At 45.7% G+C, this 57,671-nt stretch carries 52 protein-coding genes and 3 pseudogenes (2 of these 55 running past the window's edge); 22 read left to right on the top strand and 33 right to left on the bottom strand.

Annotation, left to right across the window (positions count from 1 at the left end; genetic code table 11):
• From AC6EJC_RS08920 to AC6EJC_RS08845, 16 genes and pseudogenes are all read right to left on the bottom strand, one after another.
• Positions 1–257, bottom strand: the 5' portion of a protein-coding gene (locus AC6EJC_RS08920) for an ABC transporter ATP-binding protein (RefSeq protein WP_444953649.1). 1,507 nt of this gene lie to the left of the window's left edge; the window shows 257 of its 1,764 coding nt (coding positions 1–257); its start codon is at positions 255–257; the stop codon falls past the left edge of the window.
• A 74-nt stretch (positions 258–331) separates the two neighbouring features.
• Positions 332–742: a MarR family winged helix-turn-helix transcriptional regulator gene (locus AC6EJC_RS08915; protein WP_444953648.1), complete on the bottom strand. Its 411-nt coding sequence runs from the start codon at positions 740–742 to the stop codon at positions 332–334.
• Between the two features lie 286 nt (positions 743–1,028).
• A complete protein-coding gene (locus tag AC6EJC_RS08910) occupies positions 1,029–1,208 on the bottom strand; it encodes a hypothetical protein (RefSeq protein WP_444953647.1) in 180 nt (59 codons plus the stop codon).
• On the bottom strand, positions 1,165–1,593 hold the full coding sequence (locus AC6EJC_RS08905) for an MFS transporter (protein ID WP_444953646.1): 429 nt from the start codon (positions 1,591–1,593) through the stop codon (positions 1,165–1,167). Before AC6EJC_RS08905 ends, AC6EJC_RS08910 begins: the two co-directional genes overlap by 44 nt.
• A gap of 74 nt (positions 1,594–1,667) precedes the next feature.
• Positions 1,668–3,164, bottom strand: a complete 1,497-nt coding sequence (locus AC6EJC_RS08900; protein ID WP_444953645.1) for an MDR family MFS transporter — start codon at positions 3,162–3,164, stop codon at positions 1,668–1,670.
• 214 nt (positions 3,165–3,378) lie between these two features.
• Entirely contained in the window at positions 3,379–5,796 is a 2,418-nt protein-coding gene (gene helD, locus AC6EJC_RS08895; RefSeq protein WP_444953676.1) for an RNA polymerase recycling motor HelD, read from the bottom strand.
• Positions 5,797–6,469: 673 nt separating this feature from the next.
• Entirely contained in the window at positions 6,470–7,576 is a 1,107-nt protein-coding gene (locus tag AC6EJC_RS08890) for a Gfo/Idh/MocA family protein (protein WP_444953644.1), read from the bottom strand.
• 318 nt (positions 7,577–7,894) lie between these two features.
• Positions 7,895–8,623, bottom strand: coding sequence for a ThuA domain-containing protein (locus AC6EJC_RS08885; RefSeq protein ID WP_444953643.1), 729 nt, complete (start codon positions 8,621–8,623; stop codon positions 7,895–7,897).
• A gap of 36 nt (positions 8,624–8,659) precedes the next feature.
• The gene (locus AC6EJC_RS08880) at positions 8,660–9,832 is read right to left on the bottom strand and encodes a Gfo/Idh/MocA family protein (protein ID WP_444953642.1); all 1,173 of its coding nucleotides are present in this window, start codon (positions 9,830–9,832) and stop codon (positions 8,660–8,662) included.
• Between the two features lie 52 nt (positions 9,833–9,884).
• Complete coding sequence (locus tag AC6EJC_RS08875) at positions 9,885–10,940, bottom strand: LacI family DNA-binding transcriptional regulator (protein WP_444953641.1); 1,056 nt, start codon at positions 10,938–10,940, stop codon at positions 9,885–9,887.
• Positions 10,941–11,613: 673 nt separating this feature from the next.
• Positions 11,614–14,724: an efflux RND transporter permease subunit gene (locus tag AC6EJC_RS08870; RefSeq protein WP_444953640.1), complete on the bottom strand. Its 3,111-nt coding sequence runs from the start codon at positions 14,722–14,724 to the stop codon at positions 11,614–11,616.
• Positions 14,721–16,145 (bottom strand): efflux RND transporter periplasmic adaptor subunit, encoded by a 1,425-nt coding sequence (locus tag AC6EJC_RS08865; protein WP_444953639.1) that lies wholly within the window; start codon positions 16,143–16,145, stop codon positions 14,721–14,723. Before AC6EJC_RS08865 ends, AC6EJC_RS08870 begins: the two co-directional genes overlap by 4 nt.
• Before the next feature lie 167 nt (positions 16,146–16,312).
• A complete protein-coding gene (locus AC6EJC_RS08860; RefSeq protein WP_444953638.1) occupies positions 16,313–16,963 on the bottom strand; it encodes a response regulator in 651 nt (216 codons plus the stop codon).
• Positions 16,960–18,190, bottom strand: a pseudogene (locus tag AC6EJC_RS08855) (sensor histidine kinase). The gene AC6EJC_RS08860 and the pseudogene AC6EJC_RS08855 overlap by 4 nt, the downstream one beginning before the upstream one ends.
• A gap of 245 nt (positions 18,191–18,435) precedes the next feature.
• Positions 18,436–19,527 (bottom strand): AI-2E family transporter, encoded by a 1,092-nt coding sequence (locus AC6EJC_RS08850; RefSeq protein WP_444953637.1) that lies wholly within the window; start codon positions 19,525–19,527, stop codon positions 18,436–18,438.
• A gap of 425 nt (positions 19,528–19,952) precedes the next feature.
• Complete coding sequence (locus AC6EJC_RS08845; protein WP_444953636.1) at positions 19,953–21,491, bottom strand: FAD-dependent oxidoreductase; 1,539 nt, start codon at positions 21,489–21,491, stop codon at positions 19,953–19,955.
• A 396-nt stretch (positions 21,492–21,887) separates the two neighbouring features.
• Here AC6EJC_RS08845 and AC6EJC_RS08840 point away from each other — a divergent pair, with 396 nt between their 5' ends.
• Entirely contained in the window at positions 21,888–22,328 is a 441-nt protein-coding gene (locus AC6EJC_RS08840; protein WP_444953635.1) for a DUF1259 domain-containing protein, read from the top strand.
• A gap of 403 nt (positions 22,329–22,731) precedes the next feature.
• On the opposite strand, the gene AC6EJC_RS08835 is transcribed toward AC6EJC_RS08840, so the two are convergent.
• Positions 22,732–23,556, bottom strand: a complete 825-nt coding sequence (locus AC6EJC_RS08835; protein ID WP_444953634.1) for an arginase family protein — start codon at positions 23,554–23,556, stop codon at positions 22,732–22,734.
• A 350-nt stretch (positions 23,557–23,906) separates the two neighbouring features.
• Here AC6EJC_RS08835 and AC6EJC_RS08830 point away from each other — a divergent pair, with 350 nt between their 5' ends.
• Positions 23,907–24,251, top strand: a complete 345-nt coding sequence (locus AC6EJC_RS08830; protein ID WP_444953675.1) for a MerR family transcriptional regulator — start codon at positions 23,907–23,909, stop codon at positions 24,249–24,251.
• Between the two features lie 580 nt (positions 24,252–24,831).
• On the opposite strand, the gene AC6EJC_RS08825 is transcribed toward AC6EJC_RS08830, so the two are convergent.
• Positions 24,832–25,137 (bottom strand): ArsR/SmtB family transcription factor, encoded by a 306-nt coding sequence (locus AC6EJC_RS08825; RefSeq protein ID WP_444953633.1) that lies wholly within the window; start codon positions 25,135–25,137, stop codon positions 24,832–24,834.
• Between the two features lie 110 nt (positions 25,138–25,247).
• Here AC6EJC_RS08825 and AC6EJC_RS08820 point away from each other — a divergent pair, with 110 nt between their 5' ends.
• On the top strand, positions 25,248–26,420 hold the full coding sequence (locus tag AC6EJC_RS08820) for an MFS transporter (protein ID WP_444953632.1): 1,173 nt from the start codon (positions 25,248–25,250) through the stop codon (positions 26,418–26,420).
• A 31-nt stretch (positions 26,421–26,451) separates the two neighbouring features.
• Here the strand turns inward: AC6EJC_RS08820 and AC6EJC_RS08815 are convergent.
• Positions 26,452–26,649 (bottom strand): annotated as a pseudogene (locus tag AC6EJC_RS08815) (aldo/keto reductase); the annotation flags it as partial.
• Here AC6EJC_RS08815 and AC6EJC_RS08810 point away from each other — a divergent pair.
• Positions 26,609–26,890 carry a TetR-like C-terminal domain-containing protein gene (locus AC6EJC_RS08810; RefSeq protein WP_444953631.1) on the top strand — a complete coding sequence of 94 codons (282 nt, stop codon included), beginning with the start codon at positions 26,609–26,611 and terminating at the stop codon, positions 26,888–26,890. The pseudogene AC6EJC_RS08815 and the gene AC6EJC_RS08810 sit on opposite strands and share 41 nt — an antisense overlap.
• Positions 26,891–27,007: 117 nt before the next feature.
• Here the strand turns inward: AC6EJC_RS08810 and AC6EJC_RS08805 are convergent.
• A pseudogene (locus AC6EJC_RS08805) lies at positions 27,008–27,199 on the bottom strand (aldo/keto reductase); the annotation flags it as partial.
• Between the two features lie 126 nt (positions 27,200–27,325).
• Between AC6EJC_RS08805 and AC6EJC_RS08800 the strand changes: the two are divergent.
• Positions 27,326–27,727 (top strand): MerR family transcriptional regulator, encoded by a 402-nt coding sequence (locus AC6EJC_RS08800; RefSeq protein WP_444953630.1) that lies wholly within the window; start codon positions 27,326–27,328, stop codon positions 27,725–27,727.
• 150 nt (positions 27,728–27,877) lie between these two features.
• On the opposite strand, the gene AC6EJC_RS08795 is transcribed toward AC6EJC_RS08800, so the two are convergent.
• Positions 27,878–29,005, bottom strand: a complete 1,128-nt coding sequence (locus tag AC6EJC_RS08795; protein ID WP_444953629.1) for an NAD(P)/FAD-dependent oxidoreductase — start codon at positions 29,003–29,005, stop codon at positions 27,878–27,880.
• A gap of 204 nt (positions 29,006–29,209) precedes the next feature.
• Between AC6EJC_RS08795 and AC6EJC_RS08790 the strand changes: the two genes are divergently transcribed.
• Genes AC6EJC_RS08790 through AC6EJC_RS08770 form a run of 5 tightly spaced genes read left to right on the top strand, consistent with a single transcriptional unit; the run spans position 29,210 to position 33,483 of the window.
• Positions 29,210–29,917 (top strand): lantibiotic protection ABC transporter ATP-binding protein, encoded by a 708-nt coding sequence (locus AC6EJC_RS08790; protein ID WP_444953628.1) that lies wholly within the window; start codon positions 29,210–29,212, stop codon positions 29,915–29,917.
• 1 nt (position 29,918) lies between these two features.
• Positions 29,919–30,650, top strand: a complete 732-nt coding sequence (locus AC6EJC_RS08785; protein ID WP_444953627.1) for a lantibiotic immunity ABC transporter MutE/EpiE family permease subunit — start codon at positions 29,919–29,921, stop codon at positions 30,648–30,650.
• A 1-nt stretch (position 30,651) separates the two neighbouring features.
• Positions 30,652–31,410, top strand: coding sequence for a lantibiotic immunity ABC transporter MutG family permease subunit (locus AC6EJC_RS08780; RefSeq protein ID WP_444953626.1), 759 nt, complete (start codon positions 30,652–30,654; stop codon positions 31,408–31,410).
• Between the two features lie 25 nt (positions 31,411–31,435).
• The gene (locus AC6EJC_RS08775; RefSeq protein WP_444953625.1) at positions 31,436–32,095 is read left to right on the top strand and encodes a response regulator transcription factor; all 660 of its coding nucleotides are present in this window, start codon (positions 31,436–31,438) and stop codon (positions 32,093–32,095) included.
• Positions 32,086–33,483, top strand: coding sequence for a sensor histidine kinase (locus tag AC6EJC_RS08770; RefSeq protein WP_444953624.1), 1,398 nt, complete (start codon positions 32,086–32,088; stop codon positions 33,481–33,483). Before AC6EJC_RS08775 ends, AC6EJC_RS08770 begins: the two co-directional genes overlap by 10 nt.
• Positions 33,484–33,555: 72 nt before the next feature.
• On the opposite strand, the gene AC6EJC_RS08765 is transcribed toward AC6EJC_RS08770, so the two are convergent.
• Both AC6EJC_RS08765 and AC6EJC_RS08760 read right to left on the bottom strand, forming a co-directional pair.
• A complete protein-coding gene (locus AC6EJC_RS08765) occupies positions 33,556–34,350 on the bottom strand; it encodes an SDR family oxidoreductase (RefSeq protein ID WP_444953623.1) in 795 nt (264 codons plus the stop codon).
• Positions 34,351–34,389: 39 nt separating this feature from the next.
• Entirely contained in the window at positions 34,390–34,683 is a 294-nt protein-coding gene (locus AC6EJC_RS08760) for a DUF1330 domain-containing protein (RefSeq protein WP_444953622.1), read from the bottom strand.
• A gap of 137 nt (positions 34,684–34,820) precedes the next feature.
• Between AC6EJC_RS08760 and AC6EJC_RS08755 the strand changes: the two genes are divergently transcribed.
• The 3 genes from AC6EJC_RS08755 to AC6EJC_RS08745 all read left to right on the top strand — a co-directional run bounded on the left by AC6EJC_RS08755 (position 34,821) and on the right by AC6EJC_RS08745 (position 37,208).
• Positions 34,821–35,711 carry a LysR family transcriptional regulator gene (locus tag AC6EJC_RS08755; RefSeq protein WP_444953621.1) on the top strand — a complete coding sequence of 297 codons (891 nt, stop codon included), beginning with the start codon at positions 34,821–34,823 and terminating at the stop codon, positions 35,709–35,711.
• Positions 35,712–35,733: 22 nt separating this feature from the next.
• On the top strand, positions 35,734–36,147 hold the full coding sequence (locus AC6EJC_RS08750) for a MerR family transcriptional regulator (protein WP_444953620.1): 414 nt from the start codon (positions 35,734–35,736) through the stop codon (positions 36,145–36,147).
• A gap of 98 nt (positions 36,148–36,245) precedes the next feature.
• On the top strand, positions 36,246–37,208 hold the full coding sequence (locus AC6EJC_RS08745) for an aldo/keto reductase (RefSeq protein WP_444953619.1): 963 nt from the start codon (positions 36,246–36,248) through the stop codon (positions 37,206–37,208).
• Positions 37,209–37,386: 178 nt separating this feature from the next.
• Here the strand turns inward: AC6EJC_RS08745 and AC6EJC_RS08740 are convergent, their stop codons facing one another.
• Positions 37,387–39,441, bottom strand: a complete 2,055-nt coding sequence (locus tag AC6EJC_RS08740; RefSeq protein WP_444953618.1) for a stalk domain-containing protein — start codon at positions 39,439–39,441, stop codon at positions 37,387–37,389.
• Between the two features lie 408 nt (positions 39,442–39,849).
• Between AC6EJC_RS08740 and AC6EJC_RS08735 the strand changes: the two genes are divergently transcribed.
• Positions 39,850–40,179, top strand: a complete 330-nt coding sequence (locus tag AC6EJC_RS08735) for a DUF3817 domain-containing protein (protein ID WP_444953617.1) — start codon at positions 39,850–39,852, stop codon at positions 40,177–40,179.
• A gap of 217 nt (positions 40,180–40,396) precedes the next feature.
• Here the strand turns inward: AC6EJC_RS08735 and AC6EJC_RS08730 are convergent, their stop codons facing one another.
• A complete protein-coding gene (locus AC6EJC_RS08730; protein WP_444953616.1) occupies positions 40,397–40,648 on the bottom strand; it encodes a YolD-like family protein in 252 nt (83 codons plus the stop codon).
• Between the two features lie 172 nt (positions 40,649–40,820).
• Positions 40,821–41,390, bottom strand: a complete 570-nt coding sequence (locus AC6EJC_RS08725; RefSeq protein WP_444953615.1) for a TetR/AcrR family transcriptional regulator — start codon at positions 41,388–41,390, stop codon at positions 40,821–40,823.
• Positions 41,391–41,527: 137 nt separating this feature from the next.
• On the opposite strand from AC6EJC_RS08725, the gene AC6EJC_RS08720 reads away from it, so the two are divergent.
• The 7 genes from AC6EJC_RS08720 (at position 41,528) to AC6EJC_RS08690 (ending at position 49,491) form a co-directional block, all read left to right on the top strand.
• Positions 41,528–42,991, top strand: coding sequence for a DHA2 family efflux MFS transporter permease subunit (locus AC6EJC_RS08720; RefSeq protein WP_444953674.1), 1,464 nt, complete (start codon positions 41,528–41,530; stop codon positions 42,989–42,991).
• A 208-nt stretch (positions 42,992–43,199) separates the two neighbouring features.
• The gene (gene nikA / locus AC6EJC_RS08715) at positions 43,200–44,735 is read left to right on the top strand and encodes a nickel ABC transporter substrate-binding protein (RefSeq protein ID WP_444953614.1); all 1,536 of its coding nucleotides are present in this window, start codon (positions 43,200–43,202) and stop codon (positions 44,733–44,735) included.
• Between the two features lies 1 nt (position 44,736).
• A complete protein-coding gene (nikB, locus tag AC6EJC_RS08710) occupies positions 44,737–45,681 on the top strand; it encodes a nickel ABC transporter permease (RefSeq protein WP_444953613.1) in 945 nt (314 codons plus the stop codon).
• Positions 45,678–46,532, top strand: coding sequence for a nickel transporter permease (gene nikC / locus AC6EJC_RS08705; RefSeq protein WP_444953612.1), 855 nt, complete (start codon positions 45,678–45,680; stop codon positions 46,530–46,532). The genes nikB and nikC overlap by 4 nt, the downstream gene beginning before the upstream one ends.
• A 7-nt stretch (positions 46,533–46,539) precedes the next feature.
• Complete coding sequence (locus AC6EJC_RS08700) at positions 46,540–47,376, top strand: ABC transporter ATP-binding protein (RefSeq protein ID WP_444953611.1); 837 nt, start codon at positions 46,540–46,542, stop codon at positions 47,374–47,376.
• Positions 47,369–48,214, top strand: a complete 846-nt coding sequence (locus AC6EJC_RS08695) for an ABC transporter ATP-binding protein (protein WP_444953610.1) — start codon at positions 47,369–47,371, stop codon at positions 48,212–48,214. Before AC6EJC_RS08700 ends, AC6EJC_RS08695 begins: the two co-directional genes overlap by 8 nt.
• The gene (locus AC6EJC_RS08690) at positions 48,181–49,491 is read left to right on the top strand and encodes an MATE family efflux transporter (RefSeq protein WP_444953609.1); all 1,311 of its coding nucleotides are present in this window, start codon (positions 48,181–48,183) and stop codon (positions 49,489–49,491) included. The genes AC6EJC_RS08695 and AC6EJC_RS08690 overlap by 34 nt, the downstream gene beginning before the upstream one ends.
• Before the next feature lie 184 nt (positions 49,492–49,675).
• Here the strand turns inward: AC6EJC_RS08690 and katA are convergent, their stop codons facing one another.
• The 5 genes from katA to AC6EJC_RS08665 all read right to left on the bottom strand — a co-directional run bounded on the left by katA (position 49,676) and on the right by AC6EJC_RS08665 (position 54,320).
• Positions 49,676–51,133, bottom strand: a complete 1,458-nt coding sequence (gene katA / locus AC6EJC_RS08685; RefSeq protein WP_444953608.1) for a catalase KatA — start codon at positions 51,131–51,133, stop codon at positions 49,676–49,678.
• Positions 51,134–51,331: 198 nt separating this feature from the next.
• Positions 51,332–51,934, bottom strand: a complete 603-nt coding sequence (gene cysC / locus AC6EJC_RS08680; protein WP_444953607.1) for an adenylyl-sulfate kinase — start codon at positions 51,932–51,934, stop codon at positions 51,332–51,334.
• A 63-nt stretch (positions 51,935–51,997) separates the two neighbouring features.
• Positions 51,998–52,897, bottom strand: a complete 900-nt coding sequence (locus AC6EJC_RS08675; protein ID WP_444953606.1) for a TIGR02452 family protein — start codon at positions 52,895–52,897, stop codon at positions 51,998–52,000.
• Between the two features lie 5 nt (positions 52,898–52,902).
• Positions 52,903–53,385, bottom strand: coding sequence for a riboflavin biosynthesis intermediates N-glycosidase (gene ybiA / locus AC6EJC_RS08670; protein ID WP_444953605.1), 483 nt, complete (start codon positions 53,383–53,385; stop codon positions 52,903–52,905).
• Positions 53,386–53,414: 29 nt separating this feature from the next.
• Entirely contained in the window at positions 53,415–54,320 is a 906-nt protein-coding gene (locus tag AC6EJC_RS08665) for an NUDIX hydrolase (protein WP_444953604.1), read from the bottom strand.
• A 292-nt stretch (positions 54,321–54,612) separates the two neighbouring features.
• Between AC6EJC_RS08665 and AC6EJC_RS08660 the strand changes: the two genes are divergently transcribed.
• Complete coding sequence (locus AC6EJC_RS08660; RefSeq protein WP_444953603.1) at positions 54,613–54,915, top strand: hypothetical protein; 303 nt, start codon at positions 54,613–54,615, stop codon at positions 54,913–54,915.
• Between the two features lie 161 nt (positions 54,916–55,076).
• Here the strand turns inward: AC6EJC_RS08660 and AC6EJC_RS08655 are convergent, their stop codons facing one another.
• Both AC6EJC_RS08655 and AC6EJC_RS08650 read right to left on the bottom strand, forming a co-directional pair.
• Positions 55,077–55,958 carry a glycosyltransferase family 17 protein gene (locus AC6EJC_RS08655; protein ID WP_444953602.1) on the bottom strand — a complete coding sequence of 294 codons (882 nt, stop codon included), beginning with the start codon at positions 55,956–55,958 and terminating at the stop codon, positions 55,077–55,079.
• On the bottom strand, positions 55,955–57,671 hold the 3' end of the coding sequence (locus tag AC6EJC_RS08650; RefSeq protein ID WP_444953601.1) for a non-ribosomal peptide synthetase. The gene runs 6,866 nt beyond the window's last position; 1,717 of the gene's 8,583 nt are visible here — the last part of the coding sequence; its start codon lies off the right edge, out of view — the gene reads right to left on this strand; its stop codon occupies positions 55,955–55,957. The genes AC6EJC_RS08655 and AC6EJC_RS08650 overlap by 4 nt, the downstream gene beginning before the upstream one ends.

Genomic DNA, 57,671 nt, shown 5'->3' with positions numbered 1-57,671 from the left:
AGCCCTGCAGCCACCTTTGCCGCGAAATAGCCAACAATAATAGATGCAATCATACTGCCGACGGCACAAAACAACATGTAACTGCCAGGAATCAGCAGTTCGGCCACAAGCGTTCCTTCCTTTTGCAGCTTGGTCGTGATTTCCGCCATATAATCAGGTAGCTTCAGATCAAGCCATACCTGTACAACGATGAAAGCCAGGCTGCAAAGCACGAGCATCCATTCATTTTTCTTGAGATATTTGAATATCTTCAGCATTCTGTTGCTCTCCTTTTATCTGATAGTCTTTGATGTCTGGTGAAGTATGGTGGATCCTGCATCTGCATAGGAATTCAGCTTCTAGAAACAATAAGCTTAATGAGTCGGATCAGTTCTTTGGCATCCTGTTCGTCTAACTTTCGAAGAATATTCTCGGTCCATGCGATTCCTTCATTATACCTGTCAATCATAAATTGCTTGCCTGAATCCGTAATGAATACAATCACCTTACGCTTGTCAATGACATCAGTACGCCGTACAACCAGACCTTTCTTCTCCAGGCTCTTCAGTGCCGTTGCTACCCGTCCCGTACTGACGGATAGGTATTCGCTTAAGTGGCCTGAGGTAACCCCGTCCTTATTGAAATTCAGACAGATGAGAATCCCCATTTCACCACGTGAGAAGTGCCCCCGTTCCTCTAATGCCGGTTTGCGCGATTTGACGATATACTCGAATAGTTCTGTCGCTAATGCTTTATAATCCAATAGTCACAACACCTTTTCGTTAATATCTTACACTATAAGATAATAAACCTTATAGTATAAGATAATAATAATGTCCGGCTACAAAGTCAATTCGGGAAAATATGGAAAACAAGAAAACCTCCGTAACCAGCTTGTATTTTCACCAATTTTCCGCTCTACAAAAAAACCGCAGCCTTCCAAAGCGAAAGGTTACGGGTTTTTCATTGGCACATCTATCCCCTGCTGTTCATTTCAAGGTAAGTCTGATTGGCGATAGCCGCACCACCACCATAGATCGGTTCTCCAGCTATGTTGGTAGCTCCGGCGGAATGTCGGCCTTCAGTTCCGGCTGCAGCATTGCTTGCGGATTGGAAAGCTGCCGGAAACGGTCGGCCGGAATATTCGTGAACTCGCCACGAATGCCTGCGAGGCCGTCTGTCATTTTACCGGTCATGAAGACGCCCATGCCGATGCCGACGATGATCATATACTGAATAAGCTCCCACCCCGCCGTGTCCACCGTCATCTGCGACATGAAAAAGTAGCCTGCGGTCATGATCGCCATCGAGGTGACGACGATGGTACGGAAGCTGAGCTTTGTAATCAACCGACCGCCGAAGTCCCGATAACGGCTTGCGAGAATAGCGGAATGTATGTATTGCGCCGAACAGGCCCTGCATTTTGCCACTGCGTTCGGGCGGGAAGAGGTCGCCGATGATCGTCATACCGATCGGTATGAGTGCGCCGACACCGATCCCTTGGATGGCGCGTAAGATGATAAGCTGTGTCATGTCCTGCGACAAGCCACACAGAGCCGAGCCAGCGAGGAACAGTCCCATGCCCTTGTAAAGACGTACTGTATAGACTAACATAATCAGCAAAAATAGCCTTGGCCGACTAACGGCCAAGGCTATTTGCATACGAGCGAATCGGAGCCGATCCGCGATTAGTGACCCTTCATCATCGCCAGGTCTGGATTGTCCTCGTCGGCGGTTCCGTCTTCTTCCTGCTGCTTCGGTTTACGCAGAAGGAGCGACAGTGCGACACCGGTGGTTGTGAGGCACGCGGACAGGAAGAACGTATCGCCGTAACCCGCGACGGCGGCGTTCAGCGGATTTGCGTCCGCTCCCGCGCTTGCGGCGTGGGAAGTGATTTGCGACGTCAGATAACCCGTCAGGCCCGCGATCGCGAACGAGACGACGACTTGCTGAGCTGCTGTTGTCAGCGGTGTAACGCGGCTCACCAGACGGTGAGGCGCAGAGTTCAGGACATGCGTATTGAGCGGCATCATGGAGAAGCCCATGCCGAGACCCATGATGCAGATGCACAGGATGATAACCCACAGCGAGGTATCCACCGATATGCCGGACAAGATGAATAGGGAAATGGATACGACGGCAAGACCGGCGAAGGCGAGCGGACGCGCGCCGATCTTGTCGAACAACCGGCCGCTAATCGGCATGCCGATTCCCGCGCATAGCGCAAAAGGCATCAGGATCCAGCCCGTTTCAAGCGCGGTGTAATGCATGACGCCTTGCAGGTACAGCGGCACGATCAGCATTGCGCCGAACAGCGCGAGCTGTACGATCCACGTCAAGATGATGCTGCGTGTAAAGTCGGACGACTTGAACACTTTCAGCTCCAGCAGCGGCTGCTTCTGTGCCAGTTCCACGAAGATGAAGAGGATGAGCGCAATGCCGCCGACGGTCAAGCCCGTGATCGTCGAAATCGAGGACCAGCTGGTGCCGCCTTCGCTTACGCCGTACGCCAGCATGGAGAAGGCAATCGGCGCGAGGCACATGCCGATGACGTCCAGATGCGGCGCCGCATGGCGGCCGGATTTCGGCAAATATTTATACCCGAGAATGAAGGCGATAATGCCGATCGGCAGATTGATGATGAAAATCCAGTGCCAGCTGACAGAATCGACCAACCAGCCGGATAGCACCGGACCGAACGCCGGCGCCATCTGCAGTGGGATGCCGAGTACGCCCATGATGGATCCGCGGCGCTCTGGAGGCGCGAGCTTGAATACCATGGTCATCCCGATCGGGGCCACCATGCCGCCGCCCAAGCCTTGAATGATGCGGTAAATGATCAGCTGTTCCGGCGTTTGCGCGATGCCGCACAGCACGGAGCCGAGCGTGAACAGGGCGATCGTAATCATGAAAATTTGCTTGGAGCCGAATTTATCGGTCATCCAGCCTGCAAGCGGGATAACGGCGGATAAGGCCAGTGTATAGCCGGTAACGGTCCATTGGATCGTCTTCAGATCGGTGTCGAAGTATTCAACGAGTTTCGGAATGGCATTATTGACGACGGTACTGTCCAGAATAACCATGATCATGGCGACAATAATCGCCATGATCGGCGGCAGAATGGCTTTCAGCGAGAAGTCGTCCCCGCCGGCTGCCATCGGTTTTGTTTGCGTAGGAGCTGACATAGGTCCCTGCTTTCTGCTCATCGAGCTGTGTATGGATGAAAATAATGGTTGAGGAACAAATTGATCTGTTCTTCGATGGACGCCGACACGCGGAAATAGGAGTCGCCGTGGGATTGTTGCTTACAACCGGTCTTGATGACGGCTACAGGATGGCATCAAAGATTTGCTGAATCATGAGCAGCAGCTTATCGCGGCCGACGTCTCCCCCGATCCGTCAATATGGTGCTTTCTCGTACAAATACGCAGGCAATGCCTGCACGAACGGCGACCAATCGCCCGTCGTGTAAAGATGAAGCCGGTGCATGGCCCGCGTACACGCCGTATAAAGAAGCTTGCGTTCGTTGTCCCGGCCGTAAGCTTCGGACGAGGCATCATAGACCAAGACTGCATCGAACTCAACACCTTTGGCGAGATACACGGGAATGACCATCACTCCTTTTTCAAAGCCTGACGTCTCCTTCGTAATGAGCTGCAGAGCTTCGCCTCCATGAATCCGTAACGATTCATAGGCCTCACGGCTTTCGGCTGCGGTCTTCGTAATGACGGCGATGGAATCGAAGCCCTCGGCCTTGAGCGCCGCAATGTCTGCCAGAATTTGCGCATCACGCTTTTCCCCGCCGTCCAGTCTCGTGAGAAGTGGTTTTGGGCCTCCCCTTTCAAACGGTACAATTTCTTCCCCGCCTGGAAGCATCGATTTCGTAAATTCAACTATCTCCCTGGTTGAACGATAACTGCGTACCAGGCGGACAAGGCTTGTTTCGGCTTCGCCGAAAAGGCCGACAAGCGGCGAATCGGATGCGTCCAGACTTGTGGCCTGCATGAAGATTGCTTGCCCGAAATCGCCGAGCACCGTCATCCGGGCACGGGGGAACAGCTTTTTTAGATATTCATATTGAAACGGCGAATAATCCTGACCCTCATCAACGAAAACATACCGGATTTCCGTGTTCGTCCGGACGCCTTCGATCAGTTCTTTTACATACAAATACGGAGTCGCATCCTCGTAGAATAACTCGTTCCGGAGTAGCGCTTCCTTGGTTTGTCTGCATATTTCAGGCCACAGCGGGGGGATGACGACCCCATTCGTTTTCTCCCGATAAGCGGCTTCGTCGACAAACAATTGGCCATATATGCCTTTGATATCTACAAACGAGAGTTTCTTCACGATTTTCCTTAGCGGTTTAAAGCTTTCTTTCATGATCCTGCGGCGGAGCAGATCTTCCTCCCTCCGGGCGAAGTCAAAATCGCCTTCATCTTCCCGGCGCTTGTTGTTCATTTTCTCGCGAACTGCGGCGTATTGTTCCGCAACGTCGAATACTTCCTTCTCTTTATGCAGCATTCCGAAGACTTCCGCGTACTGCTCGGTGTCGAGATAATTCAACTCTTCCTCTACCCAAGGCGCGTCCCGTTCCATGCGTTCCAGCGAGGCCAGTTCATTCAGCAGCCATTCTTGCAAGAGAACGACACGATTGAACAACGGCAGTGAACGGTCATAACCGTAAAATTTCGCTCTCATTCGCTCCGCGGTAATCAAATCGCGGTCCCGAAACCGAATACCGTCGAATCGCATGCCTTCCCGTCCCAACCACATTCCATAGTTCTGCAGGGCTTGCAGGAAAGCCTCGGAAGCTTTATACTCGATCCCCTGAAGCCGAGCCTCATATCCTGGCACTCCTTGTGCGGTCAGTACGTATTCGATCTGATCAAAGGGATCCTCCGGCTGTAACGAGGAACCTAGCCAATAGTCGAGATATTCTTGAAAAGTCGTCTGCTGCATATTCTCTTCACCGAGCTCTGGAAGGACGGTGGAGATATAACTGGCAAACATCGGATTCGGTGAGAAAAGAACGATCTGATCAGCTCTGATCGTCTGGCGGTGTTTGTACAGCAAGTACGCCACCCGTTGCAATGCCGCGGAAGTCTTACCGCTGCCGGCCGCTCCCTGTACGATAAGCATCCGGCTTTTGTCGTTGCGGATAATGGCGTTTTGTTCCTTCTGGATGGTTGCCACGATACTCTTCATTTGCGAGTCCGCACCTTTGCCGAGCACTTGCTGCAGCAATTCGTCTCCGATCGTTTCGATCGCGTCAAACATGTTGCGGATTTGCCCGTTTTGAATCTGAAACTGCCGTTTGAGCTCCATCGTCCCTTCGATTGGTCCGGCCGGCGTGACATAAGACGCCAGGCCGGGGGAGTAGTCGTAGTACAGGCTCGCGATTGGCGTACGCCAGTCATAGATCAGAAAGCTCAATCCATCTTCGTCGACGAAGGAAGATACGCCGATATAGATCTGTTCGCTGAGGTCCAGGCCATCCTCCTGAAAGTCGATGCGTCCGAAATAAGGAGACGGGAGCAGACGGTTCAAGCTTTTCCATTGCTGCGTCAACAGCTTGTAGCGTCGCTCCCGTTCGGCCAATACCGCGGACTGCTGGTTAATCGTGTAGAAGGTCTCTTCGAAATCTTCATCCGTGCTTGTGTTGATCGTAACTTCTTCCCAAAACCGCTTGCGGATGTCCGTAGCCTGATCGCGCAATCCGGTAACCTCCGGCTCCAGTTCGGCGATTCTCGCCTGTAGCTTGTTCCTGACCCGTTCCAGCCGCTCCTGTTCCAGCCGCCAACCCTTCGCTTCCATCTCTCCTAAACACACTCCTCTTTCCTTTTTTTAGGATAAAAAAGAGTATTGACAAATCAAATTTCCAGATGTAAAATTAAAGTGGGAATAAAAATGGATATACTTTTATTTTAATTTGTCAATACCGCTATCGATTATATCATAGCGTTAATTTGTGTTCAATTTATTTTTTTGTTGTTTCCCTCCGACAGAGCTGAACACTGACCCGGATTGTGAACAGTTTAAACAAACCACCGCGGAGTTAAGATGCCAGGAGATGACCCATAAATTTCATCAGGGCCATCTTTTTTTGTCTACTGGTTCTGAATTGTAAGAGGTTATGTTGTAAGCGGAGACGCGTGCCCGAACTTCTTCAGGGGTACCCTTAACATAATTTGATGGGGCAAAAGAATGAAAACACTTAAACCCGTTGAAACATAGGAGAATCGCTCGGGGGGAATAGAGACGAGTCTTTCCTCGAATTGCCTGCTTACATCGTTAAAGGACAAGAACTTGTATCGTTAACCGATCTCCCCTCATTTTTCATACTAAAAAAACCGCTGATCTGATTTGTTCAGACCAGCGGTTTAAAATCTCAATTTTTCACATATTCATCAACATACTCTAGGATAATGCTATCTTTGGAAAGCATTTGGTTCTCATCTCTTCTATTTAGCATCAGGCCGACATTAGATTACGTATCCAACGTATACAAGGGCAGGTTTTCTGGTAAAGCCGCCGGGCGTAGGCATGTGCTCTGCATCGGATAGAACGTCTGCTCATCGGAGGAATCATGGAACGCCCACATCGCCTCCAGCACATGGTAGGCCAGTTCACCGCTGGCGCGGTGAGGCCGTCCGCTGCGGACAGCGTAGGCCATATCGGCAACACCGATGCCCCGAGTGTTCTCCTGGTAGCCTGGCAGCAGCGGGACCTCTGTCCACTTCTGCTCACCCAGCAGCCTGTAGCGAACTGGCCCTCCGAACGTGTTCGGGTCAGGCACCTGCAACGTGCCATGAGTACCATATACCTCGATCGGTGGCAGAGTGCTTCCACCAAAGATGTCAAAGCTGGTAATCAGCGTACCGACAGCCCCCTGCTCGAAGCGCAGCAATCCGGCCACATGGGTCGGAATGTCGACCGGGATGGTCTGGCCTCTCTTTTTCTCGCTCGTAATAGTTCGCAAGTCCATCGCCTTGCTCGTCATGCCGGAGATGGTGGCAATCGGACCAAGCAATTGCACCAGAGCCGTCAAATAATAAGGCCCCATATCAAACATCGGACCACCGCCGACAGCATAATAAAATTCAGGATCTGGATGCCAATGTTCATGTCCACGGCTCATCATGAAGGCCGTAGCGGCTACCGGACTGCCAATGATCCCGTCCTCAATCAGCTTCAATGACGTCTGTATGCCGGAACCTAAGAAGGTCTCCGGTGCGCATCCGACAAGCAGTCCCTTGTGGCGGGCCAGCTCCAAGACAGCCTGGCCCTGCTCACGAGTGACCGCAAACGGCTTCTCCACATAGACATGCTTGCCTGTCTTAAGGGCTCTGAGGCATACGTCGGCGTGAACGGCCGGAATGGTCAAATTAATGATAAGTTCGATCTCCGGATCAGCCAGAATCTCATCTACCGAATATACGTTCGGAACGTTATACGCTATCGCCTGCTCCTCTGCCCGACCTCGGTCCAGATCCGCTACTGCGGACAGCTCCAGAATGTCGAAGCGATGGCAATTTTCCATGTAAATTCCGCTGATTTTACCACATCCGATAATGCCCACTTTCATTTTATTCATGCCTGGACTCCCTTCACCTTCAGAAAAAATGGATAATGGCATTCTCTTATTGCATCCGATACCATCCTGTCGCCTGAATGGGGCTTGTGAACAAACACCAATTATTCTGATTGCTCTCGATTTAAGAATTAACAAATCACCATTGTATCAATCTAATGGGGGCCTGCAATACGGTATCAATCAGGACATCATTGCATGAGGATATACGCCCTAAAGATCTTATGCGTCCGTCTTGTCTGTTCTCCTTCTGCACTTTGTCCCTTTCCGACCATGGAGGGTACGGGCTGTCAAAATCTTTGCCAGAGGTGCTACCACACGCTACCGCTGCTGGCTGTCTGCCATGCCTGTATAGGCCTCTGCCAGGGAGCTACCCCGGGCGGCCGCTGCCTGTTTACCTGCCGCAGCCCATAGAAACCCGCTGCGCATCATCTCGGTCACTTGAGGCATATCTATGATATCTGAGTGATGTCCCAGCGAATTGTAGAAGACGCGGCCATTCCCCCAGCGCTTCGTCCATACAACGGGCATATCCACCGCCCCATTGGCTGAATGCGGTCCCGGTACGACCGGGAAGCGTGTGGTTGCCAGCACTTCAACTGCCGGGTCTACGTGGAGGTAGTACTGCTCGCTTTTGACCTGAAAATCCTCAATATGGTCTAAAAGTGGGCTGGAGCCGCGCTTCATATTCACCATGTATTCCACCCCGTCATTGCCGGGATGTGCAACCCATTGCCCGCCTGTCATGAACTGCCAGTCCACGTTGTTCCGGAAGGCATCGCACATGCCGCCATGGCAGCCTGTCAGGCCTACGCCGCTTTGGACCGCTTCCGAAACATTATTGACCAGCTTCTGCTCAATCTGTCCCATGGTCCACAGCGGAACGATCAGGTCCAGGCCAAGCAGTTTCTCCGCATCCTGGTAGGCTTCAAGGGTATTAGACACCTCCACCTCGAACCGCTCTTCCTTCAGAATACGTTCAAAAATGGCCGCCACCTGCTCCGGCTCATGTCCGTCCCATCCACCCCATACAATCAGTGCCTTGCTCATCTGTAATCCACTCACCTTTCAAAATGTGATGTTATCTTACATTTCTTCAATGGATACCCAGCGGCGTTCCTCTATGGATCGTTCCACCGCTTCAAGCACGGCCTGACAAGCGACCCCGTCGAGGAAGTTTGGCACAGGTTGCCGTCCTTCGGAGATGGCATTTAACATCTCAAGCATCTCGTGGGTGAAGGTATGCTCGAATCCGATCGTATGTCCTGCAGGCCACCAGGCTTCGGAGTACTTGTGTGCCGGATCGGTGGCGAGCACGCGACGGAAGCCCTGAACGCCCTCCTCATCCTGCGTGAAATACACTTCCAGTTCGTTCATCCGTTCAAAGTCAAACCGCACACTGCCCAAACTACCGTTGATCTCGAATGAATTTGTGCTCCGGTGTCCGGCCGCAAACCGTGTGGCCTCGAAGCTGCCCAGCGCACCTCCGGCGAAGCGTGCCAGGAACAGCGTGGCGTCATCGACCGTCACTTCTCCCATTGGCGTATTCGCCTCGGCGCTGCCCCTGGAGCTCAATCCGCTCATCTCCAAAGCCAGCGGGCGCTGTTTGATGAACGTCTCGCTCATGCCGATCACTTCATGGAACTCGCCGACCAGGAACCGGGCGAGATCAATCAGATGGGCGCCAAGATCACCATGAGAGCCAGAACCGGCCACTTCCTTTTGCAGCCGCCATACCAGCGGGAAGGACGGGTCCATAATCCAGTCTTGAAGGAAAAAGGCACGGAAATGATAAATTTTGCCCAGGCGACCGCTCTCGACTAGCTGCTTCGCCAGCTGGACAGCCGGAGAGAAGCGGTAGTTGAAGCCGATCATATGTCTGACACCCGCTTCCTCTGCTGCCTGCAGCATGTCACGGGAATCCGCCAACGAGAGAACAAGCGGCTTCTCACAGAACAGATGCTTGCCATGGAGGGCAGCCTCAACGACAATTTCCTTATGGACATCACTCGGGGCGTTGATGTCAATGAGATCAATATCGTTACGTTTCACCAGATCACGCCAATCGGTAACACTCTCGGTCCAGCCGAACTGGCGGGCAGCCGCCTGAACCCCCTGTTCGTTGCGTCCACAGATGACGGACATCTCCGGCTGCAGCGGGGAATCTGGGAAGAACATGGGCAGACTACGGTAAGCGTTGCTGTGGGCCTTGCCCATAAATTTGTAGCCAACCATTCCGATACGAAGACGATTAGACATGTCGTTATCCTCCTTAGGGGTCTGAGTTCCAACGGATTTTTGACGAATGGGGTTATTGACGAATGGATGACGCCCTGATAATCAGCTCCGTGGACAGAAGCTCTCTTATCGAGGCGCACCCGGTCAGTTCCAGAGCTGGAATGAGGTCCAGAGAATCCGATATAAGCTTCAAGGCCGCTAGCTCCCCCATCTCATAAAAAGGAACGCGGACACTGCTTAGCGGCGGAACGGCCATCTCGGCCGCATCCGAATCGTCATAGCCTACAAACGCCGGGAACCGATCAACTTCCAGTCCGCGCTCGCGCAGACCCTGCATCACCCCGAGGGCCATTCGGTCGTTCGCCGCAAATACGGCATCAATATCATTTAACTTGTCTGCGATTGTAGCCGACGCTTCGAGCCCGCTTCGACGACTGTAATTGCCCTCCAGAAGTAGCTCGTGATCATATTCAATACCGGCCTCCTGAAGCGCGGTACGGTACCCTTTCAACCGCTCAGTACTGTTGGAATAGATATCCGGGCCGTTGAGAAAGGCAATCCGCTTGTACCCCTGCTCAATGAGGTGACTTACAGCCGCCCGGCTTCCTTCCACGTGGTCTGCATCCACTTCACAGAACGACTGTCCTTCAAAATGGTGATTCATGACGCAGAACGGACGCCCTTCTTCCTGAAGTCTCTTCAGCTCTTCCACCTCATCGTGGTCATCCCTGGCTCCAAGGATGATACAGGTATCGACCTTTTGCTGGCGGAAAAGACCGCTGTAATCCATCCGTTCCCCCGGTTTTCGGAACAATAGCAGCAGATCGAGCCCGCTGTCCCTGGCCTTGTTTCCGATGCCGCTCAGCATCTCGGAGAAAAAATAGGCTGAGAACAGGTGCGCCTTCGGTACATAAGGCATAACCACACCAAGATGGCCGCTCTTGCTTCGGGCAAAGTTGCGGGCCAGCGCACTGGGAACATATCCAAGCTGATTGGCGGCGTCCAGGACCCTTCTCCGCGTATCTTCCTTGATGGGACCGGCCGCGTTCAATACCCGAGACACCGTCGCTTCAGACACACCTGCGAGTTCTGCTACTTCCTTGCGCGAAACGATATTACCCACCTCCAATTATTTTATGTACGCGCGTACATTTTCTCATGCAGCCATACCTCTGTCAATCCCAAACAGCGTGCCTCCTAGATGGATAAGCTCTTTCCTCTACTGAAAGAACATGTGATACCAGTCCAGACGGAACCAACCGGGCTTCTGAGAGAACATGATTATATATTCGTGTGTTGCCACTCAGTTGACTTTGACACTCAGCACTTCCTGCAACCTCGTTCGAACTCGTTCGCGTGTGTCCCAAGCCCAGCAGTATAGTGTGCTGCCCAAAGGATGCTGTCCCGCGGTTCCTGCTTGCCTGCAGGTTGAGCGGGATATCCCAGTCCCATCAGCTGCCAAGTTACCATAACACCGAGAAAATACAAACGTATGAACAGATTGTAGAATACGATTTTTCCCTTTAATAGCTATAGAAGCGGAGGAATTTAAATGTCCTCCGCTTCTATTTTAGATGATAAATCATGGCACCCGCTTCTTTTTTCGGACTGCCCATTCTCCCCAGATACAAATATCTTGCCATAAATATTTGCTTATACTGCTTTTGATTTTTAAGACTTTTCTTCCTTACTGTTCATTGTATTACGCTCACAAAAGAAAAAGATCGTACATTAGGGTAAGAGGCTAATGTACGATCGGGTAGGTGCTCAAGCAAAGCTATGGTCTTTCACTTTTCTATCCGTTACAAAGACAATGAGCTATCGTTGTTTGTATGCATTTCTTTCTTATGCTTCCGTTTCAGCTTCAGTTGAGCTACAACCATATAAAGAGTCGGAACTACAAACAACGTTAAAATGGTTGAAAAAATCAGTCCGAATATAATGGTCGCTGCCAATGGCTTGAATAGAATTTCTCCCATCGTAGCAATCGGTATCATTCCGACGATCGCAGTTAGCGAGGTGAGCAAGATCGGACGGAAACGGGCAGAGCATGCCATTAAGATGGCTTCTGTTAACTCGGCGCCTTCACGGCGTGCATCTTCAATAAACTCGATCAATACAATACCATTACGCACGACGATACCGGCAAGAGAAATGATACCCATGATACTCATAAAGCCGATTGGCATACCTGTAATAAAGCTACCAAGCACTCCTCCTGCTGCTGCCAGGTACACAGTCGTCATTATAATGAGCGGTGTGGAAACCGAGTAAAACTGCATGGTGATCAAGAGCAGAATGAGAAAAACAACGATAACGGCTAATTTGCCTAAATCCTTAAACAAATCGGACTGCGTAGATGTTTCCCCGTCCATTTCCCAAGTGTACCCCGAATCGAAGTGTGTACTTGTAAGCTTGCTGCGGATGTCCTGGGTGAGCTCCGAAGCCGTACGCCCTTTTGCATTGGCTGTAATCGTTACCGTCCGTTCCAAATCATAGCGGTGGATTTGCTGAATGGAAAAGTCCGGTTTCATCGTGGCTAACTGGGATAACGGGATCTGCTCTCCTCCCGCATTAGTGACACTTAGCTGTTGGAATAACACCTCAGGATCATGGTTAGGTTTATCCATGTACATATTGATATCCAGCAGTTCCTTACCCGTGTCAAAATCCGTGACCTTCACTCCGTCACCCATTAGCAACAAAGTGCGGGTTAAGTTGGAATAGTTAACCTGATATTTATCCAAGGCCTGCTGGTTGACTTGAAAATTCAAATTATAGCTCTGCATCCCCATGTTATCGGTCACATCTACAGCTCCAGAAGTCCCCGCAACGATTTCTTTTATTTTTGTGGTCATCGTTTGCAGCTTACCAAGGTCTTCTCCTTTAATACGGACAGACACTGCACTGCCGACTGGGATACCTAATTGAGGAACACGTATACTTATTAATGCTGCTGGATATTTGGCTTGCAGCGTACTCGTCCAGCTGTCCACTGTTTTTTTGATATCAAAGACTCCTTCTTTACCAACAACAGCAAGTTGTCCGTGTACCGCTCCCACAGAGCCACTACCAGCTGCTATATCACTGTACATTTGAGGTGCTCCACCACCTGCCGTTGCTGCCAGATGTTCTGTTTCTGGCTGCTTTTTAACCCAGTTCTCAATCTCAGTTATAACCTGATTGGTTGCCTGCGACGACGTTCCTTCTGGCATTGTTACGTTGATTGTGGCATCCGGTTGGTCCGATTCAGGAAATAATTGAATGGGCACAATAGCAAGCAGTCCATATGCTGCCGTACCAATCATAAGACCGATAAGCGCAGTGAAAAGTGGTCGACGCAGTATTCTTGGCATCCAGTTTTTAGCGTATACATTAGAGAGGGACTGAATTTGATTGCCAAGGAGCCCTGGAGGCTTGGTCGTTTTGCTACGTTCTTTACCTTTATGTCGGTTATCGTACCATTGACGGAAAATAGGAATGATCGTAAGCGACATAATCATGGAGGCCAGCATCGTTAACGAAATTACAGTAGGAATCGGTTGAATAAAGTCTCCCATATTGCCCGGCAGAAATAAAAGCGGGGCAAATGCTGCAACTGTAGCCAGCGTGGCTGTAATGATCGATAAGGATACTTCTTTCGTTCCTTTAATTGCCGCCTCCGTAGCATCTTCCCCAAATTCAGAGCGTCGGCGTTCAATGTTGTCATTGACCACGACGGCATCATCAACCAGTATCCCCAGTACGATGATTAATCCGATAACTGAAATTTGATTCAGCGTCGTTCCTGTCATTGGCAAGACAATAAAACCGATGGCAATAGAAACAGGGATAGCCAACGCCACGAATGCAGAAGTCAACAAGTTTAAACCTAATGTACAAATCACAATAACCGATGCAATAGCAATCATCATCTCTTTGGACAGATTACCAAAGATTTCACTTACACGGTCATTTTGAGCGAAAAGTAGTTCAAAATGTACATCTTTAGGTAAACTACTCGCAAGTTCGTTGATTTTGGCTGTTGCCGCTTTGGATACCGTTGGTACGTCTGTGCCTGTATCTCCACTCACACTGATCGAAATAGCAGGCTTGGTATTCACATACGTATAACTCTCCGTTTTTTTAAAAACAAGCGAGGCTGTACCGATATCCTTCAAGGATATAGGGAACCCTTCTTCGTTGCTTGAAATCTGAACGTTATTTAAAACACTGGGATCAGTTGAAGCATCTACCGTCAACTGATACATACGCTGATTGAAATCCAGACTTCCTGTAGGTACTCTATCGTTTTCATTTTTAATGGCTTGAACGACCTGTTCCCAGGAGATGTCGTATTGCTGCATTTTTTGAGTGTTCAGGCTTATTCGTACTTCTTGTTCTGGAATTCCTTGAATATTAACTTTTGAAATACCTGGGACCGTTTTTAATTGATCTTTCCATTTATTCATCAACTCATTTAACGAGTATAGATTTTCAACTTTATCAGAAGTGATTGCGTATGACCCGATGAAGGAGCCTGCCATACTATCATTGATAATGGGCTGCATCGCATCGTCCGGAAGCTCAGACTGTGCATCCTGTACTTTGGTACGAAGATCAGCCCACACTTTTGTCGGATCTGCCTCATCCAAAGCTTCTATACTTATACTGGATTGGCCTTTAGAGGAAGTGGAAGAAATGGTTTTGACACCCTGCACTTCTTTGATTTTCTGTTCCAATATCTTCGTAATGGTTTGTTCGATTCTTTCAGGTGAGGCCCCTGGATACACAGTTGTAACACTGGCTGACATAGGAATAACGTCAGGCATCTCCTGTTTAGGTAACGATGCAAAGTTGTAAATCCCTAGCAAAATGCACATGCCAAAGAAAATAAGTGTGATTTTCTGTTTTTTAACGATATATTTAATCATTCGGACGACTCCTCCGATTTCCCAAGTACATCATTCCCAATTAAATCACCACTAAATAGGGTTCCTGCACCTTGCGTAACGATTTGATCGCCTGCCTGTAGCCCAGAGACAACTTCGAGCTGATTATTAGTCACTTTTCCCAGTTTAATCGCTGTTTTAATGGCCTTGCCATTTACAGCTTTAAAGACATAAGGGTCATCTCCGGTGCTAATTACAGCCTCTACTGGCACTAACAATGCTTTGGATTGATTTATGCTTTTGGATGCACTAATGACTTGACCAGGCTTCCAATTCAGTTCAGGATTGGGAATGCTAACTTCCACATTGATGCTTCCCGTTTTGGAGTTAGTCGATGGATAGATCTGAGTAACGGTCCCTGTTCTAATTTCATTATAAAGTGATATATTTACTTTTTGATTTTTCTTCCACGATAAGATTTCGCTGTCCGGTACGGGAAGAAGTACTTTTAAAGTGCTGATATTTCCGATAATAAACGCTTCACTTCCGCTGGAGCCCAACTGCCCATCAGATATCTTTTTCTCAATCACAACACCAGCTATAGGGGATGTTAATGTGGTTTTCTTAAGCGCCAAAGCCGATTGCTCATAAGCGACCAATGCATCCTTGTAGGAAGCCTGAGCCTGAGCTTTACTGGCTAGCCCTTGTTGCTGAGTAGCCCTAGCCGATTCCAACCCTGCCCTGGCCTGATCTACACCATCCGAAGCTTGTGCACGCTGTTCCTGGGAAGCCCCTGCAAGCAAAAGGGACAATTGCTCTTGCGCATCACTCAAACTTTTTTGTGCGTTGGTTAATTCAAGCTGCGCATTTTCATTTTCCGTTAATGATACTGCCCCTGCCTGAAATAGGCTTTGCGTCCTGGCGGCATCTGCCTTTTTCTTGTTATAGGTATTGGTAGCCGCCGTAACTGCATTTTGCGCCTGTACAATTTCCTGTTTTTTGGCACCATTGTTTAATTCCCGTAATTTGGATTGGGCTGAATTAATCTGGGATTGTGCAGTATGAATACTCGCCTGTGCCGATTGAACAGAAGCGTCTGCTTGACTAATACCGGCTTTCGCCTGATCCATAGCTGCCTTGGCCCTCGCAAGCTGCAGTTGATAAGTGGATGTGTCCAATTTCGCGAGGACTGCCCCTTTATGTACCCGATCCCCTACTTCAACCGTTGTATTTAAAATACGTCCATCCGCTTCAAAGGAAACCGCAGTTTGATTGCTTGCCTGCAATGTTCCCGCCAAATTAAATTCATTAGCCAAAGGCTGCATCTTTACTTTTTGAATTTGTACCGGCTGACCAGATTTTGCAGTAGTATTCTCCGAAGCGCTCGAGCAACCGGAAACCACCATGGCGAGGGTTATTCCCGTGACTAGCATTTTGATTCGTGTTCTATTCAACAATTTCATCCTCCTTGACTTACTTCTAAGCGGTTACCAGCAATCTACGAGATTAACTGGATTCTTTCTCTTTTCATGGTACAACAGTTAACAAAAAAAAAAATCGTACATAAGGGCAAGCACCTCATGTACGTTTGGGCAAATCCGAAATGAATATATGTTTTTATTTACCAATTTTAAAGATGCAGAATGCCTCGTTCCAAAGACACGGCTACCGCTTCGGATCGGGAATCCACACCGAGCTTGTTGTAAATGTTCGTTAAATGTGCTTTCACCGTCCGCTCCGAAATCCCCATGTCGAGCGCAATATCCTTGCTTCTAAACCCCTGCGCAACAAATTGTAATATGTTCTTTTCTTTCTCGGTCAGGATTGAAGTATCTTCATGCAGCTCACTCTTGACCTCTTTCTCACTTGTTTTAGCAAAAACTCTTGCTGTAATTTCCGGCTGAAGAAGTGTCTCTCCTCTTAAAGCGGATTCAATAGTCCGAAACAAATTTTCACGGCTAGTATCTTTTAATAAATAGCCTTTGGCCCCCAAGGAGAGCCCCTGAATCATTAAATCATCTTCGTTATAGGTAGTCAGGATAATAACTGGTGTGTCATTTTGCTTCTCTTTTAAAGCTTTCATCGTTTCCAATCCACTCATTTGGGGCATGTATAAATCCATTAGGATGACATCCGGTTGAAGTTCCTCAATCAGGGTTATAGCTGTTACCCCTTCTCCCGCTTCACCCACAACTTCGTAGCTGTCATTTGTCTCTAGAACGAGTTTAAGCCCTTCTCTAACCACCCAATGATCATCTACGATTAATATTTTAAGTTTCATGATACATCTCCTTTGGTAAGGGGTACCTCTATTTTAATAGATGTCCCTTCTTGAACTGTGCTGTTGATCTGGATTGTTCCGCCCAGCAGACGCGCACGCTCATGAATACCTATGAGTCCGTAATGTCCTGATCGTCTGGCAATGAGATCTGGATTAAATCCTTTTCCATCATCACGGACCACTATAGTAATTTTATCTGAATTATCCAAAATATTAATCCATACGTTCTTGGCATAAGAATGCTTGCCTACGTTCGTTAGACATTCACTTATGATGTGTAACCCATGCTCAATCAACAGCCTGGATACCGAGGATTTCATTTTGATGTTCAGTGCTGTTCGAATTCCGGTAGCCATCGTAAAACGCTGCGCTTCTTCCCGGACTGCATCGGAAAAGTCGACTTCCGAGGCCGATTTTGAACGCAGGTTATCTATAGCCCTTCGTGAGTCAGCCAGCGCCTTGCGTGCCTGTGACATGGACTGTTGAACGATTTCATGGGCTCTCTGCGAGCTGCCTTTTATCATATGGGCATCTACGGCTTCCAGCTGCATAATAAGGCCCGCAAGACCTTGAGCTAGTGTATCATGCAAATCCCGGGCCATGCGCTGTCGCTCGTTGGCTAATGTAAGCTCTTCCACCTTTTGATGTGCAAGCTCCAACTCAGTAAGAAAGTTTTGGGTACGAATCCGCGCATTGACTTGCCTGAAGAAAAGATTAGCGTATGCAGCTACGATAATAGCTATAAGAATGAGCAGCGTAATAAACAGCACTGAGTTTTTGCTATCGTGACTCCATATAATGTAAGAACAAAAAAGAAGATAAAAACTAAAAAAACAGCAACACAACTTTTTTCGCATGATAATAAACACCTATGCTTTGACCGATTAAAACCGGGATTAAACCAGTTAGCACAATCGGAAAGCTTTCAGGCAGGAGAAAGGCGCTCGAAAAGATGATTCCTCCTTGAATAATAAAATAAAACCATGAGCAGTAGTGTAGAACTTTACGAACATGCCAGTACAAAAGCACATGCAGAATCATGGCCAAAGAGAATAATATACTTTGAAGCGGTAGTGGTGTAGATATATTTTGAAAAATAATCCCCTCGCTATAGATTAAAATGATCCATAGAATAATGGGAACTCTAGATATATTAAGTCTATCACTTTCTCCATCGTTTATCTTTAAGTCTGCACCTTGGTCTTGTTTATTGGAATCGTTGCTCATAGCACACCTCTCTATACCTTAGTCTAACTCCTCTAATACCTGGAAGATGAAAAGCCATACATAAAACTATGCTCACAAAAAAACATTATATTTATATTTTACCACTTTGTAACTTAGCAAAAATAAGAAAGTCTACTGCTAATCTATTTTATAAAATTATGGAGTTGAAAAAAACGTACACATGGGCGATAACCTGTGTACGTTTGGGCAAAATAGATGTTCGTATGCTAAATATTCAATATCAATTATAAATTTCCCCATTTTTCTCTGTAAAAAAGCAAGTACACCTTACTTATTATTACTTTAATGGTCATATAATAAGGGATGGCCAGCAATATTCCTGTAATTCCTGCTAAATCCCCACCAATCAGCACAAGAATAATCACTGTCAAAGGGTGAACGTCAAGTTGCTTACCGAATACATAGGGAGAGATGATATTGTCTTGTATTTGCTGGGCCAATAAAATAACGATAAGTGACCATATCGCAACCGAGGGTGACTGAATGAAGCCAATAATAACAATAGGAATCGATGATAGAATAGCACCTACAAAAGGAATGAAATTCATAATCACCGCAACGACGGTTAATAATAAGGCATATGGCAGTCCAATCAAAAGAAATCCGAAGTACATTAACACACCAAGTGCCAAGTTAATAAGTACTCTTCCCACGATAAAGCTGCTAAGTGCGCTATCAATATCATCCAAGACCTCGTTTGCAGCGATTAGAAAGCGCTTAGGAACAAAACTAACCAATTTACGGCCAAATTTCCCCCCTTCCTTTAACATATAAAAAAGGATTAAAGGGAACGTAAACAATGTGATTGTAACATTGGAAACAAGACCAAACAAATCGGTTACATAATCCGTAATTAATAAGAAACCTTTATTCAAGTATTCAGTAAGGTGTGTTAGCGGATTAACGTCTCCTGGAAAAATGGCAGAAAGTGCCCCATTCTGTTCTAATTCATGAACTTTATTACCTAATGCACTAAATAAACTGGGTGCATTATCCACGAGGTTGATCATTTGATTACGTATGGAAGGCCAAATACCAACAATAAAGACAGTTAAAATGGCTGCAATGGCGATATAAATGAGTATGATTGCAAGAGAACGGTTTAACTTATGTCTTTCCAGTAAATCTACCAATGGACGCAGAAGATAATAGAAAAAAACAGACATCATTAATGGCAATAAGACAACGCTGATTAAGGAAGTAATCGGTATAAATAAAAAATCGACTAGTGTACACAAATATATAATGATGAGAATAAAAATGATACCCATACACCATTTAAAAAATTTGTTTATTTGTGGAGAGTGATTAGGCATTAAAAATAATCCCTCCTACCTTCATATTTTTAATGAACAATTTTAACTTCTTCAACTGACCACACCCTTTATCATAATAAAAAGAAAATTTGCATTATTAGCACCCTGCTAATTTACTTTGATTTCTCCTATTCATTTTAAGTCGAATACTGAAATAAAAAATCGTACATAAGGGCAATAACCTCATGTACGATAGGGCAAATAGTTTTTAAAATTTTGCAGAGTAATTGCCCCTTCTCCTCAATCAAATCGTATATGACGGGACGCTCCATGGGCTGAGCATTGGGCGATGAATGGTCATCTTCAAATGACCGTCAAAATCGCGAAAAATCATACCATGGCCCTGTGACCTTTCCACTTGTTGATCTTGCTACTCCCATGGTATACCCCTTATTCCCCCTAGCTATCTTAAACATATAGATTAGCTATACAGATTCAACCTTCCCTAGCGATTTTTTGGCTGGTCCCTCAATTACTTTACCTTCATAAGAATATCGGGACCCATGACATGGACAATCCCATGTTCTCTCAGCCTCATTCCAATCAACTTCGCAACCCATATGTGTACAGGTTGTGTCAACCAGATGCATTGTTCCTTGTGTGTCCCTGTAAGCTCCAGTCCTTTTGCCGTTCACCCGGACGACTGCTCCTTCATCATATTGGAGTTGATCGATTTCTTTATGGGTCATTTCCAATTTTCCTGCAATTAAGTGTTTGGCCACATCCACATTTTGAATCACGAATGTCTTGATGTCGGGATCCGCATGAAACCTAGACGGGGAGAAGAGCTCCTGGTATCGGCTTCCTTCTCCTGTTATTAGATTCGCATTTAATAACGCCGCCACAATGCTTGTACTCATTCCCCATTTCCTATAACCTGTAGCAACGAGGATATTGGAGTTGCCGGACAGTTCCTGCCCGATATAGGGGAGCTTATCCAGCGTAGACAAGTCTTGTGCCGACCAGCGATAAGCGACTTCTCTTAATCCAAATGTTTCAGCTGCAAACTTTTCTAAAGCTTCATAGTACTGAAAAGTACAAATTCCTTGACCTGTTTTGTGGCTTTCTCCGCCAACGATGACCATCGGTTTTCCGTTTACTATTACCGATCTCAATGAACGTTTTGGATTTTCAGCACTTAGGTACATACCTCCGGGATAGCTTTTGTCAGTCTTGACCGCCAGTACATAAGAACGCTCGGCATGCAGTCGGGCAAAATAAAGCCCGCTTGGATCATTAAACGGAAAATGGGACGAGGAGACAACATGACTACAGGTAATTTTAATCCCCTCTCTTGTTTTAATGATGGCAGGGTTTCCTTTTTCAACGCCCACAACGGTGGTTTGCTCATAAATCTCCCCACCCTGACGGAGTACTTCACCTGCCAAATACTTTAAGAAAGGAACCGGATTAAACTGAGCCTGTTTTTTCATAATGATAGCTGCTTTAGTTGAAAAAGGTAGAGGCGTCTTTTCAACGTAACTTCCTGAGATGCCTAATTCTTCGTAAGCTTTATATTCCGAAGCTATTTTCTCCACGTAGGTATCAGAACATGTATAAACGTAGGCATCTTCTTCACTAAATTGACAGTCAATATTGTGCTCATCCACTATTTGTTTGATAAATTGAAGGGCTTCGTGGTTTGCTTCATAATAAAGTCTGGTCTTTTCCTTACCGAAATGGGAAAGAAATTCGCTGTAAATCAAATCATGCTGAGCGGTGATTTTCGCAGTAGTGTGTCCAGTCGTCCCATTAAGGATCTGGCCTGCATCGACTACTGCCACCTTGAGTCCCTTTTTGGTCAGTAAATAAGCGGTGGTAATACCGGTAATACCTGCACCTACTATGACTACATCTACTTGAGTATCCTGACTAAGCTTCGGAAAGCTGGGAATGTCAGTAGAATTTAACCAATACGAATACGGAAATTGTGGAAATTTTGATTGAGATGAGTTTTGTATCACTTTTACATTCGCCCCCTTTTATTACCATCTATAGTCATATTATTGTCTTATTAGATAATTAAATACATTAAACCATACTCAACCATGGCATGTGTTAATGATTCGTTCCCCTACTTTTTGAAAACGCGTTGTCATATCCATCATTCCGCTAAGTCAATTCCAGCTGATTATTCCATACGTAGTCTATCAGGTCATACACCATGAGAGCGTTTTTTTATTAACTAACGGGCAGCAAAGTGATTCTCCATAGAGGCAGGTTAGTTTAATGAGCAAATGCAAGTTTTACTTAATTTCTATGGATTCCAAGTAATTTTTACTCTTTAATGATAAGCACCGTTGCTAAAGGTATCTCCTTTAAATACTATATCTTATCTAACAAAGGAAGGTGGTAAGATTATGAGTATTAGTCCACGGTGTAGACGGTTTGCCGAAATTTTTGGCGGTGAAGCACAAGTAGTAAATGGGGTATGTGTAGCAACTAAGTTGCGTACAAATATTAAGGTGAATATATTGGACAGACGCTCTAAGGGCTTATTTACACTCCCCTTTGGCATTTCCTTCGAGAGTGTGGGTGAAGACGGTAGGGCATTATGTCTTGGAGAGTCAGTTATACTTACACAGGAAATAAACCCATTTATCTCTAGACTCCGTAAGGCAGGTATTAAAATAACGGCTGTTCATAACCATTGGTTATTTACAAATCCAAACATATGGTATATCCATTGGGAGGCCATCCAACGTCCGCTAGTTTTTGCTAGGAATGTGCGGAACGCCTCCAGAGTTTTGACGAACAAACCGGTCGGTCCATTTGTTTGTAAACCTGCTAGAAAAAAATAAGAGGATAACGGTATATTAACTATTGGATGCTGGATGGGAATCGGCATGACCCCTCTTTTTTATTGCGATATGCTGTGCTCTTTTTTTACATTGCCCCTCATGACTGACGTGCTTCGATTAATTCTATAAAACACAAAATAACAAAGCTGTAAAGCTGTGAACCAGCTTTTACGGCTTATTTTATAATGCTATTAATTGATATGTACGCATTCAAAGTGTAAGGATAAAATCCCAAAATACGCTTATCAGCTTCATATAAAATCCATAATTCGTTCAATTTCATAAAAAACCCTCCCTGTTTTAATTCTAATCTCACTAGAATCGGGCAGGTTTAATCGAAACGGTCCCTCTTATAAACAAAGAAATGCTCAATGAATGCCGTATGGCGCCACTGAGCATTAAACTATCGTATCCCGTTAGTTGAACGAGCACCCAATGCAACTCCTGATTTTACCATGTACAATTCCATAGACTGCATTTTATAGATTGTTAAATGTAGGGCGTTCTTTGTTATGGATATCGCCAATTCAGAGGTAGGCGGGACAACATGTTCTGTAGGAATAAAGAGTCCCAAGGGAGATGTTCTGTGATACCTGCCGACCACATCATATGCTTTGGCTGTATCTTGTAATACTCGAATAATGGTTTCCTTACTTGAACCTTGGGGAAACCTCTTCATGTATTCCTCATACGTTCCGGGATAAGCAACCAAGAGGGAACGGAATTCTCTCATATCCAATACATCCAGGTCAAAATGAATTATTATTTTTGAAGGTTTGCGTTCCTCCAACCATTGGAGCACCTTAGAGCTATCTTGTTTAATTTCATCCGGACCTAGACGATCTAATTTCATATGACGCAAGGGTTCGGAGTTTAGAGGTTCCAACATATCATTCAATCCTACAAACAGCACTTGTTCAGGATTAAAAAGACGAGGGACCTCTGCAACAAATTCCCGATCGCCTACCCCCAGTAAATTGGCAAGGACATGAGCGTGATGGTGTGCAAAATCTTCGGGGATGGAGACATCAGGGTGTGCATCAATCCATAACAAAGCTGTATCTCCATTATATTTTTCATTCAAATACGCAAAAGGAGCAAGTTCTACGCTGCAATCTCCTCCCAGGACGACAATACACTCAGGATTGTGTTTATGAATGAGTCCTTTGGCAGAACGAGCCTGTTGCAGCACGGTGGTTCGGGCTACTATTCCATCCTCTTTTTCCAAGTTGGAATTTAGATCTACCGGCACTTCTTCAAAAGGGCCAGTCCATCTGACTTGGGGGCAAGCCAGTTTAACAGCTGAGCCCCCAGCACGTATGGAGGATTGTTGCCTCCTTGCCACTGCGGAAAAAGCAAACGCAGTGTTTCTTTATTGTCAATTCCGACCTTAAATAAGGCTCCCTTCCATAGAATGAGTGAATGTTTACTTTATAAAATCAGCCATCAATTCATAAATGATTTCTTTACAGCTTTTTACTTCAGTAATTAGATCTATCGCTGTGTTCACCGAAATGATCCCCTCATCAAGTTTTCCTAGCAGCATTCCAGACTCTTCGTTATTATGATAAAGTCGATATTTTCAAACCAGAATATGTTAATCCCGATAATCGGTATCGTTATTATGGTGTGAAGCAAATTTGTGACCTAGACATTATTAAGTACTTAAAGCACCTTGGTACGCCTCTTGAAGAGATTCGCCGCATAATAAAACTGCCGCCTGAGTCCATGTGTGATTTCTTGGATAAACAGAAACTCATTATAGATGAACAAATCCAAAAACTAAATGATACTAAAAAGCTACTAGCTCACCACAAAAACCAACTTCAAGAGCAAACACGTCTACACGATCAGGAATTTGGTGTCGTCTATACCCGCAAACTAGATGAACGATCCGTCTTAAAAGTGATTGCAAAAACATAGTGACTCCACTTGATCAACATAATTTAAATTTCAGAGGACTCGCTATAGCACTTGAAAAAGAAGGGACTGTTATGGCTCCTCTATGTAAAGCTGCATGTATCCTTTGAAAAATTATGAATCCATTGAAAAGTTCCATTACAGTAGCCTTTATACTTCTATTTCTAAAACGGATTTAACTTCCTTACCATTAGGTGTTTATGTCGATTCGATTCCAGAAGGTACGTATATGTGCATCGCCTTTAAGTGGTCTAAAACCGGATATTACGATCATTTTTGCAAACCCAAAAAGGTTACTTTGATGATTGAATCGAGAAAAATGAATTAAATGAAGTTTTAAATCATTTAGGTGGCTTTACTGCTGCATGACCACCATTCGCCGTTTGCTGGGATCTTCAAAAGTGATGATCTAACCCGTCAGATGACGAAGAAATTAGGCCTGTTACATTGAGACTAATCTCCCTCTATTAGTGCTCTCCTTTAGCTGCGTTATTCTGTTAAACGAAAAGCAGGTTGTCAATCGACAGTCTGCTTTTTGTTCGTTTCCTGAAAATGCCCCCCACCTACAACAGCAACATGTTTTTTATTGCTCCAAGCCCTGCAGTACAGCCGACAGCAAACCCGGAAAGCGTGAATTCAAATCGTCGTATCGTATAGAAATGAATCGCTGGGTTCCCTCTAATCTCGTATGAATGACTCCTGATTCCCGAAGAACCTTGAAATGATGGGACAAGGTTGACTTTGGGGATCGAATATCTAACGAGCTGCAAGATTGCTCCCCGTTTTCGTCCAAAATTTTAATGATGTTAAGTCGGATCTGGTCACTAAGAGCATATAAAACTGTGGATAGGTTTATTTCATTGACATTGGGATGGTACATGGTTCTCAAGATCGTTCACCTGCCCTAACAAAGAACTATAGTTGCATTGTAGCACAAGTGATGCTATATTTCTAATGTTCGAAAATAATCGAACTAACGAATATAGGGAGGTATCCGCTTTGAACAAAAATATCATCTTGCTTTTCTTTATCATGTTTTTCATCGGAACTGATACGTTCATTGTATCGCCACTTTTACCGATGCTCCGCGATACTTTCGGCATTTCTGTCGAACAGTCGGGTTGGATCGTTTCGGCTTATGCTTTGGGTTATGCCGTGTTTGCCTTGATTGCGGGACCTCTGTCAGATGGATGGAATCGAAAAAAAGTGCTGCTATTTGGCTTGCTTGGTTTCGGTGTGTTCACATTGCTATGCGGCTTTGCCGCTGATTTTTGGGCCATGTTTGCTTTTCGCTTTCTGGCTGGTATTAGCGCCGCTTTTGCCTCGCCTCAAGTCTGGGCTACCATCCCCCAGCTGGTTCAACCGCATAAAATTTTAAAAGCCATGGGAGTTGTCACCGCAGGATTGGCCGTTTCCCAGATGCTGGGCGTGCCCATCGGTAGCTATCTCGCTACCTCCGGGTGGCAAACACCATTTATCATGATTGGCTGCGGCACCTTCCTGCTCGTTATATTGGCTGCCGTTCTATTGCCCTCCTTGCCAGCTGTTTTACAACAGCATAAGGCTCCCTCGATTGGGAACAGATATCGTTCATTACTGCACGGGTCAACACCTAAGGTCGCTTTTCTTGCCTACTTCCTGTTTCAACTCGGAAATTTTGCTGCCTTCTCTTTTATTGGCACCTGGCTTTCCGATAAATTCAGCCTCAATATTGCGAGTATTGGTACGGTGATTCTGTTCCTTGGTTTGGGAAATACGTTTAGCAGCTTATTTGGTAGCAGCCTAGTTAACAAAGTAGGTCCTAGACACTCTTTGATATATGGCGTAATCTTCATCGGTCTGCTTTATTTACTGCTCCCATATTTGCCCAGCGTAACCTATGTCGAAATTACATATTTTCTGATCTTCCTCATCCTTGGAATGATTTTTCCGCTTATGATGAGTTTGCTACAAACCCTGTCTGCCACAGCACGTGGAACCATCTCATCACTTGCCAACTCCTCGATGTATTTAGGAACGACCGTTGGCTCTTTCACAGCGGGGATTCTGTATGCGCACACGGGTGGTTTTATTTCCGTCAGTCTGTTTACTGTGCTTTGTTTCAGTATGTCACTGATCCTATTGCTGCGAAGCGGGGTTTTACCAAGCTCCTCCCGTTCACCCGCTTCCTAATTAAAAAACTGTTTTAATTCTAAGTCCCTTTTCAAGGCTCTTCCAGACTCGCAATTTCGTCCGCATCCAGCTTCACCGACAGCGCAGCAACCGCGTCTTCCAGATGATGAAGCTTGGTTGCACCGATGATCGGAGCGGTTACCGGCTCTTTCTGCAGCAGCCACGCAATCGAGACCTGAGCGCGGGGAATGCCGCGTTTGGCAGCAACTTCAGCCACTCTCTCCACGATGCTGGTGAGCAAAGGTGCCCCTTACTTCCGCACTCAATTCCTTGAATTTATGATCGATGAACTTCGGGAAGAGATCGACATGAATGAAGCAAGAAATCGGGGACTAAACGAAGAAGTGGTTGTCCGTTATGCAGCGTCCGCCGTGGTGGGGATTATGGAGTGGTGGTTTTTGAACGATAAACCTCTCCCTCCTATCGAAATGGCCGAGCAAATTGGCATGCTGTTGGACCGGAAATTGTGAATCTAGAGCGAAAAAAGTAGCAGACTATATGTCTGCTACTTTCAAGTAAGCGAATCAGAAGCAACTCAGTAAGCGAGTTGCTTCTTCATTTTCAGTTCGATTACTGGTATTCAAGCATTAAAGATCGTATTTAACGCTGCCGAGCCATTTCACGATTTCAGGATCATTATGTGAAAAGAACAAGCTCTTATTCGTATCTAGCGTAGCAATCATTCCCATATCCTCTTCTCTTAATTCAAAGTCAAAGATATTGAAGTTTTCGCTGACTCTTTCTTTACGAACAGACTTTGGAATTACAACGACTCCTCTTAGTATCGTTATTGGGATTTACTATTGCAGCACGTGTGTGCTATTGTAAAGTCTATTGCCTTCGAGTAACACGAAGCTAAGAGGTTTGGAGTACTTTAATACAATTTTTTTCGAGGAGAGTTTGCAATGTATACTGTGAAGGAAGTGGCCAAGCTGCTTGATCTGACCGAACATACCATTCGCTACTATACGGATAAGGAATTAGTTCCAAGTGTGCGGCGGGACAAAAATAATAATCGTCTTTTTGATGACGAATCCATCAATTGGCTCACAGGTATAAAATATCTGAAACACTGTGGTATGTCAGTAGAAAACATCAAAACCTATGTAGATCTATGTTTGGAAGGCGATTCTACTATTCAGAAACGCTATGAAATCATTCTGGAACAAAAAGCTGCTGCTCTGGCTCAGTTGGAGGAAGCGAAGCTAAGGGCCGAATACATGGAAGACAAAGCAAATCACTACTTTGCCATAATCAATCATGTGATCCCGGATGATACGAATCCGGGGAAATGGAATAAAAAATGAAATGCAGATCCACTACTAATCACTTCTTTATTTTTACTGTAAAATCTTTGATTAAGCGAAACGTCTTATTTCATTTGAACGATGATGTCCTTTCATGGTAATTGTTGACCGACCAATAGACTTGAAGTGATTGTTGTCCACAGTTAAGGATCAACTTTCATCCATTGCTTTTTGAATATCATATTCATTTATATCGATATCCAAAGCCATTCCAAGTGCTAACTTTGCCAGTTGGCTTCCAATAAAGGGGCCCATAGTCAACCCGGATGCTCCAAGTCCGTTTGCCGCTATAAGGCCATTCCAGCCGGGAACAGCACCTATCACCGGAAGAAAACCGGGTGTAAAAGGGCGGAAACCAACTCTTACCTCCTGAAAAGTGCTGTTTGCTAAACCAGGTGCTAATTCTAAACCTTTATTCAGGATTTCCTGCATCCCACCTGCTGTTACTCTTGTATCGTCACCTTCGATTTTATTTTCGTGAGTTGCCCCTATTACGATCTTCTGTTTGTCAAAAGCCAGCAGATATTGATCAGAAGGCGGCATGATTACAGGCCAAGTACCTGTGTCTTGTCTATTAGGAACCTGTAAATGCATGATTTGTGCTTTTTGAAAACTAACCTTAAAGTGAATGCCCAAAGGCTGCAGCAGTTGATTTGCCCATGCACCTGCACAAACAATGACTTCGTCAGACGAGAAGCTTTTTGCACCGACCGCTACTCCTGTTACATGGTCGGACTCATATTGAAGCGCAGCATCCCCGTGTATAAGGATGGCCCCGTTTCTTTGTGCTGATCGGACCAACGCATCGCGCAGCGCACGACCATCTATACGAGCGGCACCGCTAATATGAACAGAATGATAACCTTCTACTAACAAAGGAAACCGTTCATGGGTTTCTTTTTCATTTAGCCGGGTAATTTCTCCGATTTCCGGTGCATCCGCTTGTCGTAAGTATGCCCGCTCCTCCATCTTTCTGATTTTCTCCAAATCATTATGAATACTAAGAGCACCCACTAGAGCATAGCCTGTTTCTGTTTCTCCCTCGCTTTTGAGTTCTTCAATCAGTCCGGGGTAAAAACGTGCGCCGGCTTTTGCCAGCTGGTACCAAGCCTGATTGCGTCGCTGTGATAGCCAGGGACAGATAATGCCAGCAGCGGCATCAGTAGCCTGTCCTTTATCTTTGCGGTCTACAATAATGACATTAGCCCCCATTTTCGCTAACTGATATGCTGTCGATGCCCCAAGAATTCCTGATCCAATTACGATGACCTTCTTCATGCTTACATCCCTTTCCTAAATCACTGTATCCATTATAGCGAATACTGCATGAATGTATAAGGTTTACAACCTATTCCAATATAGACAAAGCTGTTAGACGATCATCAACATCGGCTATGAGTACATTATATTTCAAATCCTTATAAAGTTCTTAGAATTGACCTTTAAAGTAGTTGTCAGAACGAATGAAAAGGATGAACTTATATGGACAACATTATTTTACAGACTCACAATCTCTGCAAAACCTTTAGGGGACAACAGGCGGTGAACAATGTCACGATGTCTATTCAGGAGAATTCCGTCTATGGGCTGCTCGGCCCAAACGGGGCCGGAAAATCAACCACCCTGAAAATGTTAATCGGTATGCTCCGCCCGACATCTGGTGAGATTTTATTTCAAGGAAAACCCTGGTCCCGAAAAGACCTTGCCCAGATCGGTGCACTGATCGAATCTCCTCCGCTCTATGAGAATTTAACAGCCAGAGAGAACTTAAAGGTTCGTACAACCTTGCTGGGACTGCCTGATTCGCGGATTGATGAAGTACTGAACATTGTTGATCTGACCCATACCGGAAAAAAACGCTCCAGCCAGTTCTCGATGGGTATGAAACAGCGGCTGGGCATTGCCATTGCGCTCCTAAACCATCCCAAGCTACTGATCTTAGATGAGCCAACCAACGGACTTGATCCCCTTGGCATTCAGGAGCAGCGCGAGCTGATTCGCTCCTTCCCTAAGCAAGGAATTACCGTGATTCTTTCCAGTCATATCCTATCTGAAGTCGAACAAATCGTGGACCATGTCGGCATCATCGCTGGCGGCGTACTAGCTTATCAAGAGGCGATTACTCCAGGACAAAACTTGGAATCGTTGTTCATGCAGATTGCGCAGGAATACCGAAAGGGAGGTGAGTAGGATGCAGCAATATTTAGCCGCAGAACATCTCAAGTTAAAACGCACCTTCACGAAAAAACTGGTCTGGCTTGCCCCCATCGTCACTCTTCTTCTGTGTACCGGGCTAATGGGAGGAAAAATGCTGCAAAGCGCCAGCTACAATTGGTGGTATTTCATGCTGCTGCCAGGTGCCCTCACCATAATGTGCTCAGGAGTGGTTCAAAAGGATGGCAAGAAGCTCAATTACCGTGCTGTCCTCGGAGTGTCAGTAGACTTAACTCGGGTTTGGTACGGTAAAATCGGAGTTTGCGTAAGACTCTTATTGGTCTCCTCTATTATCCTATTTATCGGGATAACCCTTGGCGGATTCGTGTTCTCAAGTTCTCTAACACTAGCAGGAAGCGTCGCCGCAAGTCTGATACTGTTCATCACCTTTTTGTGGCAAATACCACTTTGCCTGTTCCTAACAGACCGGGTGGGCATGTTTGCCACCCTGATTATCAACATGGTGGGCCACGTAGCCTGCACCATCTTGTTCGCTACGTCTTCCGTGTGGTGGGCGACTCCCTATGCTATTCCAGCTCGATTGATGTGCGCCGTTATTAAAGTGCTGCCCAACGGGCTTGCCGTTCCTTCTGGAGATCCGCTATTGGATAAAAGTGTAATTGTACCCGGCCTAGTGATCACAATCTGCCTGTTCATTATTCTGTCGATACTGACAGCGATGTCCTTCCGCAAGCGGGAGGCTAAATAAGATGATATCTTTTTTCCGCAATTTGAAATCCGATATGCTTAAACTTAGAAGGCAGCCCTTACTGCTTGTGCAGCTGCTTATGCCGCTCCTGGGCATAGCAATCTTTTTGGCCTACTATTCTTTCACTCCATATTCACCGATTGCTAAGGTGGACGGCTATCTGCAAGTCTTGGCCGTGGCTCTTCCTACCATGATTGGTATTGTCTGCTCCATAGCTGCCGATCAAGAATCAGCCGCTGGGAATTTCCAGGAGCTCTTGACCTCGCCAGTAAAGCTGCTACCATTCTTGAGCAAGCTCAGCCTGCTCCTATTCTTGGGATTTGGCAGTGTGCTGCTTGCCTTCGGCGGTTTTGGGGCTGGCTTTCTATATCTTTTGAAAGAGTCTCCGTATGGCTTAAAGTTCTATGTGTTGGCTGCCTGCATTCTGTTTCTCGCCAGTATCTTCCTTTATGTTCTACATTTCTTCATTAGTCTGCGATTCGGCAAGGGAGCTTCCATCGGCCTGGGCATTGCGGAGAGCCTGCTGTCCGCTTTGCTTCTCACTGGGCTGGGTGATCATAATTGGATATTCATCCCCGCCGCCTGGGCCGCCCGGTTCATCACGATCTGGGTGCAATACAGCGGAAGCTCGGCAGACGCTATTCCTCAAGCTATACAGCTCGATTCGGGAATCGGATATTGCGTAGTTGGGACTTTAGCGATCATGGTATTATTAGGATTATGGATTTGTCGCTGGGAAGGACAAAATTCGTTAGAGTAGAGAAAGCAAAGGAAGTGAATAAAGTATGGCAAACCTGTTGGCCGTTGACGATGAACCCGCCGTTTTGGCACTCCTTCAAAATATATTGCAGAAAGATGGCCACGTTGTCACGGTGACCTCCACCTCATCACAGGTTCTCACCATGCAGCTTGGAGCATTTGACCTCATACTGCTCGACGTGATGATGCCGAAGATGGACGGATTCACACTCTGCCGGGAAATACGCAGCAAGGTAGACTGTCCAATACTGTTCCTCACAGCAAAATCCATGGAGAACGATGTGATGGTGGGACTTGGGGAAGGGGCTGACGATTATATTGTCAAACCGTTTGGGGCCGGGGAGCTGCGCGCACGAATCAACGCCCACCTCAGACGGGAGAACCGTGAACGGCGTAATGTGTTCTGCATCGGGGAAGTTCATTTCAATCTGTCCGGCAAGGAAATCACCTTTCGGGACGCAGTGGTCCCGTTTACCAAAAGCGAATATGAGATATGTAAGTTTCTAGCCCTGAACTGGGGACAGGTGTTCTCTAAAGAGCAGATTTACGAAGCCGTCTTCGGGTTTGATGGGGACAGCGATTCCGCCACCATCGTGGAGCATATCAAGAATATCCGGGCCAAGCTTGGCAAAGTAGAGGTTTCGCCAGTGGAGACGGTTTGGGGGATCGGATATCGATGGAAGTAACTACAGTACAGCAAGCGCGAAAATCAACCAAGCTGCGGACTATTTTCCTGGGTTATTTAGCTATATTCTGTATCGGGACGATTGCGCTCGCTCTGCTCCTGGTCCTCATCTTCTATATGCTGCTGTCTAATGGAGCCATTCTTCCGGCGAACTATGCGGAGAAGCAGGTACTAGAGGCCAAAACAGTCATTAAAGCGGGCAAGCCCCTTCATCTGGACTCCAAGCTGAACCTGTATAAATACGGGTTATTTACTTCGGATGGCAGTCTAATTGAGGGGAATCTCACTGGAAAACAGGCTAAAGCCGCTTGGAGTCTAACGAAGCAGAGCGATACTGCTTCTCAATTTCCCTATAACTATGTAAAAATCCCACATCATAATAAAGTTACTGTGATGCGCTACTCTATCGCGGCACAGTTTGAACTCCCTATCCTACGCCGATATATGCCGAATGCGGAATTGTCTTTTTTTGCCGTATTCTGCATTGCTTTTCTGGTGGGAGGTGCTCTGCTCGCTTCCTCCTTTGGACGAAAGCTGACGCGCAAAATGAGTGGACTACAGCAGGCCACACAGCAAATTCAAGCACAGGACCTGGACTTCTCAATTAAGCTCAGTGGCGTGTTGGAGATCGATCAAGTACTCCATTCCATGGATAAAATGAAAGAGACCTTAAAGACATCACTTCAGAAGCAGTGGAACCTCGAAAGAGCCCGTCGCGAGCAAATATCCGCCCTGGCACACGATGTCAAAACACCACTCACTATCGTTCGCGGAAACGTAGAGCTACTGTCCGAAACCGATCAGTCCGAAGAGCAAAAGAACTATACCAATTATATAGTGGAGAGCACCAAGCAGATGGAGCAGTATATCAAAACTCTAATCGAAATTACAAAAGCGGAAACAGCAGCCACCCTGCGGGCCGAAACGATTGATACTGACTTCTTTTTGACTAAAGTGAAAGATCAGGTACTTGCCTTGGCAGCTGTCAAAAAAATATCCGTAGCGTTCGCCGTATACAACCTTCCTGACACGCTGTATGCGGACCCGGTTCTGCTGGAGCGAGCCATCATGAATGTAATCTCCAATGCGGTAGATCAAGCGCCTGAGTATAGCGAGATTCGGCTAGTCGTGGGGACGGTGGAAGACCGCATCCGGTTTAGCGTCATAGATGAGGGCCCCGGCTTCTCACCGGAAGCCCTCAAACAAGCGGTCGAGCAATTCTATATGGGCGACTCTTCCAGACGATTAAATGGACATTATGGAATGGGGCTATACATTACCCAATCTATCGTCAACCTGCATGGCGGAGCGCTGCACATCGCTAACTCCACCGAGACGGGGGGCGGGCAGGTGAGTATAGAAATTCCGATCAATTCATTTCCGAAGTAATCGTCACTGACTGATCGTCAATTACTCGAGATAAATCCTCTACTACGGATATCGCCGGCTATGCTTATAGGCTTAGACAGTAGGAACCGTTCCACCATCGATGACATAGTCGGCGCCTGTAATGGACCCAGCACGGTCAGAAGCCAAGAAAGCTACCAATTCGCCAACTTCTTCTGGATAACCGGGGCGGCCTAAAGGAATGCCGCCCAAAGCATCCATTACAGATTGAAGTGCGCTCTCAACACTGCCTGTTACTTTTGCAATGTTCGCCATCATTGCATCAGCAGCAGTCGTTTGGATGAACCCTGGTGATACGGTATTAATACGGATGCCTTTGGGAGAAAACTCCTTAGACAGGCTTTTGCTATAGTTAGTCAAAGCGGCTTTGGAAGCAGCATATGGTACAGTTGACTCGTACAAAGGCAATTTTCTTTGAATAGATGAAATGTGAATAATTACACCTTTGCCCTTGTCCAGCATCATTGGAATCAATCCACGGTCCAGACGGACAGCAGCAAGTAAATTCCAATTTAAAGTTTCAATCCAGTTCTCATCTGTTACTGCCAGAGCACCACCTGGAGGAGTATTAGAGCCTCCAACATTATTTACCAAAATGTCAATGGTTCCAAAACGCTCTTTAACTGCCTGGATAACCTTTTCTACACCTTCAGGGGTTGAAATATCTGCTTGAACAAACAGGTTAGGATCAGCAAGATCAGCCGGAATGGAACGTGCAGTCGTCAGGACGGTGGCGTCAGCCGCCGCAAATCTTTGTGCAATCTTTTCTCCCATCCCTTTAGTAGCGCCTGTTACAAGCACTTTCTTACCTTCGAATTCAGTCATTGGGTTTGCATAAGTGATAGCCATTAAATTTCATTTCCTCCTTTCATTCAAATGCCCTTCTCCTTATTTCGAAATTCCCTCAATAATCATTCCATGGTAGGTTCCGCCCTTCAATCGGTGCTGCACGGCCTCCTGATAGGCGGGACTATAATACCAAGTTTTTGCTTCTTCAAAACTGGGGAACTCCAGCAACGCACCCCCTTCGGCTTCAGGGCCCTCAATGACTTCATACATGCCATACACGGCTAGTGGCGTAACAGGGTGTCCTTCCAACCCTGTTGGAGCTTTGGAGGAATAAATCTTGAGTTCTTCCGGATCATTGGTTTTCTCTCGTATAAAAATTACATAGGCCGCCATGTTGGATTACAACTCCTTTTGTTAATTGTTAAGTCTCCCAAACTCAAGGTTATTGTAATCTTGACGTGAATCACTTGTCTAATTTATAGTTTTAATGAAATCTATTATTATTATTCATAGTTTAAGAGGTGTTCCTATTGGAGCTTACACAATTGCAGTATTTTTTAACGGTTGCCCGCCTTCAACATATGACCAGCGCATCAAAGGCGCTCAACATAACCCAGCCCGCATTAAGCCATGCGATTTCCAAGCTGGAAAATGAACTCGGAATTCCCCTATTTGAGCGGAATGGCCGGAATGTAGAGCTTAACCGATACGGGAGAATATTTAGCAAATGGGTTGAGGAAGCTCTAAAAAATCTTGAAAAGGGGAAACAGGAGATCGACGAATGGTCTAATCCCGATAAAGGTGTCATTCATATTTCTTATTTAAACATTTTGGGTATTGATCTGGTTCCAGCTTTAATCAAGGATTATCAGCTCGCAAATCCAAATGTGCGATTTGATTTGACACAAGGTAATCTTGGTGATATTAACGAGCACTTTGATAAAGGCCATTCCGATTTAATGATTACTTCAAGAGAGTCCACCACGGATAATCATGAGTGGATTGTCATTCGGAAAACGCCTTTGTATATCGTTGTTTCTGATCAGCATCCTTTCGCCAACCGATCCTCTTTAAGTTTGTTTGATTTATCCGGTGAACCCTTTGTCGGTCTCAAGAACAATTGCGGATTAAAAGCCACCATAACGTCCCGCTTCGAAAATACAGGTTTTATGCTGGCTCCCACTTTTGATGCAGAAGACTTGCCCACTGTGGCGGGGTTTATTAAAGCCGGGCTTGGGGTATCGGTACTTCCCAAAACCTTTGGCTTAATGCTTGATGGACTTGTATGGGTTCCGATTCAGGAGGAAGGCTGGGAATGGGAAGTAGGATTAAAATGGAGAAAAGACCGATATGTATCTCCAGCGGCCAAGCGATTTATTGAGTATATCGACTTTAGGAGCGTCTCTGCTGATGTTAAATAGTCCCTTACGGAGGTGACGAGAGATGTCAAAATATTTTAAAATGAAGGAACTTCTGGAACAATTCCAGGTCAGCGAGGATACCTTACGGTATTATGAGAAAATAGGTCTTCTTCCTCCCGTGGCCCGAAAAAATAATGGACACAGGATTTATAACAATTCACACAAAGAGGCACTTGTTATGATCAAGTGTTTAAAAAAAACCGGAATGTCGCTTCAGGAGTTGAAACCTATAATCCAGCTTCAATTAAATGAGAGCAACACAACAAATATTGAATGGTACGCTAGGCTTTACGATTATCAAAAAAAGATAGAGTTGCAGCTGCAAGAACTTCAGGAGATTAAGGATATGATTGAAATGAAATTGCAAACCGGACAAAAATTTGGCCACAACTTTTTGCCACTCGAGACCCAAACTCAATCTATTTTCAAATCCTGATCGTTCTGCTTGACCTAGTGTTTACACCAGGTTGTAAGATGTGCATTAGAGTCCCTCCAAGGATTCCACATCATACAAAAAAAGAGGTGCATATAAACATGGATCATACAATAGCAATAGGTAGAACAGGATTGAAAGCATTTAAACTCGGTTTTGGAGCTGGTGTGGTAGGTAATTCAATGATGTATCCAAAAGTCGATGATACTCTAAGTCGACAATTAATTAAGGCTGCCCTTGAAAAAGGAATCAATTTCATTGACACTGCATTTCTGTACGGAATGGGCCATTCTGAGGAGTTAATCGGTGAAGCCATCCGGGAACATGGCGGCCGGGAACATCTTGTAATCTCTACTAAAGCTTCTTCTAACCCCCTATTTAATCAAGGTCGTCTGGAAGTCGACAACAGTCCAGCTGCATTACGTAAGGCTGTGGATGACAGCTTGATGAGATTACAAACAGACTATGTTGACATTTTCTTTCTTCATTTTCCTGACAGCCGTACCCCGCTTTCTGAAGCTGCAGACACACTAGCGGAGCTGAAGAAGTCAGGGAAAATCAAAGCCATTGGAGCTTCAAATTTAAGCTTTGAGCAACTTCAGGCTTTTAATGCTGATAAGCACTTGGATGTTCTTCAAGCCGAATATTCACTGCTGGTCCGTCATGCAGAAGTAGACGTTATTCCTTATTGTCTGGAACATGAAATTTCACTGATTCCTTTTTTTCCGCTCGCATCAGGTCTGTTGGCCGGTAAATATAAGAAGGATGATGTCTTTAATGACACCTCACGAATGAATAACCCTTTATTTCAAAAAGAAGCATTTCTCGCAAATTTGGAATGCGTGGATCGATTCAAAGCATTCGCGAAAGACAAGGGTATAGAACCTGCACAGATTGCGCTTGCTTGGTTATTAACGCGTCCAGCCGTTGATGTAATCATTCCCGGTGCGACCAAGCCTGATCAGATCGAATCCAATCTCCAAACTCTGGGTGTTCGACTAACAGGTGACGAGCTTAAGCAGCTCGATATCATTTTCAATCAAGATAACTTGCTTACAGAGTAACTGATTGTAAAAGCATAACTCCTTATTTGCGGGCGTTTAAAAGCGCCCTTTTCGCATTTTTACATACGCTTATTAGCTAATATAAGTTCTTGTCTTCCGACAGTCATTAATTTTACATACATTTCCTAACAAAAAGAGTTCCATAGTTTTCACTATGGAACTCTTTTTACAGAAACATTTACTTTATAATCGTAATTTGTTTGGAAGCAGCATTATAGTTCACCTGATAACCCGAAAGCTCGCTAATGACTCGTAGTGGAACCAGCGTGTAGCCGTTAACAATAACTGGAGCTGTGATGTTCGTCGAGTAACTCCGGGAGTTGTTTAACTCGTACACTGCTAGGGTCGAATTCTTGACTTGAAGCACCACTTGTTTACCGTCAGTAGGGCGCGTCATAATGATTTTTTTGGTCGTTTTTTCATAGTTTACCTCATAACCCACCCGTTCACTGATAAAGCGCAACGGGACCATCGTTACACCATTTATGATACGTGGAGCCTGAGCCATTGTCATAGCACGACCATCGACATAAGCTGATTTAGCTCCTGGTGTCAGGGTGAACGAAGTTGAATATAGGGAAACCGGATTGTTAGAGTATGAGGACGTTGTATTGGAAGTAGTTGTAGTAGTGCTCGTCCCGGACGATGAACTACCAGTGCCAACCGCTCTATTGCGAATAGCTTCCAGCCGATCCAGCAGATCGCTTTTACGTGACCCGCTCGGCAGATCACTGATTGCGTCTCTGGCAGAGCGCCAGTCGGATGCATTTAGACTGTTCTCTGCAATTCGCATCAAATCTCTTGCTTTCTCATAGTTCGATGAACTAGATGACGAAGAAGAGTAGTAACCATCCGAATCCGTGCGTTCTGATATCTCTACACCACTAGATTCTCTTCCATTACTATTGACGGTCACGACCTTAATCTTATACCAGCGTCCTTCTCGTAAATCCGTAATTTTATAGGACTCAGAGGATGTAGTTCCCTCATAATCACCATCAACATATATTTTCACCTTATCGGCTTGACTCGGCATATCGTAGGTGATTTTGATCCAGGTGTCGCTTTTGCTATCTACTTCAAGATTGGATACTTCTGACGAATTGGAAGACGTTCTGTTAGTTGTAGCACTCAGTTTCACACCTGAGGACAACGCACCTGAACTTCGCTTGGATTTAATTAAAATCGAATACGTCCGATCCGCTGTCAGATTCGTGAATGTATAAGATGTTCCTGTTGAATCTGTAATCAGTTGTCCGTCCAGATACAGACTGACCGTACTAATTCCGCTGGGTCTTGTCCAGGAAACGGTGAAGCTGTAGTTACCAACTGACGTCACTGACGCTCCTGTCACTTCTGGCACGATATCGGTAGAGACTGCTGAGGTTGTAACTGGAATACTAATCCCTTGAGATATGTTACCGGATTTGTCCACCGTTTTGACCATTACCGTATAGGTTGTGGCAGCAGTCAAGACATTAAACGTATAGGACGTGCCTGTGCTCCTCTGGACTTCTTTACCATTTAAATAGATGATCGCTTGGCTCAGGTCAGCATCCTTAGGCAATATGTAATTTACGGTAAAAGCGTTATATCCTACATTCGTCGCTGTCAGCCCGCTTACCTCTCCTGGAGGTGTCTTATCTACAGGGGCATCAACGGAAGCCGTTTTGGCCTGTACTGTAATCCCCGGAGATTCATTGCCGCCCTTACCCACCGTCTTCACTCGGAAGGTATATGTCGTATTCGGTTGTAAACCGCTCAACGTATAAGAGTTACTTCTAATGTTATCTAGATACACATCGTTACTGACACCAACCACTTTTACATGGTCAAAATTAATATCCGACGGGTTGTTCCAGGACAAATTTACCCTTGTTGTATCTGTAGGAACCGCTGTCAGATTGTTTACCTCTGCCGGCGCGATATTTGCAGTAACCATTTGGCTCGACATTACTTTTAGCATTTGGTTAAGATAGGTCTTCTGACCATAACCTTTTGCTAACGTAGTCACTTTCGTGCCTGAAGTAACTGGCACATGACGACCTTGAATAGATGCTAATTTGGTAGTATGTGACTGTGCTATATTCAGACTTGTCAGATTCGAGTTATGCCTTTCAGTCGATGACGCGCTGGCCACTGCATCGGGTCCCAAAATGCCATATCCCGTATTCAAAATCAGTGTAGCCGTTGCGAACGGAGCCATCCATTGGCGCAAACGTTTTTTATTCATAATCTGTGCTCTCCTTGATACCAGTATGGAAATTTTATTTGTCAAAACTAATAAGTAAGCTTACAAACCCTTCTGCTGCAATCCAGCTTTTAAAATTTATACCATAATGTACAGTCGTTCATTTAACTGTTATCGGAATTTCCATACAAATTGTTTAGGCTTCACCCTAGCTTTCTTTACTAATAGGTATTAAAAAACTGGATTTGCATTCTTCGTTCAGTCTGTGTATGTAAAATCACAAAACTAAAATTGGCCTAGTCGTTGATACCATGATTAGAACATGTGAAAACTCAGACATAACCTTTGGTTTCAGCTGTAAATATTCGATATATCGTAACTTTCTACCGTTTAATAACATTGCATTATAGGCTATATTAAATTTTAAGTAATAAGAGAAGGAGATGTATTATGTTCAAAAATGCCTTTAAGATGTTTGGTGTCATTGGTAATGTTGAAGCGATTTCATATCTGCTGCTTGTATGTATCGCCATGCCACTTAAATACGCAGCTGGAATGCCGCAAATGGTAAGCTGGGTGGGTATGATCCATGGGGTACTGTTCGTGGCTTATGTGGTAGCGACTGTAGTCATGCTGATTTTACGAAAAATAACGGTACTACAAGGTCTTGCAGCCTTGATTGCCTCGTTGTTGCCGTTCGGTCCCTTCATTTTTGATCGTAAGGTACTAAAGAAAGCCGAAGCACGTGCTAGTCATGCCAGCCCGGTAAAAGCTACATAAGCATGTACAAGGGTAAGGGCCAACATAACAACGCGGCTTTCTCTTCCTACTCATGCAGCAGTATACAAAAACAAAAACAAAAACAACCGGTGTCTCTATACCACTCGGTTGTTTTTGTATACACGAATTGTAAATTGTTACTTTCCCACAGCAGTAAGGGAGACACCCAGCTTTGTCATTGTTTTCGTCCCTTTCTGCTATCTTTATGTAAACACAACTAATCTCTCGGGTAATTTACACTCATAATATCCATAAAAGAAACTTTATCCGTTTCTTCATTACTCTCTACATGAACCTTTCCGGTTCTCGGGTCCATTTTAACGATCTGTCCGCGGGTTGTTTCTTGGCGTCCCCATACGGTCAATACGACTTCGGATTGCTCTCGTTGTGCTTCTACAAGCTGATTCGCGATTTCCTCAAGTACAAATTCATCCCGAGTAGGCCGTTTGGCTACCTTCGCTTTTGCCACTTGCTTTCACCCTTCCTTTAATGCAAAATCAAATTCATTCCATTTTACCATACTTTTCATCATTTGGTGCTGGTAATGTGAGTAAAATTACGTCCCAGGTGCACAAAAAAGCCGAGTTCTCAAAAACGAGAAAATCGGCTCTCTAAAGTTACTTGTTGGGAGCTAGCCAAGATTATTTTAACAACTGTGGAATGTAATCCACTATATTATAAATAGGAGCACTGCTCTGTTGCGTAACGGCTAAAATTAATGCACCTTCAAGCATCGAAATAATAAGTACCGCCAGACCGTGTGCTTTTTCCTCTGTCCAGCCCGATTCCTGAAGACGCTCCATATAGATGTGTTGCCAATCTGTAAACGTATTCACACAGGCATGACGTAGCGATTCGCTGATGCAGGAAGTTTCCGCAGCAGCCCAGAAGCCAATTGGCATGAAGCCGTTAAAGCCGGTACGATCTGCCTCCTCAGCTGTATTGCGAATAAATTCCTGAATGGCTAGTACGGGATTATCGTTTCCGGCCAGTGTCTGTTTTAATTTTTGCTTAATAAACTCATTCCCTCTTCTTATGCACTCCAAAGCCAACTCTTCTTTACCATGCGGAAAATAATAATAAAGTGATCCCTTCGGTGATCCACTCTCCGCAAGAATCTGATTAAGTCCGGTAGCGTGATACCCCTGATGAAAAAAAAGCTTCGATGCGGTTTGTACGATATTTTCATATGATTCGGGTTTAGCAGCCATATACAGCATCCTTCATTATATAATGTTTAAAACTTTTATTTTGACAAAAAAATAACAGCAAGTTTATTATATATAGACCGATCGTTATAATTCAATACCCATTAATTTATTGGAGGAACAAAAACAACATGAGTACAATGAGTCAAACGAGTTCGCCCTCTGAACCCAAAACGTTCAAGGTGCTGCCTATTATGATTGCCCTGCTGCTTAGCGGCTTTATTGGGATGTTCAGTGAAACGGCACTTAACATTGCGCTGAATGATTTGATGCAGATTTTGCATATTACAACAGCAACAGCCCAATGGCTGACTACTGCTTTTCTGCTGACACTCGGTATTTTGGTACCTGTATCGGGATTGCTACTTCAAACCTTCACCACAAGACAGCTGTTTGTTACATCGTTGCTGTTCTCTATTGCAGGTTGTCTCGTTGCTGCACTAGCACCTACATTTTCAGTGCTGTTGATCGCACGCATTCTTCAGGCCATCGGTACGGCGCTGTTATTGCCGTTGATGTTTAACACCATCTTGATCATCTTCCCGGCTGAAAAGAGAGGTGCGGCTATGGGGATCATCGGATTGGTAATTATGTTTGCTCCTGCGGTAGGGCCTACCATTGCAGGGCTGGTACTGCAAAATCTGTCTTGGCACTGGATCTTCTGGATCTCCCTTCCGTTCTTGGTTCTCTCGTTGATCTGCGGTATTTTATTTATGCAAAACGTTTCAAAAACGACCAAGCCCAAAATTGATTTTTTATCCATCCTGCTGTCTTCCATTGGCTTCGGCGGTGTCGTGTTTGGTTTCAGTAAATCCGGAGAAGGTGGCGAAGGTTGGGCTAGCCCGGTTGTTTTGCTCCCTGTGATCATCGGTCTGGTATCGTTGATTCTGTTCTCTGTACGTCAGTTGAAAATGAAGCAACCTATGTTGAATTTGCGTGTGTTTAAATATCCGATGTTTGTTATCGGCGTTATTATGGTCTTCTTGTGTATGATGACTATCCTTTCTACGATGCTGATACTCCCACTCTTTTTGCAAAAAGGGCTGGCCCTGTCCGCTCTAACAGCAGGTTTGGTGCTTCTGCCCGGTGGGATTATCAACGGCCTCTTATCTCCTATTATGGGCTCCTTGTTCGATAAATTCGGTCCCAAATGGCTCGTCATTCCAGGACTTGTGATCGTTGCCGCTGTTTTGTTTTTCCTGTCCGGCATTACGACGACATCAGCTATCGTACTCATTATTGTGCTTCATAGCTGCCTGATGATCGGTATTTCCATGATTATGATGCCAGCTCAGACAAACGGCCTAAACCAGCTACCCATGGATCTATACCCAGACGGAACTGCCATTATGAGCACGCTCCAACAAGTCGCTGGTGCAATCGGTACAGCCGTAGCGGTAAGCATTCTCTCCAAAGGCATGGACAGCTATTTGAGCCAATCCAGTATGCCTGAATCTGTAAATGAAATGGCCAATGCCATGGTAATCGGATCTCAGAATTCATTTTTCTTTGCGATGATCATTAGTATGATCGGGTTGATCCTTGCGTTTTTCATCCGCAGAGTTCATGTTCAGCATGGCACTGCTAAAGCTCCCATGCACTAATTAATAAATATTTTGTATCTCAAACTAAAAATATCTTAAAAAACTTAAAGGCTGCTAACCAACTCACTCTTGGTTAAGCAGCTTTTTTCTTATAACTCTATACACATATTCATACAATTACATATTTACAAAGCTCCTCCATTTGGTTACGATATGATTCACGGAGTAAACTGTAAAAATTACGATTACTATTAAGGAGGATTCCCTGTTGTTTAAGCGAACGTATTTTAAACTATTTATACCTGCAGTAATGGCGGTGATGATGGCAGCCTGCGCTTCATCTCCAGCAACTTCACCCTCTCCATCGGCTGCACCACAAGATAAAAGTGTGACCTTATTGTTCAACGTGCAAAGCCCTTCTATAGATCCTCATGCGGATGTAAATTACACAGCCGTTCGTGCTGGAGTAGGTGAAACACTGATCAAAGTGAACAAGGATCTCAAGCTGGAAGCTTGGCTTGCAGAGAAATGGGACAGCAAGGACGGACAGCACTGGACCTTCAACATCCGACCGGGCATGAATTTCCATAGCGGTAAAGCCGTCGATGCCGCTGCTGTCAAAGCATCCTTGGAAAGAGCACAGAAGCTCAATCCATCGGTCAAAAATGCGCTGCATATCCGTGATATTCATGCAGACGGACAGATTTTGAGTATTACGACAGACAAGCCTTTCCCGGAATTTGTATCTGAGCTGGTTCATCCGAATACCGCTATTATAGACACCACAGCTACAGGTGACTTCCCATCGGGAACGGGACCGTTCAAGGTTGTCAGTTTCCGCGCCGGAAGTGAACTGAATTTGGATCGCAACGATCAATATTGGAACGGTGAGGTAAAGTTGAAGCATGCCAAATTCATGTTTAACGAAGACGCCAATGCACGTCAGCTTGCTTTTCAAGCCAAAACTGCCGATATTGTGTATCGTCCGCCAATTGAAAGTCTGGAACTGCTGAAAGCTGATTCCACCGTTAAGGTGGATTCGCTTCCTAGTCTGCGGACGCATCAACTTATTTACAATATGAACAACACTGATCTGAAAAAGACACCTGTGCGTAAAGCATTCGATAACCTGATCCATCGGGATGAGATTGCCAACGGAATCATGTCCGGTCAGGGAACCCCTGCTCAAGGCCCGTTCTTGTCGGACTTTCCTTTTTCACCGAAATATATTACGAAAAAGTTTGATTTGAATGCCGCACGAGAAGGCTTCAAGCAAGCTGGATATACGGTGCAGAACGGAAAAGTTACGAACCCCGACGGCAAGCCACTTCATCTCACATTGTTAACTTACCAGTCAAGAGCGGAGCTTCCACTCATTTCACAACTGATTCAGGCGAACGCTAAGGAGCTCGGCATTACGATTGATATCCGTCAGGTTGATAACATTGACGAATATCTTGCCGCTCATCAGGATTGGGATTTGGCGACTTACAGTAGCATTACAGCCCCGCGCGGTGATGCAAGCTATTTTCTGAACGCGGCTTACATGCCTGAGGGAGCACTGAATTACGGGCGTGTACATGTACCAGAACTGGAGGCTATGATTACAAAGCTGAACACAACCGTGAATGAGGAACAACGCAACAAGCTGGCGCTGGAGGCTGTCACACTGATTGACCAAGAAAATCTGCAATCCTTTCTGGTCCATCCCAACAACGTAGTGGCCTATCGCAATTACGTACTTAACTGGGTAACAAGCCAAAGTGAATACTACCTGCTGACCCAGGACCTGGATGTGAACTAGCATGCTCAAATCCATCGCCAAAAAGTTTCTTGAACTTGTATTATTCTTTCTTATTCTTTCCTTTGTGAGCTTCTGTCTGCTTAAGCTTGTTCCGGGCGATCCCGTCCGGAGCATTCTCCGAGTCGATGATGTAGCAGTGTCCAATCAGCAAATTGCGGATATGCGCAGCCAACTGGGGCTGGATCAGCCATTACCTGTGCAATATGGTAAGTGGCTGGTTCAGTTGCTTCAGTTTGATTTTGGACAATCTTATTTAACCCATCGTCCGGTATTTACAGAGTTTATGGAAAAACTGCCTTATACACTTCTGTTGACCGGAGGCTCTCTGTTCATTATGCTGCTGATAGCTCTCCCGTTGGGAACGATGGCTGCGCTGTACCGTAATCGCTGGATTGACAGTGCCAGTCGTGTGTTTGCCTTAATCGGTTCCTCGATTCCCAGTTTTTGGCTGGGACTTTTGTTTACCGAGTGGTTTGCGGTTAAATTGCGTATTTTGCCGTCTATGGGTGAAGGAACCGTTTTTCATTTGGTACTCCCTTCCCTTACCTTGGGATTGGCAATGGCGGCCGTCTATGTACGAATGATCCGCGCAAGTCTGATTGAAAGCTCTGGGCAAGATTTTATCAAAGCGGCACAAGCCCGTGGAATCAGCCCGGTTCGCATTTTTTTCAGACACATGTTCCGTCACAGTTTAGTTCCACTCATAACGGTATTCAGTGAGAGTATAGGCAGCCTACTGGGAGGCACGGTCGTGATTGAAGTGCTATTCGCCTATCCGGGGCTGGGCAAATGGATTGTAGATGCTATTGCCGCGAGAGATTACCCCATTATTCAGGGCTATACAGTATTTATGGCCATGTTCATTGTATGTATCAATATCTTGGTAGAGCTGTCCTACCGTTGGGTCAATCCTGAAATCGCTTTGAAGGAGAAACGTTTATCATGATAAAATCCGTACATGCGGAAAACAGGCGGCTCACCAGGATACGATTGTCCAAAGCATGGATCGTGTCGCTCTCCATCCTGCTCATTCTTGCAGCAATTACAGTCGTTCCGTTCCTTGCTCCGCAAGATCCGTATCGTATCCAGATGGGGAATCGGCTTCAACCGATCAGCGCTATGCACTGGCTGGGAACCGATCATTTGGGAAGAGATGTGTTATCGAGAGTGATAGCAGGAGTTCAGACGACTGTCGGAACCAGTTTGTTGATTTTGGCCGTTTCACTGGTTGTCGGGGTTCCTCTTGGTCTGCTTTCAGGATTTATTGGAGGCTGGCTGGATCGTGTATTCAAACGGATGGTCGATGCCTTCATGACATTACCTGATTATATTTTTGCCATTGTACTGAGCGGCTTGCTCGGACCAGGCTTAGTAAATCTTATTTTCGCGGTGACTGCGGTAAAATGGGTTGGTTATGCACGGCTGGTGCGCAGTACCGTTCTGGCTGAAAAGCAAAAGGATTACATTTCGTTATCCATACTGGCGGGTACATCCTCCCTGCGGATTGTCATGCGGCATATTCTCCCCCATGCAATTGGGAATGTTTTGGTACTGGCTACGCTGGATATTGGCAAAATCATTTTAATGATTGCCTCCCTATCCTTTTTGGGCTTAGGTCCACAGCCGCCAATTCCCGAATGGGGCACCATGCTAAATGAAGGACGAGCGTATTTTCAAATGGCTCCCCATCTAATGCTGGTTCCCGGGATAGCTGTCGTGCTAACAGTGCTACTGGCGAACGTGCTTGGAGACAAGCTGCGCGACCGTTATGATGTTAAAACCCGGACGGAGGAGTGAACTGCACATGCTGACTATTGAAGGCTTGACGATTCGATCAAAAGCAAAAACAATTGTAGAGCAACTGGGACTTGCCGTTCGTCGGGGGGAATGGTTTGCACTTGCCGGCGAAAGCGGTAGCGGCAAAAGCATGACTGCGTTCGCTATTGGTGGCCTGCTCCCCTCTTCTGTTACAGCGGAAGGAATCATTGCGTGGAAGGACAATAATTTGCTAGCCCTATCCGCTAAACAAAGACGTTCCTTGCTTGGTAGTGAAATATCTTACATTTTTCAAGACTATCACGGGGCCTTCACCCCCTTTCTACGTGTGGGCAGCCAACTGGACGAGCTGATGCGCGCTCACGGCAAACAAGATCGCAAGGCGCGTAAGCAGCGCTGTATCGAGGTGCTGGAGCGCGTACAGCTTCCCGCCGAGCGTGTGTACCGCAGCTATCCGTTCCAGCTCAGCGGCGGTCAATTGCAACGGGCGGCTATTGCGGCTGCACTGCTGCTGGAGCCAAAGTTGCTCATTGCGGACGAGCCAACAACCGCGCTGGATACGCTCACAGCTCATCGGGTGCTCCAGCTCATTGACCAAATCCGGACGGAAACAGGCATTTCCGTCTTGTGGATCACTCACGACCTGCGGCATGTACGCAAGTATGCGGATCGAATCGCAGTGATGCGTGCAGGTTCACTGGTTGAAACTGGGGAAACGCAAGCGGTGCTGAATCATCCGGCCCACCCGTATACACGTCGCCTACTGGCGGCTATTCCGCCGCTGTCTCTAGGCGCTCCAGCACGTTTGCCATACAACAGCACCGAAGAACAGATCGCATCGGAAAGGAGCGCTTTACATGAATGATCAAACCACCACCTGCGTTCAGCGGCAAGACACGTCTAATCCTGTCGTTACCGTCTCCGGTTTGACGAAGGCTTACGCGGGAGGCAAAACAGTGCTACAAGATGTTGCACTGTCGATCTCACCCAGAGAATGTCTGGGCGTCGTCGGAGAAAGTGGCAGTGGGAAAAGCACACTCGCTCGCTGTATTCTGACATTGGACCCGTTTGATCAAGGTGAGCTTAGATTGGATGGACAGTCTATCCGGGGGTTAAAGCGGAGCGAATTAAAACGGATTCGCAGCAGGCTGGGTGCGGTATTTCAGCATCCTGCTGCGGCTTTGAACCCCAGACTAACCATCCTGCAATTACTGATGGAACCACTGGACCAGCTTAAGTACTATGTTCCTTCCTTTATGGCGGGTATGCCCTCAGGACGTCGGGATATAGCAGAACATCTGCTTGGTATGGTAAAGCTTCCAGCCAGCTATCTGGATAAGTTTCCACATCAGCTCAGCGGTGGGGAAAAGCAGCGTGTAACCATCGCGCGCGCCATCAGTACAGAGCCGGATTTTATCGTATTGGATGAGCCAACAGCAAGTTTGGATGTGACCACGCAAGCCACCGTTTTGAATCTGCTCAAGGATTTACAGGATGAGCTTGGGCTGGCTTATCTGTTTATATCCCATGATCTGGCGGCTGTGCACTTTATGAGTGATCGAATCATGGTCATGAAAGATGGCAGTGTGCTTGAGCATTTTTCCAAAGAAGCATTATTTCATTCGGATCGCCATCCCTATACACAATCGTTACTGGAGGTTTTTTCAACATGTTGCCTTCCCACCGAGCCTATCTTGCTTTAGCTATCCCTTTAATTATTTCGACGATTACAACCCCGCTGCTCGGTGCGGTGGATACAGCAGTAATCGGTCATTTGAGCTATTCCGCATATTTAGGCGGTGTAGCAGTGGGTACTCTCATTTTCAATACTTTATATTGGCTGTTTGGCTTTCTGCGAGTCAGCACATCGGCTTTCACGGCACAAGCCGCGGGGGCACAAAATAACGGCCAAAGCATAGCCGCTCTCATGCGCCCACTGGCCATTGCTTTACTCATCGGTGCGGCATTCATTGTGTTGCAAAAGCCGATCCTGCTAGCTTCTCTACAGTTAATCCATCCTGCTCAGGATGTGGCGGCGCAGGCAGCGATTTATTTTAACATTCGTATTTGGGGAGCCCCCCTTACACTGGTGAACTATGTGCTGCTCGGCTGGCTGATGGGTTTGTCCCGCGTGAAGGCGACATTGTTTTTGCAAATTTCGATGAATGTAATCAATATGGTATTGGCTATTGTATTCACACAGATCATGCATTGGAATGTCACTGGTGTGGCAAGCGCTACTCTGATTGCGGAAGTTCTTGCATGTGTATTTGGTCTTGTGCTGGTGTTCCGTTCATCGATTTGGAGAGAATGGAAGCGAAGCGGGCCGATGAATTGGCGAGGATGGTTTGGAGTCTCAGAGTTAAAAAGTGTCATGGCGACAAACCTTGATCTCATGATTCGTACAGCCTGTCTGCTGACGATGTTTAATCTGTTTACGGCGCGCAGTGCGAGCTTTGGAACCGATCAGTTGGCAGCGAACGCTATTTTGTTGCAAATCCACTACATTATAGCTTACTTTTTTGACGGGTTTGCTAACGCCAGCAGCATCATGACGGGGCAGGCCCGTGGTGCCGGGGATCGGAAAATGCTCCAAAGAGTTATCCATCTGTCATGGTTCTGGACGCTGGTTACCAGCGTAGTGACGGGAGGATTGTATTTTGCACTGAAAGAGCCGCTTATCTCACTGTTTACGGATAATGCTACAGTGATTAGCCTTACAGGCCCTTACAATGGCTGGATTGTGGCCTTTCCGCTAGCTGCCGGACTGGGACTGGTATTCTACGGTGTGTTTACGGGGATGTTGGTAACGTACCCCATCCGTAATTCTATGATGATTTCATTGGTCTGCTTTTTGATCGCTATCTTCTGGTGCGTTCCTCATTATGGGAATCATGGACTTTGGCTGTCCTTTATCGTGTTTGCATTAGGACGGTCACTGTTTCTTATGATCTACTTGCCTCGGTTGCATAGGATATAGCAGCTTATAATGCTGGCGAACGCGTTAATGCGTGCGGTTCTATAACAGCGAGCGTCCACCACAAACACCTGCTTTACAACGTACTCAAAAGCAAAGGATGTCCCATCAACCATGTACGTGGCGTTGGGACATCCTTTTTTAAAATTTATACACAGGGCTTTCTGTTAGGAGTTTGCAGATACCTCTACTCGCCTTGAGGAACGGTCAAGCCTAGACCTTCGGCTACACGGCGTCCGTATTCAGGATCAGCTTTGAAGAAATGCCCGATCTGACGCAGTTTGATTTCATCACTTTCTACGGGCTTCATCGCATTTACGATGTTTTGGACCAGACGCGCACGCTCTTCTTCACTGAGTAAGCGGTACAGGTCGCCCGGCTGTGTGTAGTGGTCATGATGATCGTAGGCTACACTTTGAGCTTCGCCAGACACTTCAAAAGGAGCGATTTTGTGCGCTGGTGATTCTTTGGGTCCACCGAGACTGTTAGGCTCGTAATAAACAGATCCTCCACCATTACTGTCACTGCGCAATGCACCATCACGTTGGTAGTTGTGTACTTCCGCATGCGGACGGTTGATCGGCAACGAATTGTGATTTGCACCGACACGATAGCGATGTGCGTCGCCGTAAGCAAACAGGCGCCCTTGCAGCATTTTATCCGGGGATGCCTCAATACCAGGAACAAATGAACCCGGCGAGAATGTCGCCTGCTCTACTTCAGCAAAATAGTTCTCAGGATTGCGATCCAGCACCATGCGCCCTACCTCGATCAGCGGGTAATCCTTTTGAGACCATACTTTTGTCACATCGAATGGATCAAAGCGGTACGTATCTGCATCTTCTACTGGCATAATCTGCACATGAAGTTTCCATGCAGGAAAATCACCTTTCTCAATGGCATTAAACAAATCTTCTGTATGATAATCCGGATTTTCACCGGCAATTTTCGCAGCCAAATCCACATCGAGATTTTGTACGCCTTGCTCCGTTTTAAAATGATATTTCACCCATACTGCCTGTCCCTCGGCGTTTACCCACTTGAACGTGTGGCTACCGAAACCATGCATATGTCTAAGTGTAGCAGGAATGCCGCGGTCAGACATGAGAATACTTACCTGATGCAGCGATTCAGGAGATAAGGACCAGAAATCCCAGACAGCATTCGGGTTTTTCAGATGCATTTGCGGATGACGTTTTTGCGTATGAATAAAATCTGGAAACTTAATGGCATCCCGAATAAAAAAGACAGGTGTATTATTGCCCACGAGATCATAGTTGCCTTCCTCTGTATAAAACTTCACCGCAAAACCACGTGGATCGCGTACGGTATCGGACGAGCCCTGCTCACCCGCCACAGTAGAAAAGCGGATAAACATTGGTGTACGCTTGCCCACTTCGGACAGGAAGCTTGCTTTTGTATATGCAGACAAATCATTAGTGACTTCAAAATATCCGTGCGCCCCCGCACCTTTCGCATGAACAACGCGTTCCGGCACACGCTCCCGGTTAAAATGCGCCAGTTTCTCCAGTAGATGCACATCCTGAATTAATGTGGGACCACGTGAGCCTGCTGTGATTGAATTTTGATTATCTCCAACAGGAGCACCCCAGCTTGTAGTCAGGTTGTTTGGTTGTTTACTCATGATTGAAATCACCTCTTGAATGAATTGGTTGACTATGTGTTGTAATCAAAAAAACCTCCCACCTCTGACACCATATATCTGAAAGAACCAGGGGGAAATTCAGACGGCTTCAAGATGGAGAGGTCTATTCTATTTAAACACGAATTCTGTTTTGGATAATGAAGATTTCAGGAAGATTTGAAAAAGGTTTGACGAAGATTAGAACAGCAAGGATTCCCTGTCGAGAAAATCCAAGATATCCTGAACCGACTGGATTACCTCCCGGCCTTCAGTGGATACGATTAGATCAGGCTCCAGCGGTGCTTCATATGGAGCATCAATCCCCGTAAAATGATGAATTTCTCCGGCTCGCGCTTTCTTGTACATCCCTTTTGGATCGCGTCGCTCGCATTCTTCCAGACTGCACTGTATATAGATCTCATAGCAGCCTTCCTGCTGTAAAATCTCCTTTACCATTTCACGATCCTCACGATAAGGGGAAATGGTGGCGCAAATCGTTAGAACACCCGCATGTGCCATTAGTTTTGACACTTCAGCAATCCGGCGGATATTTTCTTTGCGGTCAGCGGGCAGGAAACCCAGATTGCGATTTAAACCATGCCGAACATTATCCCCATCCAAAATAAACGTGCGTATGCCTCGTGCGTATAACGCTTTTTCAAGTGTGGAGGATACTGTTGACTTTCCCGAGCCAGACAGCCCTGTAAACCAAAGCACCGTACTTTTATGTCCATTCAGAAGCTGACGCGCTTGCTTATCAACATCAGATACATGCCAGGTAATGTTCGTAGATGGATTCATTCAGCACCTTCCTTCCTTTTTCAAGAGATATTATAGTAAACGATTTTTTACACGGTCCCAGCTTCAGGATAATGCATTTTTAAAGCTGTTTAAAGTACGTTGCTCTGCTTTGTGGTCCAACACTGCAAAAACAATACGGTCAAATAACAAGCCATATCCTTCATCTACGAGCACTTGTTTGAACCAAAGAGCAACCTCTTCCGGCTTATTGCGGAATACTCCACAACCATAAGCTCCCAGCACAAGATGTTCTACGCCGTTTTGCTTAGCCATTCCAAGAATGTAACGAATACGCTCCAACATCACTTCACCAATCCGATTCACCTGCTCTGGCTCCCTTTCTCGCACGACTCCAGCATTAACAGCAGGGGCGGTCAGGAAATCGACTTGATACGGCTTTTCCAGCAATGTTCCCTGATCATCCCGAAATACAGGAACTTCAGGCGAATAAATCATATAATCTGAATAAAAACAGCTCCGCAGCTTCCGATTATGTTGATACATCTCTTCCATTTGTGAAATGCAAGGATACAACGCTGACGAACGAGCCAAGCTTTCCTCTTGGGCCTGGCTGCCTCCGAGAAATCCGCCCCCCGGGTTTTTAGCTGATGCAAAATTCAAACACGCCACGTGGGCCAGCTTCTCCTCGACCTGGAGTCTGTATGCCGCCTGCAATGTACTTTCTCCCGTGATTTCCATCTTTGCAATGATCGCCTGTTCGTCTACGCGGAAAGAAGGCCCCAATATGCTTTTTATTCTTTGCTCTGTCTCCTGCTTTACAGCTACAAGCTGAGAAGGTGTATATAACTTCGAGCCTGTGATCGCATTCCCTACCTCTTTTTCCATATTCACTTGTGCTTGTTTGGTATTCGTGTAATACCCATTCTCCAAAATGGATAGTGTTTCCTGCGCCATATGTGATCGAGCATCCCGGTTGCTCCGGGAATTCATCGTATTTGTCATAATGACTATTCCTCCTTTTGCAATATATCCTCACGTAAATTCGTCAATATTTCCCCAAGCCAGTTCGTGCCACGCCATAGCTTGCGGTTCTGAATACGAGCATCGTTTTCAGCTAAGCCTACACCCCAAATGATATCTGTCGGACTAGCTTCAACCAGTGTGGTTCCCTTCGTTTTAAGCAGGTGCTTGAGCAAATTCGGATTTTGTGTAAACTTGGCATAATTACCGTCATACACAAATTGCCGGCAATTCGCCTCCCACAAGGATTGGTCAAATCCGCGCACACTGCGGCCACGGGCTTTTTGCTCCCTTGGGGTAGGGGCTTGCATAATTTTCAGGGCCGCTTCTTCATCCCCAAAAAGCTGCGCTTTTTTTAACATCATATATTGCTCGGCGCAGTTAAACTTCAATCCATCCACGACAAAATCAGAAGGATACCATTGCGAAAATGGCGAATGACTGCGATAAAAAAATGTAAACTTTTCCATGAAGATTCCTCATTTCATATTCCTTTATGTTACATAAAACGCGACCGAGGCTTGAATCTGTATAGCTTGGACGGACGATGTCCAGCCGCCTTTCTGTATTCATTGGTCTCGTCCACGAGATCTGCAATTTTGCGACGAAAGGCCGCAGCCAACAGCTCCTTACCTAGAATTATTTCATACACCTGCTGAAGCTCACTCAGTGTAAACAGAGCTGGCATCAGGTGAAACGCGATATCTGTGTATTCTATTTTGCTGCGCAGACGCTCAATGCCGTACGCAATAATTTTGGCATGGTCAAAAGCAATTCCCTGTGATTCCAGCACTTCTCGCTTGATCTCAATGGTTTTTCCCTTGAGAATTTCAGTCACTTTTACTTTGGCTGACAGGCAAATGTCCCCATGCTTCAGGGTAATGTCAATGTCTTGCTCCCATGTGTAACCTTCCGACTGATTCGTCCGCGTCTCCTGAGCTACACTGTAATCCAGCTCAAACCATTGGGCATCCGCGGCATCGTCCCCCGCCTGTACCTCCAAGGAATCGTGGTCCACCAATGCCACGTAAGCGCAGCTGATGACCCGCATACGCGGATCACGTGCTACATCTCCCCATGTATATAGCTGCTCCATATAAATCTGATCCACATTCGTTTCCGTTTTAAGCTCGCGTCGCGCAGCTTCTTCCAGGCTTTCATCCATGCCTACAAAACCACCCGGCAACGCCCATTGCCCTATATAAGGATGCTCCCCTCTTTGGATCAAAAGAAGCTGGAGTGTCTTCTCCGGCAGCTTACGGTAATTCTGCTGGAGCTGGTCCATTACAGTAAATAGCAGCATATCTACCGTTACGGATGGGCGCTCATACTGATTCGCATCATAAGCGGCCAAAAATTCCTCTTCCGTCAAGCCACTGTGATTGTATTTCGATACATCTGTCACTTGCGTCACCTACCTGTTCATATATGGGTCATTCGTCACTTTGGAATCAAAAACGATGAATGCTCTATGTAACTTTTAATTTGAATCAATTGATAAAAACAAAATGTTAATATCAATACATTAATATATAATCAGTGCTTCGTCAACAGGGTGTATAGAACTATTTTTAATCAAGCGATAGTACTATAAGACTGTTTACTGAATTTTACTTGTTGCTTATTGTCATATCATGTATGATGTTTTGGTCAATATAGGAAACACAACATACTAAACACGTAGGGAGAAGATCTAATTGTCTAACCAGTTTAATCCGCAAAACAATCAACAAGGAGCACCATCCAGACCAGCCCCTGTTTACCCGCCACCTGTATCATTCAAGGAGTGGATGATCAGTTTACTCCTGATGGCTATACCGGTAGTTGGACTTATTATGATGTTTGTGTGGGCTTTTGGCGGCTCGACTAATCCGAGCAAAGCTAACTACGCTAAAGCAGGCCTTCTTTGGGCCGCTATTGTAATTGTGATTTATATCATTATTGCTGTTGCTTTATTGCCTGCTATCATAAGTTCATTGAATTCAAGCAGCTACTATTGATTTCAAGTACATAGCAAATAACCTTCTGATGAATCCACCCGATACATCAGAAGGTCTTTAAACTAAACTGCCGATCCCATTGGCAGTTTTTTATTTGATCTCTTTTCGCTTTATTCCTTATTTCATAGATAACAATTCATCATTCCCGGCACAAACTTCCTTTACTTATACCAAAGATCATCTGTTTCAAGTTCCTGTAGACTATTCAAAAACGATTTTGAATTATCGACATAAAGCTCGGTATCGATATAATACAGCTTTTTATCATGTAAGCATTGATCAATATACTCTGCACTCAAAATACTTTTATCCTCTACATTGGCGGCAAATGCCTGTAACTTGGGAAGCGCGGTTTTTTGATATTCAAGCCATGAATGATGGAATCCGGCCGGTTCTTCCAGACAATAAATGTCATGATACAACGCTTCAGCAATCCCCTTCTTCCTAAGATAGTCGGGTGAGAAAGGCATACTTTTGAAGTAGCGTCCCGTCATAGCAAATACGCGATAACTCCAATGAGGAGCACCGTGATTAGATTGGCAAAAAAGATTCAGGAAGAATACAGAGTAGTGCATTTTAATCGTAATAATGTGATGTTTCTTCACTTCCGAAACAATACGATCCGCCATCCGGCTGTCAATGATCTCATCAAAATCAGCCAAAATGATCACATCATCGTCCTCAACCTTATCCTGCAAAATAGAGGTACTCCTGTTTCTTTGGCATGCCTCATTATAAAACGCACTGTTATGGCTGAGCAGACGCCAGTACCAGCGGTCAAAGTTATCCGCGCCGCAGCTATTCACATCAAAGTACAATGAATGCTTCTCAGGTTCACGAAACAGTTGATCCGCATGAAATGGATGGTGAATGACCTTGGGACCCATATAATCTGGATTAAAGTTTGTGGGCTTATCCAAATAGCTGAATGTCTTGTTGGCTTCGATCACATGCAGTTCATCAATCCAGCCAGCATTTTCTTTTATTTTAATATCTGCAATCCGATTTTCATTGAAAAATGGGCAAAATTCGTATATTTTCATAGCCGGAAGCTCCCCTCCACTATCATAGTATTTGGCCGAACACCGATGTTTTGGCGTAGATGTTCGGATATAAAGCGTATTAACTCAGCGATCGTCTGATCTTTATAATGCAGTGAGCTATAATAGCAGGTTAAACTTAACCTATCGCGTCTAAGACCTGCCGTCATATTTAATTTGTAAGCAGAGGGATTGTCCGCCGCGTTCGTATTTCCGTAAGGAATGGATAAGGGCTCGTACAAATCATCAGCAATCCCGTTCATTTCCTCTGGTTGGTAATGGAAAAGCATGTGTGTTCGGTCCTTTAGTGGTTCCGTATTTGGATAAATATCCTGTATCATATGTCGTAAAATAAAGTAATCCATGCCTTCAGATGGAATATGCCGCAACGTGTGTGTGACATGTCCCAGTGCTAGTTCCCAGTTGTCCGATAGTTCTCCCTCTGGGATCTGAATTCGAAGAGGGTATGCTCCGGCAAAAAAACCGATTGTACGATCAATCACAATACCCGGCAAAAAGGACTCCCGTTGAGAAGACATCACATGCAGCAGCAAATCCGATTGCTTTTTCAATTGGTAACAAGCCTGTGACAATGCCGTTAATAGGATGCTGAGTGGTGTCGTATGATGCTTTACAGCCAATGCTTTTAAAAGCCGAATTTGTTCTTCTCCTTCAAGCAAATCATGCGTTAGGGTTGTCATGTGACGGTGGAGAGGCCGTATCTCCGATTCCGTGTCAACCTGTAAAGATTGGCCGCCTTCCACGACCTTACTCCATAAAGTCGATGCTTTAGAAGAAATGTCTTTCGCCGCATATTGTGTCAACGCCATGCACCAATCCCGATAACTACTCTCCTTGTCCGCATGTAACGCCAGATCACTCCCTTGTCCCGGCAAGAGAAGATGTCTCAAATCTTCTAAAAAAATGTTTATCGAGAACCCGTCAAAAATTAAATGATGGAACAGAAGCAATATCACCTGTTGCCGCTCTTCGTAATAGTGGTCAAACAACACTACTTTCCATAAAGGTCCTTCTTTGATATCGAATTCATGCTGTACTTTCGAGCAGTATTCCGAAATGTAGGTCTCATGTGAGCCCGGGACCATGTGCAAATCTACGTAAGAGACTACCTGTTCTGCACTTACTTGCTTCTCAAACTGATACCATTCATCATCATCCAGTTGAGCAAATGACAGTCGCAACGCCGCATGTTTGTTCAATAGTGACTCAAGAGATGTGTTCAGCAATTCTATAGGAATGTAATTTTTGAGCAGAGCTAGGTACGGTACATTAAACATGTTACGATTCGCCAGATCTCTTTGAAAAAAACGTTTTTGTACAGCAGACAGCGGAAATCCACCATCCGGGTATACATTTCTTGAAGACTGAATAGATGGGATATCCATATCCGGACAAAGGGCAGTTACTGTATCCGTCATTACACTGCTCAATGAAAGGGCCAAACGCTCGATGGTCTGCTCGCGAAATATTTGGTTGACTGTAACCGGATATCCGCTTTTTTGCAGCTGGCTGGCTATGCGTAGCGCATGAAGCGAATGTCCTCCCAATGCGTGAAAGTCTTCATCTTTGCCGATGTGATCAAGTTTCAGAACCTTGGCCCAAATCTCTTCTATTGTTTGTTCCAATTCAGTCTTCGGTTCACAATTTGTTTCTTGATCGCTGCTATGAATTTCTAGTAAAAGAAGCTTTTTGCGA

The sequence above is a fragment of the Paenibacillus sp. TY11 genome (assembly GCF_059772165.1).
Note: the sequence above shows the minus strand (reverse complement) of the source record. Positions and strands in the feature narration are given on the sequence as shown.

What these genes read in the sequence shown, in the direction of transcription:
- AC6EJC_RS08765 (WP_444953623.1), bottom strand. Translation starts at nt 34,350, where the DNA reads ATGGCTATCACTTATGCAAACCCAATGACTGAATTCGAAGGTAAGAAA.
- AC6EJC_RS08770 (WP_444953624.1), top strand. Translation starts at nt 32,086, where the DNA reads ATGGAAGTAACTACAGTACAGCAAGCGCGAAAATCAACCAAGCTGCGG.
- ybiA (WP_444953605.1), bottom strand. Translation starts at nt 53,385, where the DNA reads ATGGAAAAGTTTACATTTTTTTATCGCAGTCATTCGCCATTTTCGCAA.
- AC6EJC_RS08850 (WP_444953637.1), bottom strand. Translation starts at nt 19,527, where the DNA reads ATGCCTAATCACTCTCCACAAATAAACAAATTTTTTAAATGGTGTATG.
- AC6EJC_RS08740 (WP_444953618.1), bottom strand. Translation starts at nt 39,441, where the DNA reads ATGAATAAAAAACGTTTGCGCCAATGGATGGCTCCGTTCGCAACGGCT.
- AC6EJC_RS08905 (WP_444953646.1), bottom strand. Translation starts at nt 1,593, where the DNA reads ATGTTAGTCTATACAGTACGTCTTTACAAGGGCATGGGACTGTTCCTC.
- AC6EJC_RS08735 (WP_444953617.1), top strand. Translation starts at nt 39,850, where the DNA reads ATGTTCAAAAATGCCTTTAAGATGTTTGGTGTCATTGGTAATGTTGAA.
- AC6EJC_RS08810 (WP_444953631.1), top strand. Translation starts at nt 26,609, where the DNA reads ATGCCGCGTTTGGCAGCAACTTCAGCCACTCTCTCCACGATGCTGGTG.
- AC6EJC_RS08675 (WP_444953606.1), bottom strand. Translation starts at nt 52,897, where the DNA reads ATGACAAATACGATGAATTCCCGGAGCAACCGGGATGCTCGATCACAT.
- AC6EJC_RS08775 (WP_444953625.1), top strand. Translation starts at nt 31,436, where the DNA reads ATGGCAAACCTGTTGGCCGTTGACGATGAACCCGCCGTTTTGGCACTC.
- AC6EJC_RS08785 (WP_444953627.1), top strand. Translation starts at nt 29,919, where the DNA reads ATGCAGCAATATTTAGCCGCAGAACATCTCAAGTTAAAACGCACCTTC.
- AC6EJC_RS08910 (WP_444953647.1), bottom strand. Translation starts at nt 1,208, where the DNA reads ATGATCATCGTCGGCATCGGCATGGGCGTCTTCATGACCGGTAAAATG.
- AC6EJC_RS08780 (WP_444953626.1), top strand. Translation starts at nt 30,652, where the DNA reads ATGATATCTTTTTTCCGCAATTTGAAATCCGATATGCTTAAACTTAGA.
- AC6EJC_RS08720 (WP_444953674.1), top strand. Translation starts at nt 41,528, where the DNA reads ATGAGTCAAACGAGTTCGCCCTCTGAACCCAAAACGTTCAAGGTGCTG.
- nikC (WP_444953612.1), top strand. Translation starts at nt 45,678, where the DNA reads ATGATAAAATCCGTACATGCGGAAAACAGGCGGCTCACCAGGATACGA.
- helD (WP_444953676.1), bottom strand. Translation starts at nt 5,796, where the DNA reads ATGGAAGCGAAGGGTTGGCGGCTGGAACAGGAGCGGCTGGAACGGGTC.
- AC6EJC_RS08695 (WP_444953610.1), top strand. Translation starts at nt 47,369, where the DNA reads ATGAATGATCAAACCACCACCTGCGTTCAGCGGCAAGACACGTCTAAT.
- AC6EJC_RS08725 (WP_444953615.1), bottom strand. Translation starts at nt 41,390, where the DNA reads ATGGCTGCTAAACCCGAATCATATGAAAATATCGTACAAACCGCATCG.
- AC6EJC_RS08745 (WP_444953619.1), top strand. Translation starts at nt 36,246, where the DNA reads ATGGATCATACAATAGCAATAGGTAGAACAGGATTGAAAGCATTTAAA.
- AC6EJC_RS08885 (WP_444953643.1), bottom strand. Translation starts at nt 8,623, where the DNA reads ATGAGCAAGGCACTGATTGTATGGGGTGGATGGGACGGACATGAGCCG.
- AC6EJC_RS08865 (WP_444953639.1), bottom strand. Translation starts at nt 16,145, where the DNA reads ATGAAATTGTTGAATAGAACACGAATCAAAATGCTAGTCACGGGAATA.
- cysC (WP_444953607.1), bottom strand. Translation starts at nt 51,934, where the DNA reads ATGAATCCATCTACGAACATTACCTGGCATGTATCTGATGTTGATAAG.
- AC6EJC_RS08795 (WP_444953629.1), bottom strand. Translation starts at nt 29,005, where the DNA reads ATGAAGAAGGTCATCGTAATTGGATCAGGAATTCTTGGGGCATCGACA.
- AC6EJC_RS08880 (WP_444953642.1), bottom strand. Translation starts at nt 9,832, where the DNA reads ATGTCTAATCGTCTTCGTATCGGAATGGTTGGCTACAAATTTATGGGC.
- AC6EJC_RS08870 (WP_444953640.1), bottom strand. Translation starts at nt 14,724, where the DNA reads ATGATTAAATATATCGTTAAAAAACAGAAAATCACACTTATTTTCTTT.
- katA (WP_444953608.1), bottom strand. Translation starts at nt 51,133, where the DNA reads ATGAGTAAACAACCAAACAACCTGACTACAAGCTGGGGTGCTCCTGTT.
- AC6EJC_RS08900 (WP_444953645.1), bottom strand. Translation starts at nt 3,164, where the DNA reads ATGTCAGCTCCTACGCAAACAAAACCGATGGCAGCCGGCGGGGACGAC.
- AC6EJC_RS08700 (WP_444953611.1), top strand. Translation starts at nt 46,540, where the DNA reads ATGCTGACTATTGAAGGCTTGACGATTCGATCAAAAGCAAAAACAATT.
- AC6EJC_RS08655 (WP_444953602.1), bottom strand. Translation starts at nt 55,958, where the DNA reads ATGAAAATATACGAATTTTGCCCATTTTTCAATGAAAATCGGATTGCA.
- AC6EJC_RS08790 (WP_444953628.1), top strand. Translation starts at nt 29,210, where the DNA reads ATGGACAACATTATTTTACAGACTCACAATCTCTGCAAAACCTTTAGG.
- nikB (WP_444953613.1), top strand. Translation starts at nt 44,737, where the DNA reads ATGCTCAAATCCATCGCCAAAAAGTTTCTTGAACTTGTATTATTCTTT.
- AC6EJC_RS08840 (WP_444953635.1), top strand. Translation starts at nt 21,888, where the DNA reads ATGAGTATTAGTCCACGGTGTAGACGGTTTGCCGAAATTTTTGGCGGT.
- AC6EJC_RS08750 (WP_444953620.1), top strand. Translation starts at nt 35,734, where the DNA reads ATGTCAAAATATTTTAAAATGAAGGAACTTCTGGAACAATTCCAGGTC.
- AC6EJC_RS08860 (WP_444953638.1), bottom strand. Translation starts at nt 16,963, where the DNA reads ATGAAACTTAAAATATTAATCGTAGATGATCATTGGGTGGTTAGAGAA.
- AC6EJC_RS08800 (WP_444953630.1), top strand. Translation starts at nt 27,326, where the DNA reads ATGTATACTGTGAAGGAAGTGGCCAAGCTGCTTGATCTGACCGAACAT.
- AC6EJC_RS08690 (WP_444953609.1), top strand. Translation starts at nt 48,181, where the DNA reads ATGTTGCCTTCCCACCGAGCCTATCTTGCTTTAGCTATCCCTTTAATT.
- AC6EJC_RS08890 (WP_444953644.1), bottom strand. Translation starts at nt 7,576, where the DNA reads ATGAATAAAATGAAAGTGGGCATTATCGGATGTGGTAAAATCAGCGGA.
- AC6EJC_RS08760 (WP_444953622.1), bottom strand. Translation starts at nt 34,683, where the DNA reads ATGGCGGCCTATGTAATTTTTATACGAGAGAAAACCAATGATCCGGAA.